Source organism: Streptomyces sp. NRRL S-31 (assembly GCF_000718775.1).
Classification (GTDB): Bacteria; Actinomycetota; Actinomycetes; order Streptomycetales; family Streptomycetaceae; genus Streptomyces.
Window position 1 is genome coordinate 1 of sequence record NZ_JOCB01000079.1, and the last position, 41036, is coordinate 41036.

At 73.3% G+C, this 41036-nt stretch carries 42 protein-coding genes, 2 tRNA genes, 1 other RNA gene and 4 pseudogenes; 26 read left to right on the forward strand and 23 right to left on the reverse strand.

What is annotated here, in order from left to right; translation table 11 throughout:
* From IF37_RS45025 to IF37_RS0127460, 3 genes and pseudogenes are all read left to right on the forward strand, one after another.
* Positions 1–185 (forward strand): annotated as a pseudogene (locus IF37_RS45025) (transposase); the annotation flags it as partial.
* 4 nt (positions 186–189) lie between these two features.
* Positions 190–888 (forward strand): annotated as a pseudogene (locus IF37_RS0127455) (XRE family transcriptional regulator); the annotation flags it as partial.
* Positions 889–890: 2 nt separating this feature from the next.
* The gene (locus tag IF37_RS0127460; protein ID WP_030748038.1) at positions 891–1361 is read left to right on the forward strand and encodes an NUDIX domain-containing protein; all 471 of its coding nucleotides are present in this window, start codon (positions 891–893) and stop codon (positions 1359–1361) included.
* Between the two features lie 426 nt (positions 1362–1787).
* On the opposite strand, the gene IF37_RS0127465 is transcribed toward IF37_RS0127460, so the two are convergent.
* Together IF37_RS0127465 and IF37_RS0127470 are read right to left on the reverse strand one after the other, a co-directional pair.
* Positions 1788–2465 carry a GAP family protein gene (locus tag IF37_RS0127465; protein WP_030748041.1) on the reverse strand — a complete coding sequence of 226 codons (678 nt, stop codon included), beginning with the start codon at positions 2463–2465 and terminating at the stop codon, positions 1788–1790.
* A gap of 296 nt (positions 2466–2761) precedes the next feature.
* Complete coding sequence (locus tag IF37_RS0127470; RefSeq protein ID WP_030748044.1) at positions 2762–3253, reverse strand: MarR family winged helix-turn-helix transcriptional regulator; 492 nt, start codon at positions 3251–3253, stop codon at positions 2762–2764.
* A gap of 80 nt (positions 3254–3333) precedes the next feature.
* On the opposite strand from IF37_RS0127470, the gene IF37_RS0127475 reads away from it, so the two are divergent.
* The 8 genes from IF37_RS0127475 (at position 3334) to IF37_RS0127510 (ending at position 13415) form a co-directional block, all read left to right on the forward strand.
* A complete protein-coding gene (locus tag IF37_RS0127475; RefSeq protein WP_030748047.1) occupies positions 3334–3711 on the forward strand; it encodes an HGxxPAAW family protein in 378 nt (125 codons plus the stop codon).
* Positions 3712–3830: 119 nt separating this feature from the next.
* Entirely contained in the window at positions 3831–4706 is an 876-nt protein-coding gene (locus tag IF37_RS0127480; protein ID WP_030748049.1) for a DUF2797 domain-containing protein, read from the forward strand.
* Positions 4707–4905: 199 nt separating this feature from the next.
* Complete coding sequence (locus IF37_RS0127485) at positions 4906–5646, forward strand: response regulator transcription factor (RefSeq protein ID WP_037857144.1); 741 nt, start codon at positions 4906–4908, stop codon at positions 5644–5646.
* Entirely contained in the window at positions 5643–7319 is a 1677-nt protein-coding gene (locus tag IF37_RS0127490) for a HAMP domain-containing sensor histidine kinase (protein ID WP_030748055.1), read from the forward strand. Before IF37_RS0127485 ends, IF37_RS0127490 begins: the two co-directional genes overlap by 4 nt.
* 13 nt (positions 7320–7332) lie before the next feature.
* Entirely contained in the window at positions 7333–8874 is a 1542-nt protein-coding gene (locus tag IF37_RS0127495) for a bifunctional glycosyltransferase family 2/GtrA family protein (RefSeq protein ID WP_030748058.1), read from the forward strand.
* Positions 8871–11114 carry a glycosyltransferase family 39 protein gene (locus IF37_RS0127500; RefSeq protein WP_030748061.1) on the forward strand — a complete coding sequence of 748 codons (2244 nt, stop codon included), beginning with the start codon at positions 8871–8873 and terminating at the stop codon, positions 11112–11114. Before IF37_RS0127495 ends, IF37_RS0127500 begins: the two co-directional genes overlap by 4 nt.
* A gap of 111 nt (positions 11115–11225) precedes the next feature.
* Positions 11226–12611 (forward strand): MFS transporter, encoded by a 1386-nt coding sequence (locus IF37_RS0127505; protein ID WP_030748064.1) that lies wholly within the window; start codon positions 11226–11228, stop codon positions 12609–12611.
* Between the two features lie 45 nt (positions 12612–12656).
* Entirely contained in the window at positions 12657–13415 is a 759-nt protein-coding gene (locus IF37_RS0127510; RefSeq protein ID WP_030748066.1) for a TetR/AcrR family transcriptional regulator, read from the forward strand.
* Positions 13416–13436: 21 nt separating this feature from the next.
* On the opposite strand, the gene IF37_RS0127515 is transcribed toward IF37_RS0127510, so the two are convergent.
* The 4 genes from IF37_RS0127515 to IF37_RS0127530 form a co-directional block, all read right to left on the reverse strand.
* Positions 13437–13907: a PPOX class F420-dependent oxidoreductase gene (locus tag IF37_RS0127515; protein WP_030748068.1), complete on the reverse strand. Its 471-nt coding sequence runs from the start codon at positions 13905–13907 to the stop codon at positions 13437–13439.
* A 49-nt stretch (positions 13908–13956) separates the two neighbouring features.
* Positions 13957–14778: a YceI family protein gene (locus IF37_RS0127520; RefSeq protein ID WP_030748070.1), complete on the reverse strand. Its 822-nt coding sequence runs from the start codon at positions 14776–14778 to the stop codon at positions 13957–13959.
* A 105-nt stretch (positions 14779–14883) separates the two neighbouring features.
* Positions 14884–17400 carry an MFS transporter gene (locus IF37_RS0127525; protein WP_030748073.1) on the reverse strand — a complete coding sequence of 839 codons (2517 nt, stop codon included), beginning with the start codon at positions 17398–17400 and terminating at the stop codon, positions 14884–14886.
* A gap of 13 nt (positions 17401–17413) precedes the next feature.
* Positions 17414–17917 carry a MarR family winged helix-turn-helix transcriptional regulator gene (locus IF37_RS0127530; RefSeq protein WP_030748076.1) on the reverse strand — a complete coding sequence of 168 codons (504 nt, stop codon included), beginning with the start codon at positions 17915–17917 and terminating at the stop codon, positions 17414–17416.
* 216 nt (positions 17918–18133) lie between these two features.
* Between IF37_RS0127530 and IF37_RS0127535 the strand changes: the two genes are divergently transcribed.
* Complete coding sequence (locus tag IF37_RS0127535) at positions 18134–18334, forward strand: hypothetical protein (RefSeq protein WP_030748079.1); 201 nt, start codon at positions 18134–18136, stop codon at positions 18332–18334.
* A gap of 22 nt (positions 18335–18356) precedes the next feature.
* On the opposite strand, the gene IF37_RS0127540 is transcribed toward IF37_RS0127535, so the two are convergent.
* From IF37_RS0127540 to IF37_RS0127580, 9 genes are all read right to left on the reverse strand, one after another.
* Positions 18357–19148 (reverse strand): hypothetical protein, encoded by a 792-nt coding sequence (locus IF37_RS0127540; protein WP_052845392.1) that lies wholly within the window; start codon positions 19146–19148, stop codon positions 18357–18359.
* 38 nt (positions 19149–19186) lie between these two features.
* The gene (locus tag IF37_RS0127545; protein ID WP_030748086.1) at positions 19187–20128 is read right to left on the reverse strand and encodes an RNA polymerase sigma factor SigF; all 942 of its coding nucleotides are present in this window, start codon (positions 20126–20128) and stop codon (positions 19187–19189) included.
* 484 nt (positions 20129–20612) lie between these two features.
* Positions 20613–21449, reverse strand: coding sequence for an RNA polymerase sigma factor SigF (locus IF37_RS0127550; RefSeq protein WP_030748091.1), 837 nt, complete (start codon positions 21447–21449; stop codon positions 20613–20615).
* A 175-nt stretch (positions 21450–21624) separates the two neighbouring features.
* A complete protein-coding gene (locus IF37_RS0127555; RefSeq protein ID WP_030748094.1) occupies positions 21625–21918 on the reverse strand; it encodes a Dabb family protein in 294 nt (97 codons plus the stop codon).
* Between the two features lie 10 nt (positions 21919–21928).
* Positions 21929–22108: a hypothetical protein gene (locus IF37_RS0127560; protein ID WP_030748097.1), complete on the reverse strand. Its 180-nt coding sequence runs from the start codon at positions 22106–22108 to the stop codon at positions 21929–21931.
* 154 nt (positions 22109–22262) lie between these two features.
* Positions 22263–22347 (reverse strand) — tRNA-Ser (locus tag IF37_RS0127565).
* 162 nt (positions 22348–22509) lie between these two features.
* Complete coding sequence (tadA, locus tag IF37_RS0127570) at positions 22510–22941, reverse strand: tRNA adenosine(34) deaminase TadA (RefSeq protein WP_030748100.1); 432 nt, start codon at positions 22939–22941, stop codon at positions 22510–22512.
* Positions 22942–23000: 59 nt separating this feature from the next.
* Complete coding sequence (locus IF37_RS0127575; protein ID WP_030748102.1) at positions 23001–23531, reverse strand: hypothetical protein; 531 nt, start codon at positions 23529–23531, stop codon at positions 23001–23003.
* A gap of 265 nt (positions 23532–23796) precedes the next feature.
* Complete coding sequence (locus IF37_RS0127580) at positions 23797–24042, reverse strand: hypothetical protein (protein WP_030748104.1); 246 nt, start codon at positions 24040–24042, stop codon at positions 23797–23799.
* Between the two features lie 95 nt (positions 24043–24137).
* On the opposite strand from IF37_RS0127580, the gene upp reads away from it, so the two are divergent.
* Positions 24138–24773, forward strand: coding sequence for a uracil phosphoribosyltransferase (gene upp, locus IF37_RS0127585; RefSeq protein ID WP_030748106.1), 636 nt, complete (start codon positions 24138–24140; stop codon positions 24771–24773).
* 8 nt (positions 24774–24781) lie between these two features.
* Here upp and IF37_RS0127590 read toward each other — a convergent pair whose 3' ends face one another.
* On the reverse strand, positions 24782–25417 hold the full coding sequence (locus IF37_RS0127590) for a LytR C-terminal domain-containing protein (protein ID WP_253915865.1): 636 nt from the start codon (positions 25415–25417) through the stop codon (positions 24782–24784).
* 98 nt (positions 25418–25515) lie between these two features.
* Positions 25516–25812, reverse strand: a complete 297-nt coding sequence (locus IF37_RS0127595) for a type II toxin-antitoxin system VapB family antitoxin (RefSeq protein WP_004943146.1) — start codon at positions 25810–25812, stop codon at positions 25516–25518.
* A gap of 113 nt (positions 25813–25925) precedes the next feature.
* On the opposite strand from IF37_RS0127595, the gene IF37_RS0127600 reads away from it, so the two are divergent.
* Positions 25926–27488 carry a helicase HerA-like domain-containing protein gene (locus tag IF37_RS0127600; protein ID WP_030748111.1) on the forward strand — a complete coding sequence of 521 codons (1563 nt, stop codon included), beginning with the start codon at positions 25926–25928 and terminating at the stop codon, positions 27486–27488.
* Positions 27489–27536: 48 nt separating this feature from the next.
* On the opposite strand, the gene IF37_RS46430 is transcribed toward IF37_RS0127600, so the two are convergent.
* From IF37_RS46430 to IF37_RS0127625, 5 genes are all read right to left on the reverse strand, one after another.
* Entirely contained in the window at positions 27537–27662 is a 126-nt protein-coding gene (locus IF37_RS46430; RefSeq protein WP_301540353.1) for a hypothetical protein, read from the reverse strand.
* A 55-nt stretch (positions 27663–27717) separates the two neighbouring features.
* On the reverse strand, positions 27718–28035 hold the full coding sequence (locus IF37_RS45275; protein ID WP_030748113.1) for a hypothetical protein: 318 nt from the start codon (positions 28033–28035) through the stop codon (positions 27718–27720).
* 95 nt (positions 28036–28130) lie between these two features.
* A complete protein-coding gene (locus IF37_RS0127615) occupies positions 28131–28826 on the reverse strand; it encodes an HdeD family acid-resistance protein (RefSeq protein ID WP_030748115.1) in 696 nt (231 codons plus the stop codon).
* A gap of 59 nt (positions 28827–28885) precedes the next feature.
* Positions 28886–29473, reverse strand: coding sequence for an HhH-GPD-type base excision DNA repair protein (locus IF37_RS0127620; protein ID WP_030748117.1), 588 nt, complete (start codon positions 29471–29473; stop codon positions 28886–28888).
* A gap of 96 nt (positions 29474–29569) precedes the next feature.
* Positions 29570–30292 (reverse strand): siderophore-interacting protein, encoded by a 723-nt coding sequence (locus tag IF37_RS0127625; protein WP_030748119.1) that lies wholly within the window; start codon positions 30290–30292, stop codon positions 29570–29572.
* A 77-nt stretch (positions 30293–30369) separates the two neighbouring features.
* On the opposite strand from IF37_RS0127625, the gene IF37_RS0127630 reads away from it, so the two are divergent.
* The 10 genes and pseudogenes from IF37_RS0127630 to IF37_RS45980 form a co-directional block, all read left to right on the forward strand.
* Complete coding sequence (locus tag IF37_RS0127630) at positions 30370–32571, forward strand: penicillin acylase family protein (protein WP_079165902.1); 2202 nt, start codon at positions 30370–30372, stop codon at positions 32569–32571.
* Complete coding sequence (locus IF37_RS0127635; protein WP_030748122.1) at positions 32568–33155, forward strand: GNAT family N-acetyltransferase; 588 nt, start codon at positions 32568–32570, stop codon at positions 33153–33155. The genes IF37_RS0127630 and IF37_RS0127635 overlap by 4 nt, the downstream gene beginning before the upstream one ends.
* Positions 33152–33628 carry a cupin domain-containing protein gene (locus IF37_RS0127640; protein WP_030748124.1) on the forward strand — a complete coding sequence of 159 codons (477 nt, stop codon included), beginning with the start codon at positions 33152–33154 and terminating at the stop codon, positions 33626–33628. The genes IF37_RS0127635 and IF37_RS0127640 overlap by 4 nt, the downstream gene beginning before the upstream one ends.
* On the forward strand, positions 33625–34404 hold the full coding sequence (locus tag IF37_RS0127645; RefSeq protein ID WP_030748127.1) for an SDR family NAD(P)-dependent oxidoreductase: 780 nt from the start codon (positions 33625–33627) through the stop codon (positions 34402–34404). Before IF37_RS0127640 ends, IF37_RS0127645 begins: the two co-directional genes overlap by 4 nt.
* A 148-nt stretch (positions 34405–34552) precedes the next feature.
* A complete protein-coding gene (locus IF37_RS0127650) occupies positions 34553–36331 on the forward strand; it encodes a copper resistance CopC/CopD family protein (RefSeq protein WP_173457003.1) in 1779 nt (592 codons plus the stop codon).
* Positions 36332–36395: 64 nt separating this feature from the next.
* Positions 36396–36854, forward strand: coding sequence for a hypothetical protein (locus IF37_RS0127655; protein WP_030748133.1), 459 nt, complete (start codon positions 36396–36398; stop codon positions 36852–36854).
* A gap of 16 nt (positions 36855–36870) precedes the next feature.
* Positions 36871–38385, forward strand: coding sequence for a hypothetical protein (locus IF37_RS0127660; RefSeq protein WP_030748135.1), 1515 nt, complete (start codon positions 36871–36873; stop codon positions 38383–38385).
* Positions 38382–39035 carry a hypothetical protein gene (locus IF37_RS0127665; protein ID WP_030748138.1) on the forward strand — a complete coding sequence of 218 codons (654 nt, stop codon included), beginning with the start codon at positions 38382–38384 and terminating at the stop codon, positions 39033–39035. Before IF37_RS0127660 ends, IF37_RS0127665 begins: the two co-directional genes overlap by 4 nt.
* A gap of 51 nt (positions 39036–39086) precedes the next feature.
* Positions 39087–39176: pseudogene (locus IF37_RS45975) on the forward strand (helix-turn-helix domain-containing protein); the annotation flags it as partial.
* Positions 39169–39302, forward strand: a pseudogene (locus tag IF37_RS45980) (site-specific integrase); the annotation flags it as partial. The pseudogenes IF37_RS45975 and IF37_RS45980, both read left to right, overlap by 8 nt.
* Positions 39303–39364: 62 nt before the next feature.
* On the opposite strand, the gene IF37_RS0127675 reads toward IF37_RS45980, so the two are convergent.
* Positions 39365–39452: transfer RNA gene (locus IF37_RS0127675), tRNA-Ser, on the reverse strand.
* A 119-nt stretch (positions 39453–39571) separates the two neighbouring features.
* Between IF37_RS0127675 and ffs the strand changes: the two genes are divergently transcribed.
* Together ffs and IF37_RS0127680 are read left to right on the forward strand one after the other, a co-directional pair.
* Positions 39572–39670, forward strand: an RNA gene (gene ffs / locus IF37_RS41260) — signal recognition particle sRNA small type.
* Positions 39671–39729: 59 nt separating this feature from the next.
* Positions 39730–41036 (forward strand): DNA polymerase III subunit gamma and tau (locus tag IF37_RS0127680; RefSeq protein ID WP_030748144.1); only part of this gene is annotated, 1307 nt, incomplete at its 3' end.

Sequence of the window (41036 nt, forward strand, 5' to 3'; positions counted from 1 at the left end):
GCCGCGGCACCGGACACGGCTCCGGCCTGGGCACCCAACGCTGGGTCGTGGAACGCGCCTTCGCCCACCTGCACTGGTTCCGCCGCCTGCGGATCCGCTAGGAGATCCGCGACGACATCCACGAAGGCTTCCTCACCCTGGCATGCGCACTCATCTGCTGGAGACGCCTGAAGTCATTGCGATAGGAGTTCTTACGCCGCCCTTGCGGACAAGGTCGAAGTCGACCCCAAGTCCGTTGAACGATGGGTCAATCTGGGGCGTACGCCGCGCCGTGCCACGGCCATGCTGGCAGCGGAAATGCTAGGGGAAGACGTGCACGCTCTATGGCCCGCGCTCCGGCAGGCACGCCCTGCCCGCGCTGTCAGTCCGGAACTTGTGGCTCTCTACGACCAGCGGGCGGACATCCCCGTGTCCACCTTCGTGGAGATGCTGACGCAGGCGTGCGAGCACATCGACGTGCTGGTGTACGCCGCCGTCTTCCTGCACGAGGCGTACCCGCGGCTCAACGACTTGTTGCGAGAGCGAGCGGACGACGGGTGTGCGGTCCGTATCGCGATCGGCGACCCGGACAGTACGAATGTCCAACAGCGCGGCGCTGAGGAGAGGTTCGGCCACGGGATCGAGTCCCGTTGCCGACTTGCCCTCATGCACTACCGCCCGCTTGCCGGGGTACCTGGCATCGAGGTTCGAACCCATGCCACCACGCTCTACAACTCGATCTATCGTGCGGATGACCAGGCACTGGTCAATGCCCATGTCTGGGGCGTGAACGCCTACGGTGCTCCCGTGTGGCATCTCCGGCGCAGCGGGAAGGGCGGCATGTTCGACACCTACGCCAGCAGCTTCGACGCGGTGTGGGAAACCGCGACGCCGGTTCGAGAAGGGTGACCATGGCACGGACCGAGTACTACGACGACCCAGCGGCACCGGAGCCGAACAGCCTGGTGGTCGCAGCGTCCGCCGTGGTCACCGACGACGAAGGGCGCGTTCTCCTTCAGCGTCGACGAGACAACGATCTCTGGGCGCTGCCAGGTGGCGGCATGGAGATGACCGACTCACTCCCGGGAACGGCCGTCCGCGAGGTGAAGGAAGAAACCGGACTGGACGTAGAGATCACCGGGCTCGTGGGCACGTACACCGACCCTCGCCACGTCATCGCCTACTCGGACGGTGAGGTGCGCAGGCAGTTCAACGTCTGCTTCACCGCCCGCGTGGTCGGGGGCCGGCTCGCGATCTCGGACGAGTCCACGGAGCTGGCGTTCGTCCATCCGGATGAGATTGATCAACTGCCGATGCACCACACGCAGCGGCTCCGGATCCGTCACTTCTTGGAGCACCGTGAGCGGCCATATCTCGGCTGATCGAACCTGGGACACCCGCTTTAAGGAATCATGCGTGGCATGGGCGGCGGCTGGGCTGGAGCCGGGTGGAGACATGAGCGCAGGGCCGACCGAGGTGCCGCGCGTGGTGAGCGAAGCGAGCCGCCTTGACCCTGTAGAGCAAGTTGGTAACTCTCACCTGGCTGGACGTGAGCCGTGCGTACGGTACGAGCCGGTGCCACCGGTAGTCCTGACGGCAACCCTGACGGCAACCACGGCACACAGAGGCCGTTGATCACGGCCATCAGCGATCAGCCGGGAGGAAGGCGGAGCCTCCTCCGGCCAGCCTGCCCGATCCTACGGATCAGAAGGTTGCAGGTTCGAATCCTGCCGAGTGCACATGAAACAGGGGCCCCGGAGAGATCCGGGGCCTCTGGCGTTTCCCGGTGGAGTGGGCGCGGCCCGGCTTCAGGAGGCGAGGACGGAGATTCCGTCGCCGAGCAGTTTCAGGCCGAGGACGAAGAACAGGACCGCCATCACGGCGACATTGTGCTCGGCCGCCCAGTCCTTCCAGTCGCCGAGCGTGGACCTCGCCCGCTCCCCGCCCAGCAGGAGGACGCCCAGCGGGGCGAGCAGGCCCAGTGAGGCGATCACGACGAAGATCGCCAGGGAGCCGATCTGCCGGCCGACCGGCAGTCCGGCCGAGCCGATCGCTGCGCCCGCGGCGATGGTGAGCGGGGCGTTCTTGGCGTTGAGGGCGGCCAGCGCCGTGCCCAGCCCGAAGACCTTGAGGGGGCTGAGGCGGTCGATCGCGTCCATCCACTTCGGCAGCCGCGCCTGCGCGGGGTCCCTGGGCCGCCGGTGCCACTGGCGGGCGCCGAACAGGACGAGGAACAGGCCGAGGGCGAGCTTGAGGGCGCCCACCCAGGTGGCGGGGTGCTTGTGGGCGGAGGCGCCGGCGGGGGAGGCGATCGCCAGCATCGCCGCCCCCGGCACCGCGAGTCCCACGATCCAACCGACGCTGAAGAGCACTCCGTTGAGCCGTCCCCGGGGTGTGGCCAGGATGAGGATGACCGCGATGATCGGCAGCGGGCTGACCGCGACACCGGCCGCGAACCCCAGTACGTCACCGAGAACTTTCTCCATGGTCGACTCCAGGTGGTGGGCAGCCGGCGGGAGGGGGCGGGGTCAGTGCGGGGCGAGGCGCATTCCCGGGGTTTCCCGGGGTCCGCGGGAAGTCCCGGTCCGGACGCGGGGCGGCCGGGGGGTGGCGCTCGGACGGCGCTCCGACGGCTCCCGGCGGGTCCTGACGGCGCTCCGACGGCTCCCGGCGGGTCCTCGCACGGACCCGGGCGGGAGGCGATGCCGCACCCCGCGGATTCCATGCTGCTACGTCCGTGCCGATCTGTCCTCGGGAACCCTCCGGGGCGCCCGGGGTCCGCTCAGCAGTCCTCGTCCGGGTCGTTCCGGTTCAGCTTCTCCAGGTATTCGTGGGCCAGCGCCGTGGCGCGGGTGAACCAGTCGGTGACGACCGCCAGTTCGTCCGGCGCGTAGTCGGAGAAGAGGGCCGTCAGCCGCTTGTAGTGGCCCGCGTACACCGCCTCGACGCGGGTGACGGCTTCCGGTACGGCGGCCACGCGCACCCGGCGGCGGTCCGCCGGGTCCGGGCGGCGGGTGACGTAGCCGGCGCGTTCCAGGCGGTTGAGGATGCCGGTCACGGCGCCCGTGGTGACGTGGACGCGGGCGGCGAGGTCCCCCGCCGTCAGCAGGTCGTCACCGGCCTCCAGGACGAAGCCGAAGCAGGTCAGGTCGGTGTCGGTGAGTCCGAGCCGGCGGGCCAGCTCCTGCTGTCCGATGAGGTGGGCGGCGATGAGGTGGTCCATCGCCGACAGGGCCTGGGCCGGGGTGGCGGGACGGCGCGGCGTGCCGTGCATCTTCCGGGATTCCTTAGTGTGTGAGATATTCGGCGTCTGAATTGCTTGGCTCGTGAGGGAATGGCTTCGGGGGAGGCTCCATGAGTCTGTACGACGAGGGTCACACGGTCGCCGGCTGGACCGGCGCGGGCATCGCCACCGCGGGGAGCGCGGTGCTGGGTCTGGGGGTGTGCCGGGCCTCCCTGCCGGTGGTCGTCGCCGGGCTGGCCGTCGTGGCGGCGAGCGTCCTGGTGACCTGGCTGCTGCACCTGGCCGGCTGGGGCAAGCCGCCCGGGGTGCGGCCGCGGGGGCAGTGGGGGATGCGGTCCCGCGACCCGCAGGCCGGGCAGGGGCACCCCGGGTGCGTGAGCTGCCGGCTGGCCGGGCGGGGGCGGCGGGCCGGAGTGCCGGCGCCGGCGGACACGGTCCCGCTCTCCCCCGTCCCCGTGGAGTCGGTCCCGTCCTCCCCCGCCGAGTGACCGTGCGCCCGTGACGGTCACGGGTTGGCGCACCGCGCCCGCCCTGTCTCCTGCCGCCGTTGCCGCCGTTGCCGCCGTTCCCGGTCCGCTGTCGGACCCACCGCCTACGCTCGCGGGTGATGGCACAGGTGTGGAAGTGCGCGGGGCTGCGCTGGACGGCCGGCGGTCCGGAGCTGGTCTGGGACGGCGGGCGGCGCAGTGCGCTGCCCTGGGGCAAGCGCGTCGCCTTCGCGGTGCCGGCGGGGGCCGTGCGGCGGTGCGTGGGGGCGCGGGGGCACGCCTGTCCGCTGCGGGCCGCGGTGCCGGGGCGGAGCACGGGGGCCCGGTGCGAGGAGTGCGCCCGGCTGGACCGGGCGCACTCCGTCGCCGCCGACACGATCGCGGACGACCCGCGGCCGTACCGGGTGTACCTGGCGTGGTTCGGGCCGGGGCTGGTGAAGGTCGGCATCACCGCCGTGGCACGGGGGCCGGCCCGGCTGCTCGAGCAGGGCGCCGTCTGCTTCAGCTGGCTCGGCACCGGACCGCTGATGGCCGCGCGGCGCACCGAGGAACTGCTGCGGGCCGCGCTGCGGGTCCCGGACCGCGTTCCGTACGCCGAGAAGCGGACGGTGCGGGCCGGGCTGCCGGGGTCGGAGGACGAGCGGGCGGCCGAGGTGCGCGAGGTGCACGCGCGGGCCGTGCTGCTCGAGGGGTGGCCCGAGTCGTTGACCCGCGAGCCGTGCCGGCCGGTCGATCACGCCGGGCGGTTCGGGCTCTCTGGGGCACCGGCCGCCGTCGGTGACGTCGTCGCCCTCGTCCCGGGCGGCGCCGTGCGCGGTGAGCTGGTCGCCGCCGCCGGACCCGATCTGCACCTGGCGGCCGGCGGGCGCGGGGTCGTCGTCCTGGACACGCGGCTGATGACCGGGTGGCCGCTGACGCCGCCGCCCTCGTCGGCGGCCGACAGCCTGACCTTTCCCGTACGGGAGTTCAGGGGGGAGCAGGACGGGCTCTTCTGAGGGGGCGGGCGGACGGCGTCCCGGCCGCGACACCTCACCGTTCCGGTCCCGTTCTTCAACACCGCGCCGGACCGGGCCCGTTCACCCCTCGGCCTTCCACCGATGTCCGGGGACCGCCCGGGAGACGCCCGTGGGTTTCTCAGAGAAATCACAGACTTCGGAAAGCGTCTTCTCAGAGGGCCCCGCCAGGGTGTCCACCATGACCACGACCTCGCCCCAGGGGCGCACCGAACTGCTGAGGCCGGACGGGAGCCCCGTCCGCGTGCTGGTGGTGGACGACGAGCTGTCGATCACCGAACTGCTGAGCATGGCTCTGCGGTACGAGGGCTGGCAGATCAGGAGCGCGGGGGACGGGCAGGGGGCCGTACAGGCGGCCCGCGAGTTCCGGCCCGACGCCGTCGTGCTCGACATGATGCTGCCGGACATGGACGGCCTGGCCGTGCTCGGGCGGCTCCGGCGCGAACTGCCGGACGTGCCGGTCCTCTTCCTCACCGCCAAGGACGCGGTGGAGGACCGGATCGCCGGCCTCACCGCGGGCGGCGACGACTACGTCACCAAGCCGTTCAGCCTGGAGGAGGTCGTCGCCCGGCTGCGCGGACTCATCCGCAGGTCCGGGGCGGCCGACCGGCGGTCGGAGTCGGTGCTCGTCGTGGGGGACCTGACCCTGGACGAGGACAGCCACGAGGTGACGCGGGGCGGGGATTCCATCCACCTCACCGCCACCGAGTTCGAGCTGCTGCGCTTCCTCATGCGCAACCCGCGGCGGGTGCTGAGCAAGGCCCAGATCCTGGACCGCGTGTGGTCCTACGACTTCGGCGGCCAGGCCAACGTCGTGGAGCTGTACATCTCTTACCTGCGGCGGAAGATCGACGCCGGCCGCGAGCCCATGATCCACACCCGGCGCGGCGCCGGTTACCTGATCAAGCCCGCCGTGTCATGAGCGGACGACGACGGCCGCGTCCGCCGCGGCGCCGGGCCGGCACCCCCGGCCGGGCGAAGCGGAGAGCGGTGCGGGGCCGGCCCCGCACCCTGCGGACCCGGCTCGTCGTCGCGTCCGTGACGCTGATCGCGGTGGTGTGCGCGGTGATCGGCACCGTGACCACGCTCGCGCTGCGGATCCATCTGTACGACCAGCTCGACGACAAGGTCGGCGAGATCGCCATGCGGGCGGCGAGCGGCGGGCGGCTCCCGAGCCCCGGCGGTTCGGTGCCCGGCGACCCGGCCGTGCCCGACGCCACCGGTACGGCGAGCGAGCGGCTCGACCTGCTGCTCACCACCGGCCCGACGCAGCGCGCCACGGTCGCGGCGTACACGCGGAACGGGTCGATCGCCGGCGCGGCCCGGGCCGTACAGCTCAACGACAGCTACAACCGGTTCCGCAGGATGGACACCGTCGCCCTCACCGCGGCGCAGCGGCGGGCCCTCGCCCGGGTACCGAAGGACGGCCGGGCGCACACCGCCGGGCTGCCCGGCCTCGGGGACTACCGCGTCCGGTACCGGCAGAGTCCGGACCGCGCCGACGCCTACTACGTGGCCCTGCCCACCAAGGACGTCGACGGCACCGTGGAGACCCTCGTCCTCGTCGAGGTCTGTGTCACCGTCGCCGGGCTGCTCGCCGCCCTGCTCGCCGGCACCGTCATCGTCGGCGTCGCCACCCGCCCGCTGCGCAGGGTCGCCACCACCGCCACCCGCGTCTCCGAACTCCCCCTGCACACCGGCGAGGTGAACCTCAGCGAACGGGTCCCGGAGTCGGAGTGCGACCCGCACACCGAGGTCGGCCAGGTAGGAGCCGCGCTCAACCGCATGCTCGACCACGTCCACGGCGCCCTGCACGCCCGGCAGCGCAGCGAGACGCGGGTACGGCAGTTCGTGGCCGACGCCAGCCATGAGCTGCGGACGCCGCTCGCCTCCATCCGCGGGTACGCGGAGCTGACCCGGCGCGGGCGGGAACAGGTCGGGCCCGACACCCGGCACGCCCTCGGACGGATCGAGTCCGAGGCCGGGCGGATGACGCTCCTGGTCGAGGACCTGTTGCTGCTCGCCCGGCTCGACGCCGGGCGCCCGCTCCAGATCGGGCACACCGACCTGGTCCCGCTGGTCGTCGACACGGTCAGCGACTCCCGCGCGGCGGGCATGGACCACAACTGGCGGCTCGACCTGCCCGACGAACCGGCCCCGGTCCCGGCGGACGCGGCCCGGATCCAGCAGGTGCTGGTCAATCTGCTGGGCAACGCCCGCAAGCACACCCCGCCCGGTACGACCGTCACCGCGCGCGTGCGGCGGCACGGGCCATGGATGTGCGTCGACGTCGAGGACGACGGACCGGGCATCCCGGCAGAGCTGCTGCCGCACGTCTTCGAGCGGTTCGCCCGCGGGGACTCCGCACGGTCCCGCGCCACCGGGTCCACGGGGCTCGGGCTCGCCATCGTGCAGGCCGTGGCCGCCGCGCACGGCGGCGCCGTGACCGTGGACAGCGCACCCGGCCGCACCGTGTTCACCGTGCACCTGCCCGCGCTCACCCCGGCCGTCCCGCGGCCGGCGCCCGGTCCGGACCGGCCGTCGCACTCACAGCCGCGGCACAGCACCACCACATGGGCACGACAGGGCGGTTGAGCAGAGTCGGTGCATGCGAACCGACTCTTCTCCCGGCACCCTGCCGGCGCGGGAGCACCTCCCGGCCGCGGACGCCGGTACGCCTGTGCTGGACGTAGTGATCCCCGTCTACAACGAGGAGAAGGACCTCCAGCCGTGCGTCCGCAGACTGCACGAGCACCTCACGCGCACCTTCCCGTACGCGTTCCGCATCACCGTCGCGGACAACGCCTCCACGGACACCACTCCGCTGGTGGCGGCGCGGCTGGAGGCGGAGATCCCCGAGGTGGCCTGCTTCCGCCTGGAGCAGAAGGGGCGGGGCCGGGCCCTGCGCACCGTGTGGTCGGCGTCGGACGCACCGGTCCTCGCCTACATGGACGTCGACCTGTCCACCGACCTCAACGCCCTGCTGCCGCTGGTGGCACCGCTGATCTCAGGCCACTCCGACCTGGCGATCGGCTCCCGGCTGGCCCGCGCCTCCCGGGTCGTCCGCGGCCCCAAGCGGGAGTTCATCAGCCGGGCGTACAACCTGATCCTGCGCGGTTCGCTCCAGGCCCGCTTCTCGGACGCGCAGTGCGGGTTCAAGGCGATCCGGCGGGACGTGGCACAGGTGCTGCTGCCGCTGGTGGAGGACACCGGCTGGTTCTTCGACACCGAGATGCTGGTGCTCGCCGAGCGGGCGGGTCTCAGGATCCACGAGGTGCCGGTCGACTGGGTCGACGACCCCGACTCCACCGTGCACATCGTGCGGACGGCCACCGACGACCTCAAGGGCGTGTGGCGCGTCGGCAGGGCCCTGACCACCGGTTCGCTGCCGCTGGACCGGTTGGCCCGGCCCTTCGGCGACGACCCGCGCGACCGCGAACTGACCGGCGTGCCGGGGGGCCTGGCCCGCCAGCTGGTCGGCTTCCTCGTGGTCGGCGGCCTGTCCACCCTCTTCTATCTGCTGCTGTACAGCGCCTTCCGGCAGTTCACCGGCTCCCAGGAGGCCAACGCGCCGGCGCTGCTGGTCTCCGCCGTGGCCAACACGGCCGCGAACCGCCGGCTCACCTTCGGGGTGCGCGGCCGGGGCGGCGCGATCCGGCACCAGGCGCAGGGGCTGGTCGTCTTCGGCATCGGCCTCGTCCTGACCAGCGGCTCGCTCGCCGCCCTGGACGCGGCCTCCGACAGCCCGGCGCACTCCACCGAACTGGCGGTGCTCGTCGCCGCCAACCTCGCGGCCACCGTGCTGCGCTTCCTGCTCTTCCGCGCCTGGGTCTTCCCGGACCGCGCGGAGTCCGCCCCGCTCACGGGGGTCGCCGCGCCCACGGCCCCCGGGGCGCCCACGGCCCCCGGGGCGCCCACGGCGGTCGCCGCGCCCGCGCCGCCGGGGCCGGGCCACGGCACGCCGGTCCCGTACGCACCGCTGCCGCGGCGCCGGCAGCCGGACCAGCGGACATACCGGCGGCCGTACGAGCAGCCGTATCCGACCACCCAGGTCCGCGCCGACGAGGCCGCGGACGACAGCCGGAGGGAGACGACCGTGCGCTCGCAGCCGGCGTGCCCTCACGACATCGAGCCGGGGGACCCCCGATGACCACGCAGTACGACCCGTCGGCCGCCCGGCAGGGCGGTGCCGCCGACTGGGGACCGCCGTCCACCACGCCGCCGCCCACCGCACCGCCCACCGCACCGCCGCGGGCGTCCGGGGCGGACGAACCGGAGCGGTCCTTCGCGCACAGGCTGTGGCGCGGCCGGCCCGGGGACCCCCACTGGGCGCGCCCCGCCCTCCTCGGCCTGCTGGCCGCCACCCTCCTGCTCTACCTCTACGGCCTCAGCGCCTCCGGCTACGCCAACTCCTTCTACTCGGCGGCCGTCCAGGCGGGCAGCACGTCCTGGAAGGCGTTCTTCTTCGGCTCGCTGGACGCGGGCAACGCCATCACCGTCGACAAGCCCCCGGCCTCGCTATGGCCGATGGCGCTGTCGGTACGGGTGTTCGGCCTGAACTCGTGGGCGATCCTGGCGCCCGAGGTGCTGATGGGCGTGGCGACCGTCGCCGTCGTCCACGCGGCCGTGCGCCGCCGGTTCGGCCCCGCGGCCGGTCTGATCGCGGGCGCGGTGCTCGCGCTGACCCCGGTCGCGGCGCTGATGTTCCGGTTCAACAACCCGGACGCCCTGCTGGCCCTGCTGATGTCGGTGGCCTGCTACCTCGTCGTCCGGGCGGTGGAGGACGGCCGTACCAAGTGGCTGGTGTGGGCCGGGACGGCGATCGGCTTCGCGTTCCTCGCCAAGACGCTCCAGGCGTTCCTGATCCTGCCGGCGCTGGCGGCCGTGTACGCGGTGTGCGCGCCGGTGCCGGTGCGCCGGCGCTGCGCCCAGCTGGCCGCGGCCACGCTCGCGCTCGTCGTCTCGGGCGGCTGGTGGGTGGCGGTGGTCGAACTCTGGCCGGCCTCCTCCCGCCCGTACATCGGTGGTTCGCAGAACAACAGCTTCCTGGAGCTGACCTTCGGCTACAACGGCCTCGGCCGTCTCAACGGCGAGGAGACCGGCAGCGTCGGCGGCGGTGGCGGGGCGGGCGGCACGGGCATGTGGGGCGAGACCGGCTGGGACCGGATGTTCAACTCCGAGATCGGCGGCCAGATCTCCTGGCTGCTGCCCTCCGCGCTGCTCCTCCTCGTCGCCGGGCTGGTCGCCACCGGGAAGCGGCGGCGGACGTCCGTCACCCGCGCCTCGTTCCTGGTCTGGGGCGGCTCGCTGCTGATGACGATGGCCGTCTTCAGCTTCATGGCGGGGATCTTCCACCAGTACTACACCGTGGCCCTCGCCCCCTACCTCGCGGCCGTGACCGGCATGGGCGCCAGCCTGCTGTGGGAGAGGCGCCGGGAGACCTGGGCGTCGATCACGCTCGCCGCATCGGTGGTCGCGGCGGCGGCCTGGGGGTACGTCCTGCTCGACCGGACCCCCGACTACCTGCCCCCGCTGAGGTGGCTGGTGCTCATCGGCGGGCTGGTCGCCGCGTTCGGGCTGGTCTTCGCGGGCCGGATCCCGCGCCGGCTCGCCCTCGGGGCGGCGGCGGTGGGCCTGGTGGCCGCGCTGGCCGGACCGACGGCGTACACCTTGAGCACGGTGCGGGAGGGGCACACCGGCTCCATCGTCACGGCGGGTCCGGCGGGCGCGAGCGTGATGGGCGGCCGGGGCGGTCCTCCCGGCGGCGGTGACGGCGGCCCGCAAGGCGGCTTCGGCGGCGGCCTGCCCGGCGGACAGGGCCGGCGCAACCAGCAGGGTCAGCAGGGTCTGCCGGGCAACGGCTTCCCGGGCGCGGGCGGCTTCGGCGGCGGGCAGCCCGGCGGGCAGAGTCGGCAGGGACAACAGGGCCAGCCGGGACAACAGGGACAACCCCAGGGTCTCCCCGGTGGCGGACCGACGGGCGAGGGCGGCATGGGCGGTGCCCCTGGTGCCGGCGGTGGCGGCGGCCTGCTGAACGGCGCGACCGTGTCGGCCGAGGCCGAGGAGCTGCTGGAGAAGAACGCCTCGCGGTACACCTGGGTGGCCGCCTCCGTCGGCTCCCAGAACGCGGCTGGCTACCAGCTCGCCACGGGCGACCCGGTGATGGCGATCGGCGGCTTCAACGGCACCGACCCGTCCCCGACCCTGGCCCGGTTCAAGAAGTACGTCGAGGAGGGCCGGATCCACTACTTCATCGCCGGAGGCGGCATGGGCGGTGGCATGGGCGGCGGCAGCGGCACCGCCTCGCAGATCAGCTCGTGGGTGCAGAGCACCTTCACGAAGGTGACGGCCGGCTCGGCGACCTTCTACGACCTCACGCGGAAGAAGTAGCGGAAGAAGCAGGAGCAGGAAGGCAGGGGAAGCCGGGGGAAGGAGCAGCGCCGGCCGGCTGACCGGAAACTCCGTTGTACACCGTAAGGCGACCGCCTTACGGTGTACAACATGTCCGCTTCCCAAGGTCATCCCCAGCGCTGGCTGATCCTCGGCGTCATCTGTCTCGCGCAGCTCACCGTGCTGCTGGACAACACCGTCCTGAACGTGGCCATCCCCTCGCTCACCCGCGAGCTGCACGCCACCACCTCCGACATCCAGTGGATGATCAACGCCTACTCACTGGTGCAGTCCGGCCTGCTGCTCACCGCGGGCAGCGCCGCCGACCGCTACGGCCGCAAGAAGCTGCTGATGGCCGGACTCGCCCTGTTCGGCGCCGGCTCCCTGGTGGCCGGACTCGCCGACTCCACCGGCCGGCTGATCGCCGCGCGGGCCGGGATGGGCATCGGCGGCGCCCTGCTGATGACCACCACGCTGGCCGTGGCGATGCAGATCTTCGCGCCGAAGGAGCAGCCGAAGGCGATCGGCATCTGGAGCGCGGTCAACGCGCTGGGCTTCGCCGGCGGTCCGCTGATCGGCGGCTTCGTGCTCGACCACTTCTGGTGGGGCGCCATCTTCCTGATCAACATCCCGGTCGCGGCGCTCGCCCTGGCCGCGGTGGTGGTCCTCGTACCCGAGTCCAGGAACCCGCGCGGCGACCGCCCGGACCTGCTCGGCGCGCTGCTGTCCACCATCGGCATGGCCACGCTCGTCTACGCGATCATCTCCGGCCCCGGCCAGGGCTGGACATCGCCGTCCGTGCTCGCGACGACGGCCGTCGCGGTGCTGGCGCTGGGCGCCTTCGCCTGGTGGGAGAGCAGGGTGGACGAGCCGATGCTCGACCTCCACTTCTTCCGGGACCGGCGGTTCACCGGAGCGGTCGCCGGGGCCGTGCTCATCGTGTTCGGCATGGGCGGCGCGCTCTTCCTGCTGACGCAGCACCTCCAGTTCGTGCTCGGGTACGGACCGCTGGAGGCGGGGCTGCGGACCGCTCCGCTGGCGCTGACGGTGGTGGTGCTCAACTTCAGCGGGCTGTCGGCGAAGTGGGCGGTGCGGCTGGGCACCCCGGCGTCGATCGCGCTGGGCATGGTGTGCATGGCGGCGGGCCTGGTGTCCATCGCGGAGGTGGACGGCGGGGGCTATCCGGGGACGCTGCTCGGACTGCTGCTGATCGGCGTGGGGTGCGCGGTGGCGAACCCGGCGATGGCGCACGCCATCATGAGTGCCATCCCGCCGGAGAAGGCCGGGGTCGGGGCCGGGATCAACGGAACGTTGGCCGAGTTCGGGAACGGTCTTGGTGTCGCCGTCCTCGGTGCCGTGCTCAGCTCTTCGGTGGCGTCCGGGGAGTCGTTGGCCGACGGTCTGGGCACCGGTCAGTTGGTGGGTGCCGTCGCCGTGCTGCTCGGGGGGTTCGTCGCGGCGGGACTCCTGCGGCGGGCGGAGCGGGTGCCCGCGTAGGGACCCTGGCATCGTTGGTGATCCGAGGACGAGGAAGGTGCGCCGGTGACGAAGGCGGCAGGTCGGTCGGCGCGGGACAGCGTGTGGGCGGAGGGCAGGGCCCGCCGCGGCGGACGCGGCGGCCAGCCCTCCGGGCTGGACCGGGAGCGGATCACCGAGGCGTCGGTGCGGCTGCTGGACGCGGAGGGACTCGCCAAGTTCTCCATGCGCCGACTGGCCGCCGAGCTGAACGTCACCGCGATGTCCCTGTACTGGTACGTCGAGACCAAGGACGACCTGCTGGAGCTGGCCCTCGACCGGACCTACGCCGAGCTGCGGCTGCCCGACCCGGAGAACACCGGCGAGGACTGGCGGGAGCAGCTGCGGGAGCTGGCCACCGCGTACCGGGGGCTGCTGGTCCGCCACCCGTGGCTGTCGCCGCTGGCCGGGCGCTACCTCAACATCGGCCCGAACGCGCTGGGCTTCTCCCGCGCGGTGCAGCGGGTCATCGGCCGGGCGGGGCTGCCCGTGCGCGGGGTGACCGGGGCGATCGCGGCCGTCTTCCAGTTCGTCTACGGCTTCGGCACGATCGAGGGCCACTTCCTCGCCCGCACCGCGGACACCGGGCTCAGCCCCGACGAGTACGTCGAGCAGGCGATGAGCATGGCGGACGAGGTGCCGGGGACCGCCGAGATCATGCGGGACTCCAAGGACCTGATGGCGGCCCGCGGCGGCGACACGGTGGCCGAGATGCTGGACCGGGACTTCGCTTTCGCCCTGGACCTCCTGATCGCAGGCATCGAGGCGATGGTCGCCCGCGGCTGACCGCCCGCGCCCGACCGCCGGCTACCGGCCGTCCGCCAGCCGTGCCGGGAAGCCGCCGGTGGCGACCGGACCCCAGCGTTCCGGTGTCACCCGGATGATCGACTTGCCCTGCTTGAGCATGGCGGCCCGGTACTCGTCCCAGTCGGGGTGCTCGCCGGCGATGTTGCGGTAGTACTCGACGAGCGGCTCCACGGAGTCGGGCGCGTCGATGATGTCGGCGGTGCCGTCGATCTGGACCCAGGGGCCGTTCCAGTCGTCGCTGAGGACGACCAGGCCGACCCGCGGGTCGCGCCGGGCGTTGCGGGTCTTCGCCCGCTCGGGATAGGTGGAGACGACGATCCGGCCCGCGTCGTCCACGCCGCAGGTCAGCGGCGACGCCTGCGGGGACCCGTCGCCCCGCCGGGTGATCAGCAGGGCGCGGTGCCGGGGCCGTACGAAGTCCAGCAGCTCGTCCAGCGATACGCGGGTGTTGGTAGCGATGTTCGGTGCCATGGGGGCAGCCTAGGGGGTTTCGGGTACCCCCGGGCCGACCCCGCCGTGCCTACGCCTGGGGGAGGGAGTCGCCCTGGACCGCCTGGATGTCCAGCTCCACCTTCAGCGTGGTGCCGATCGCGGCGATGCCCGCCTGGAGGACCTGGTTGTAGTTCATCGCGAAGTCCTCGCGGTGCAGCTCGGCCGTGGCCCGGAACGCGGCGCGGGTGCCGCCCCAGGGGTCCGCGCCGGTGCCGAGGTAGGACAGCGTCAGGTCCACCGGCCGTACGACCCCGTGCAGGGACAGCTCGCCGTGCACGGTCCAGCGGTCCGACCCCACGGCGGTCAGCCCCGTGGAGCGGAACGTGATCTCCGGGTGCCGCTCGACGTCGAGGAAGTCCGCGGAGCGCAGGTGCGTGTCGCGCATGCCGTTGCCGGTGTCGATGGAGGCCGCCCGGATCACCGCCTCCACCCGGGACTTGGTGACGTCGTCGGGCGCGATCTCGACCGTGCCCCCGAACTCCGTGAACCGGCCGTGCACGCTGGAGATCCCCAGGTGCTGGGCGACCGCGGCGACGGAGGAGTGCGCCGGGTCGATGGTCCAGGGACCGGGCGGCGGCAGCTCGGTGCCGCCCTGCCGGGCCAGCGTGATCGTGCCGACCTCGGCCCGGCCGCTGGCGGTGACGATCGCGCTGGACGCGGCGGGCGCGTAACCGACGGCGGTCACGATCACGGTGTACGCCCCCGGGGCCAGCTCGGTGGTGTCCCGTACGGCTCCCTCGGCGTCCGCCTCGGCGCGCAGCACCTGCGTGCCGGTCATGTCGGTCACCGTGACGACCGCGTGCGACACGGCCCACCCGTCCCGCGTGCGGATCTTCGCGGTCAGTCCCATCCCGTTTTCTCCCTGCAAAGGCTCAAAAATTGGTCGTATGAGACCGGCCCGCGGCGGGCGTGCCCTCCGTGGGAGGACGCGCGCCGCCACGGGCCGGGTCGTGGACTACTCGCCGGGGTGGGCGAGCTCGATGTCGTGGCCGTCGACCCCGGGGCCGGACACGGTCAGCGCGGTGGCCACCGGCGGGTAGCCGGTCGCGATGACGGTGTACTCGCCGCCGTCCAGGTCGGTGAAGGCGTACGCGCCGTCCGAACCGGTGGTGGCGGTGCCGACCACGTTGCCGGCCTGGTCGACCAGGGTGACCCGGGCGTCGGCCAGCGGGCCGTGCGGGGCCCGGACCACGCCCTGGAGCCGGGCGCCGGCGTCCAGGTCCACCTCGACGCGGGTGACGCCGGTGGCGCCGACCTCGACCGGCAGGGCGCGCGGCCGGAACCCGCTCGCGTTGACCGCGACGGTCACCGTGCCCGGCACCAGCTCGGTGAGGGCGAAGTCGCCCTGCTCGCCGGTGGTGGCGGTGGCCAGCAGGTCGCCGCGCACATCGGTGACGATGACCATCGCGTCCTTGACCGGCAGCGCGCTCCCGGCCGCCCGGACCACGCCGGTCAGCCCGCTGGTGCCGCTGAGCAGGATGTCGTACGCCAGCGGCTCCTCGCCCACCACGATGGTGGAGGCCTGCGGCTGGTAGCCGTCGGCGGAGGCGATCAGGACGTAGGACCCGGTGCCGGGGGCGCCGAGCGTGTAGGCACCGTCGGCCTGGGCGACCGAGCGGCCCAGCTGGCGGCCGGACAGCGAGATCAGGGTGACCGCGGCCTGCGGGACCGGGGCGCTCTCGGCGCCGCGGACGAAGCCGTGCACCGGGGTGCCGCCGGGGGTGCCGGACTCGGCGACCGTGGCGACGGCCGTCATCGGCAGGGTCTCGGTGGCGGTGCCGTCGGCCGCGGCGAGCGGGGCGGCGGCGACCGCGGCCGGAACCGGGGCCGGCGTGGTCTCGGCGGCGGCCGGGGCCTCGGCGGCGGCCGGGGACTCGGCCTCGGCGGACTGCGCGAGTCCGCCCTTGGTCCGCAGCGGGACCTCCTTGATGAACAGCGTGATCAGGAAGGCGACGGCGGCGAGGGCGCCGGCGATGTAGAAGACGTCGGCGATGCCGTGGCCGTAGGCGCTCTCCATCAGCGTCCGGATGGGCGCCGGGAGCTTGTCCATGTCCGGGATGCTGTCGGTCGAGCCCGAGCCGCCGGCCAGGGCGGCCTGGTACTTGGGGCTCAGCGCGGCGATGCCGTCCTGGACGTAGTGGGTGATCCGGCGGGACATCACGGCACCGAGCGCGGAGACGCCCATCGCACCACCGAGGGAGCGGAAGAAGGTGACCGTGGAGCTGGCCGAACCGAGGTCGGAGGGCGCCACCTGGTTCTGCGTGGCGAGCACCAGGTTCTGCATCATCATGCCGATGCCGAGACCCAGCAGGGCCATCCAGATGGCCATCTTCCAGTAGTCGGTGTCGTAGCGCAGGCTGCCGAGCATCATCAGCCCGGCCGTCACCAGCACGCCACCGCTGACCAGCCACGCCTTCCAGCGGCCGGTGCGGGTGATGAACTGACCCGACACGGTCGAGGAGACGAACAGACCGGCGATCATCGGGATGGTCAGCACGCCCGACATGGTCGGGGACTTGTCCCGGGCCAGCTGGAAGTACTGGCTGAAGAACACGGTGCCGGAGAACATCGCGACACCGACGAACAGCGAGGCCAGCGAGGCCAGCGTGATCGTGCGGTTCTTGAACAGGCGCAGCGGGATGATCGGCTCGCTCGCCTTGGCCTCGACGAGCACGAACAGCGCGCCGAGGACGACCGAACCGCCGACCATCGCGAAGGTCTGCCAGGACAGCCAGTCGTACTTGTCACCGGCGAAGGTGACCCAGATCAGCAGCAGGGAGACGGCGGCGGAGATGAGGCTCGCGCCGCCCCAGTCGACCTTGACCTCGCGCTTGACCACGGGCAGGTGCAGGGTCTTCTGGAGGACGATCAGCGCGATGACCGCGAAGGGCACGCCGACGTAGAAGCACCAGCGCCAGCCCAGCCAGGAGGTGTCGGTGATGACGCCGCCGAGCAGCGGGCCGCCGACGGTGGCGACGGCGAAGGTGGCGCCGAGGTAGCCGGAGTAACGGCCGCGCTCACGCGGGGAGATCATCGCCGCCATGACGATCTGCGCCAGGGCGGACAGACCGCCGACGCCGATGCCCTGCACCACTCGGCACGCGATCAGCATGGCCGGGTTCTGCGACAGGCCGGCCGCCATCGAGGCGACCACGTAGATGATCAGGGCTATCTGGACGAGAGCCTTCTTGCTGTACAGGTCGGCGAGCTTGCCCCACAGGGGAGTGGCCGCGGTCATCGACAGCAGGGCGGCGGTGACCACCCAGGTGTAGGCGGACTGGCCGCCGCCCAGGTCTCCGATGATCTTCGGCAGTGCGTTGGAGACGATCGTGGACGACAGGATCGCCACGAACATGCCGAGCAGCAGCCCGGACAGGGCCTCCATGATCTGCCGGTGCGTCATCGGGGTCTGGTCGGTGCCTCCCCCGTGCTTGGCGTGAGCCCGCACACCGGCTGGTGTGGTCGTTGCCATGGGCTTCCTTTACTTACGTGCTTGCGGGTGTACGGGTGGTCTCATCGAATACGGGAGCGGTGGCGGAGGTGTGCCGGGGCGGCACGGACCGGCAGTCGCCGAACGACTCCCGCAGGCGGCTCATCAGCCGGATCAGCTGGCCGACCTCCTCGTCGGTCCAGTCCGCCAGCCGCTCGGCGAACAGGTGCGTGATCCGCCGGCCCAGCTCGTCGAGTTCCGACAGGCCCTCGGGCGTCAGGCTCAGGATGCGCGAGCGCTTGTCCGCCGGGTCCGGCAGCCGCTCGATCCAGCCGCGCGCGGCGACGTGCGCGACGTGCCGGCTGGTCACCGACATGTCGACGGCGAGCAGCTCGGCGAGCTTGCTCATGCGCATGTCGCCGTGGCGGCCGAGCAGGGTCAGCACAGCAGCCGAGCCGGCCGGACACTCCGGCGGCATGATCCGCGACATGTCCCGTTTCACGGCTCCGACGGCACTGAGCTGACGCGCCAGCTCTTCGAACTGCGCCCGCTCGGCCATCACACCTCCCGTATTCGTTGCTTGGGGCAACCATAGGACTGCTTGGTTGCTGAAGGCAAACAAACAGGAGGTCGACGGCGCAAAAACTTGGCAAAGGCAAGTATTGCTGACGTAAACGTGCTGGTCGGAGCGGGCGCTCCGGCCCGTCAGCACCGGGCGGAGTCCGCGAGGCCCCCGCTTGGGCCGACCGGCGCCTCTTCGCTAAGGTCTCGGGGCATGGCTAACACCCAGGGCCCCCAGGGCAATTACGACCCCGCCGGCAGTACCCAGATGTTCCGCGCGTTCGTCGACGAGGCCCCCCAGGGCCGGCAGCAGCAGGCGGCCCCCTCCTCCTCCGGCCCCCGGGTCGGTCTGATCGTCGGCGTCATCGTGGTGCTCGCCGTGGTGGCCGGCGTCGCCTGGCTGGCGCTGAAGTAGGGACCGCCTGCCCCTGAGGGGGTCACTTCCAGGCGACGGAGACGTCCCGCGTCTCGATGTGCATGCCGAGCGGCACCCGCCAGGCCTCGACGCACACCGTCCACGTGGGGCTGCTGCGCGCGCCCGGCGCCGGCGGCACCGGCAGCCGAGCGGTCGACTCGACCGTCGCCCAGTCGACGCCGAGCGCGCCGATCACATGCGTCCCGAACGTCACCTCGCCCGAACGCACCGCCGTGCCGCCGGAGTTGCGGAAGGCGACGGTCACCTCCTGGCACCGGCGCCGGTCGGTGTCCGCGGTCCTCGGGTCACCCCAGGAGAGGTCCGCGGGTGCGGCGGGCGCCGTACGGCCGGGTTCCGGGGCGGACGGGGTGGCCGACGGTGTCGTACGGCCGCCCCGGCCGCCGTCCGGCTCCGGCGGGCCGGATCGCCGGCCGGGCCCGGCCGGGGTGCCCTGGGCCGTCGGCGACGGCGTCGGACCCGGGGTGGCGGAGGTGTCTTCACCGGCCGGCCTCGCGGGAGCGGTGCTGCGGGAGCCGTCGGGACCGTCCTGACGCGCCGTGGGGCCGGTCCGCCGCGGGCCGGTGCCGCGCCGCGCGGCTCCGTCCAGCGGTACCAGCGTCACCGGCTCCGACGGGGCCACGGCCGTCGGGCCGGCCCGGCCCGCGCCGACCGCGGTGTGGCCGCCGTCCGGACCGTCGGCCGCGCACGCGGCCGGCACTCCGCCCAGACAGGCGACGGCCGCCGACGCGACCATCACGGCGCCTCGGCGGCCACGCGTTCCCGTCGTCGTGACGACCATCCCGGTACGCAGCATCCGGTCATGGTGACTGAGGGGTCGTCAGAAGAGAAGACTCAGTCGGAGATGAGCCCGTCGCGCAGCTGGGCCAGGGTGCGGGTCAGCAGCCGGGAGACGTGCATCTGGGAGATGCCGACCTCCTCGCCGATCTGCGACTGGGTCATGTTGGCGAAGAAGCGCAGCATGATGATCCGGCGTTCCCGCGGCGGGAGCTTGGCCAGCAGGGGCTTGAGGGACTCGCGGTACTCCACGCCCTCCAGGGCCGTGTCCTCGTAGCCGAGCCGGTCGGCCAGGGAGCCCTCGCCGCCGTCGTCCTCGGGGGCCGGCGAGTCGAGCGAGGAGGCGGTGTAGGCGTTGCCGACCGCGAGGCCGTCGACCACGTCCTCCTCGGAGACGCCGAGCACCGCGGCCAGCTCCGTTACGGTCGGGGAGCGGTCCAGCTTCTGGGACAGCTCGTCGCTGGCCTTGGTGAGGGCCAGGCGCAGCTCCTGGAGCCGCCGCGGCACCCGCACCGACCAGGAGGTGTCGCGGAAGAACCGCTTGATCTCGCCCACGACCGTCGGCATCGCGAACGTCGGGAACTCCACGCCCCGTTCGCAGTCGAACCGGTCGATCGCCTTGATCAGGCCGATGGTGCCGACCTGGACGATGTCCTCCATCGGCTCGTTGCGGGAGCGGAAGCGCGCCGCCGCGTACCGGACCAGCGGGAGGTTCAGCTCGATCAGGGTGTCCCGGACGTAGGCCCGCTCGGGGCTGTCCGCGTCCAGCGCGGCCAGGCGCAGGAACAGCGACCGGGACAGGGTACGGGTGTCGAGGTTCGCCGTGACCTGCGGGGCAGGAAGGGCTTCGGCGGACGGTTCGACGGCCTGGGACGGCACGGCGTCGAGAGCCGGGACGGCCTCGAAGCCGTCGAGGACGTCGAGAGCGTCGAACTCCTTGGGCGCTGCCTCGCTCAGCGTGGGCGTCAGCACCTTCGAGCTGCCCTGGTCTGCGGACATGCCACCCCCTTTGGGTCGCGGGACGGTCGCGGCGGCGCCGTCGTCGAGCAACGCAGCCTTCACCTGAATACCGGAGCCGGAGCCCCGGCAAACGCGCTTCCCGCAGAATGTCACATGTCGGCAACGCGCTGTACCGACATGTCGACACGCAAGAGGCGAATCGGCCCTGCAAGGGCGGGGCCTGACGGTCCCTCGGGCCCTGAACACCGGCATCGGCCCTGGTGAGCGATTCGCTCGCGACGGTGATCGCTCGCTCGGGTTTGCGAAGCAGCGCCGTTCGGGGTGTGCTTCCGTGCGCCCGCTGTGCATCGGGTGAACGCCCGCCGTGCTCCGGCCCGTATCCGCCGGTGCCGCCGGTGTCCCCGGGCCGTCCCCGGGCCGTCCCCGGGCCGTCCCCGGGTCGTCCCCGGGCCGCCCGCAGGCCGTCCCCGGATCGCTCCCGGGCCGCCCCCGGACCGTCCTCGGGCCGTCCGGCGGTCGTGGCTCAGGCGTCGATCCGGTTCGCCGAGCGCAGTCGCTGGAAGCTGCGCGCGAGCAGCCGTGAGACGTGCATCTGGGAGACGCCCAGTTCCGCGCTGATCTGGGACTGGGTGAGGTTGCTGTAGTAGCGGAGCAGGAGGATGCGCTGCTCCCGCTCGGGGAGCTGGACGAGGAGGTGGCGGACCAGGTCGCGGTGTTCCACGCCGTCCAGCGCCGGGTCCTCGTAGCCGATCCGGTCCAGCAGCCCGGGCAGCCCGTCGCCTTCCTGGGCGGCCTCCAGCGAGGTGGCGTGGTAGGAGCGCCCCGCCTCGATGCAGCTGAGCACCTCCTCCTCGCTGATCCGCAGCCGCTCGGCGATCTCGGCGGTGGTCGGCGAGCGGCCGTAGAGCGTGGTCAGGTCCTCGGTGGCGCTGTTGACCTGCACCCACAGCTCGTGGAGCCGGCGCGGGACGTGGACGGTGCGGACGTTGTCCCGGAAGTAGCGCTTGATCTCGCCGACCACGGTGGGCATCGCGAAGGTCGGGAACTGCACCCCCCGGTCCGGGTCGAACCGGTCGATGGCGTTGATCAGGCCGATGGTGCCGACCTGGATGACGTCCTCCATCGGCTCGTTGCGGGAGCGGAAGCGGGCGGCGGCGTAGCGCACGAGCGGGAGGTTCGCCTCGATCAGCGCGCCCCGCACCCGGTTGTGCTCCGGAGTGCCCGGGGTGAGCTGCTTCAGCTCGGAGAAGAGCACCTGGGTCAGGGCGCGGGTGTCCGCGCCGCGCCGCTTCTCGGGGGCCGACGGGGTCGGGGCTGCCGCCTCGTCCTGAGGCGGCGCAGTACTGGCCGACACGGTCAACGCCACCTCTTCGTCCGTCAATCATCCGTCAAAAGCGGTCATAGCATCACAAGACATGTGCACTGTGTGCAAGCACCCGATAACTACGTGTTGCCGTCAAACACTGCCAAGTTGGGGCGTGTCACGCACGAAAGCCCCCCGCCGGAAGGGCGGGGGGCTGCGGGGAGCGCGGGGCTCAGAACTCGTAGTCGGCGATCACCCAGGTGGCGAACTCACGCCACTGCGCGACGCACGCCTGGTGGGCCGGGTGCTCCGCGTAGCGCTTGAGGGCGGCGGCGTCCTCGACGGCCGAGTTGATCGCGAAGTCGTAGGCGATCGGCCGGTCGCTGATGTTCCAGGCGCACTCCCAGAAGCGCAGCTCCTCGACCTGTCCGCCCAGGGCCCGGAAGGCGTCCGCGCCCGCGACGACCCGCGGGTCGTCGCGCTCGACGCCCTCGTCGAGCTTGAAGAGGACCAGATGGCGGATCATGGCGAGTACCTCAGCTCTTTCCTCCGTGGGCGGCCCAGGTCATGAAGTCGCCGATGGCCCCGGCCGCGTCCGATATGCCCTCGAAGCCAATCTGCACGTAGTCGGCCGCCTTGGCCGGATCCGTGATGATCAGGTACAGCGCGAAGACCACGAGTACGTACAGGGCGATCTTCTTGATGTTCACCGCCACCACGGCCTCCCCTGTCCCGGTGCCCCCCGGGGCCCCTGCTGCCGGCGGTGAGTCTAGCCCTCGGGCCCTCTTTTACGGCCAACAGCCCGCCGGCGCACGGCCGTTGTGTCCGGGTACCCGAAAGGCCCCGCCGATCGGCGGGGCCTTTCCCAAGCGGTAGCGGAGGGATTTGAACCCTCGGTGACTTGCGCCACACTCGCTTTCGAGGCGAGCTCCTTCGGCCGCTCGGACACGCTACCGAGGGAGACCTTACAGCACGGCGGGGCGTGGTTCGAAATCGATGGGGCGGTGCGCCCGGGCGGCCCCGGCAGCGGGCCTGCCGGCGCCTTGGCCGACGGTCCCGTCAGCGGTCGGCCTTGGTCGGCGGTCCCGTCAGCGGTCGGCCTTGGCCGGCGGTCCCGTCAGCGGTCGCGGAAGAAATCCGTGAGCAGCCGGGCGCACTCCGCCGCGAGCACGCCCTCGATGACCTCCGGGCGGTGGTTGAGCCGCCGGTCGCGCACCACGTCCCACAGAGAGCCGGCGGCGCCCGCCTTGTCGTCCCGGGCGCCGTAGACCACCCGGTCCACCCGGGACTGGACGAGCGCGCCCGCGCACATCGTGCACGGCTCCAGGGTGACGACGAGCGTGCAGCCGGTCAGCCGCCACTCGCCGAGCCGGGCCGCCGCCCGCCGGACGGCCAGCACCTCCGCGTGGGCCGTGGGATCGCCGGTGGCCTCGCGTTCGTTGTGCCCGGCACCGAGCACCGTCGTGCCGTCCGGGGACAGCACGACGGCGCCGACGGGGACATCACCGCCCCGGACGGCCAGCCCGGCCTGGTCCAGGGCGAGCCGCATCGCCGCCCGCCAGCGGTCCCGTACCGGATCAGGTGTGCCCCGCGGGTCCCGTGCCGTGGTCAGCGGACGGTCTCCAGCACCTCCGAGGCGCCCAGCGCCTCGGCGATCGTGCCCAGCGCGTCGTCGGCGTCCAGGGCGCGCAGCTCCTTCTCGCTGATGCCCAGGTCGTCCAGGATGCCGCTGTCGCCCACGGGGCTGTGCGGCACCGCGTCGGCGGCGGCACCGTCCTCCTCGTCCTCCACGGCGTCGGGGTCCTCCGTGCCGTCGAGGTTCAGCGACTCCAGGTCCGGCCCGTCGTCCGAACCGGGTTCCCGGCCGAGCAGCTCGTCGGTGAGCAGCAGCTCCCCGTACGCGCTGCGCCGGGCGGCGGCGGCGTCCGAGACGTAGATGCGAGGGTCGTCCTCGCCGTCCACGCGGACGACGCCGAACCAGGCGTCCTCCTGTTCGATCAGGACGAGCACCGTGTCCTCGTCGGGAGAGGCTTCCCGGGCCAGGTCGGCCAGATCCGACAGGGTCTCCACATCGTCGAGCTCCGTGTCGCTCGCTTCCCACCCGTCTTCGGTGCGCGCGAGCAGTGCGGCGAAGTACACCGTGACTCTCCCACTGGTCTTAGGCGTGCCGGTTGGGGGTCCCCCCGGCGGAGGTACATGGGCGGAGAGAGCCTGGGCTCCGAGCCCCACCCACTCGGAATCGTGGCAGAAACAAGGCTTCCAGGGGACGTCTTCGGCTCCCTGTGTCTTGCGCGTTCGCTGCCGCCACCTGCGGATCGTACGCGGCTTTTCCCCGCGCTCACGCACCCCCGCCCCCGGGCGGCGGGGCGGGCGTGGATCTTCCGGCCGGGAAGGCCCCGCGGGACTACCAGCGGAACGTCCGCATCCGCATGGCGTGGCGCAGCCGGGCGGCCTTGGCGCGTCGCGGCTGGACCCGGGCGCGCAGCTCGCGGGCCTCGGCGAGATCGCGCAGGAACTGGGCCCGCCGGCGTCGGCGGGCGGCCTCGCTCTCGGGTTTGTCGGCATCGTTCCCCGCGGACCTCGTCCCGGGTACGGCCGCTCCGGCCGTGCGCCCGGTGGTGCCCACGGGCTGGTCAGGCAGGTCAGACACGTCACACCACCCCAGTCCGTCCTTCCCACTTTCCCTCGGACGGCCGGTTTCACGCCAGCGTGAGGGCGACTCGCGGCGCAGGTACCGTTAGGGGCATGCGTCTCCATGTCGTCGACCACCCCCTGGTCGCTCACAAGCTCACCACGCTGCGCGACCGCCGTACCGACTCCGCGACCTTCCGGCGGCTCGCCGACGAGCTGGTCACCCTGCTCGCCTATGAGGCCACGCGGGACGTGCGCACCGAGGCCGTCGACATCCAGACACCGGTCGAGCCGACCACGGGCGTCAAGCTCGCCCGCCCCCGCCCGCTGGTGGTGCCGATCCTGCGGGCCGGCCTCGGCATGCTGGACGGCATGGTCCGGCTGCTGCCGACCGCCGAGGTGGGCTTCCTGGGCATGATCCGCAACGAGGAGACGCTCCAGGCGTCCACGTACGCCTCGCGCATGCCGGAGGACCTCTCGGGCCGCCAGGTGTACGTCCTGGACCCGATGCTGGCCACGGGCGGCACGCTGGTCGCGGCGATCCAGGAGCTGATCAAGCGCGGCGCGGACGACGTGACGGCCGTGGTGCTGCTCGCCGCGCCGGAGGGCGTCGAGGTGATGGAGCGGGAGCTGGCGGGGACGCCGGTCACCGTCGTCACGGCGGCCGTGGACGACCGCCTCAACGAGCTGGGGTACATCGTGCCGGGGCTGGGCGACGCGGGGGACCGCCTGTACGGGGCGGCCGAGTAGCCCTTCGCTCAGCAGCTCTTCCTCGGGGTGGCCGCGGGCTTCGGCGCGGCCAGTGCGGTCATCGACCGGGCGGCGTCCGCCTGTCGGGCGAGGCCCTTGAAGCCGTCCCCGATGACCAGGTCGACGGCGGTGTCCTTGCGGCCGTCGGCGCGGGTCTGCGCGCCGACGAGCTGGGTGCCGAGCACCCGCAGCGAGGTGTCCTGGGCGGCGGGCGGGCCGAGGAGCAGCCCCGGGCCCCGGACCTTCCGGTCGTACTCCTTGGTGGCGTTGCCCACGGCGCCGATCCGGAACCCGCGCTTCTTCAGCTCGTCCGCGGTCTGCTTGGCCAGCCCGGTGCGCTTGGTGGCGTTGTAGACGTTCACGGTGATCCGGCCCGGGGCCGGCAGGTCCGGCACCCGGGCCGCGGGGGCCGCGTCGGCCTTGGCCCGGCAGACCGCCGGGCGGCCGGCCACGGTGGTGTTGTCGCCGCCGCTGAAGACGTCGATGAGCTGCACGGTGCCCCAGCCGATCAGGCCCAGCACGGTGACGGACGCGGCCACGGCGGCCACACGTCTGCCGTGTCGGCGGGGCGGACGCATCCGGGGGTATCTGCCCCCCGTGATCCGGTACTCGCCGCCCATGCCCGGGGGAGTCAGCATGCTCATGAGCGCAGCGTAGTGTGCCCGGGCGGCGATGCCTATCAGATGATCAGCCGATGGTGCTCAGCGGAACCCGAAAGGGTCAACGGCCGTGTCGCGCCGGGTCAGTCGAGTTCGAGCACGCGTGCGTGCAGCACCTGGCGCTGCTGGAGCGCGGCGCGGACCGCGCGGTGCAGGCCGTCCTCCAGGTAAAGGTCGCCCTGCCACTTCACGACGTGGGCGAAGAGGTCGCCGTAGAACGTCGAGTCCTCCGCGAGCAGGGTCTCCAGGTCGAGCTGCTGCTTGGTGGTCACCAGCTGATCGAGGCGGACCGGGCGCGGCGCGACGTCCGCCCACTGCCGGGTGCTTTCCCGGCCGTGGTCGGGGTACGGCCGGCCGTTTCCGATGCGCTTGAAGATCACACGGAAAGCCTACCGGCCAAGACGTTCCGGGCGCAGCCATGGCGACGGAGTGCGACGCTTGAAAAGATGGGGCAAAACGGTCATACGGGCCAGTACGGGAACAGGGGCCGGAGATGAGTGACAGCGAGTCCGTGCCGCCCGCCGGCTCCGGGAAGTCCGCCGTACCGACCGCCGGGGCGCGGGAGATCGCCTCCGGTTACGCCTTCACCGGCCCCGCGCTCGACCTCGGCGCCCTCCTGTGGGACGGGCGGTGCCGCCCGGACGCGCCGGTCCGCGTCCCGCTGTCCGTGCTCAACCGGCACGGCCTGGTCGCGGGCGCCACCGGCACCGGCAAGACCAAGACCCTCCAACTGCTCGCCGAGCAGCTCTCGGAGCGGGGCGTACCGGTGTTCCTCGCGGACATGAAGGGCGACCTGTCCGGCATCGCCCGGCCCGGGCGGGACGACGACCGGGTGCGGGGGCGGGCCGGCGAGGTCGGCCAGGAGTGGTCCCCGGCCGGCTTCCCGGCGGAGTTCCTCGCGCTCGGCGGCATCGGCCACGGCATCCCGGTACGCGCCACCATCACCAGCTTCGGCCCGGTGCTGCTGGCCAAGGTGCTCCGGCTGAACCAGACCCAGGAGCAGTCCCTCGGCCTGATCTTCCACTACGCCGACACCAAGGGCCTGGAGCTGATCGACCTCAAGGACCTGCGCGCGGTCGTCGCCTTCCTCACCTCCGACGAGGGCAGGGCCGAACTGAAGGACATCGGCGGGCTGTCCGGCGCGACGGCCGGGGTGATCCTGCGCTCGCTGACGGCCTTCGAGGCGCAGGGCGCGGCCGAGTTCTTCGGCGAGCCGGAGTTCGACACGGCGGACCTGCTGCGCACGGCGCCGGACGGCCGGGGCACCGTCTCCGTCCTGGAACTGCCGGCGGTGCAGGACAAGCCCCTGCTCTTCTCGACGTTCCTGATGTGGCTGCTCGCCGACCTCTTCCACGACCTGCCCGAGATCGGCGACACCGGAAGACCGAAGCTGGTCTTCTTCTTCGACGAGGCGCACCTGCTGTTCCAGGACGCCTCCCGGGCCTTCCTGGAGGCGATCACCCGCACCGTCCGCCTGATCCGCTCCAAGGGCGTCGGCGTCTTCTTCGTCACCCAGACCCCGAAGGACGTGCCCGGCGACGTCCTCGGCCAGCTCGGCAACCGCGTCCAGCACGCCCTGCGCGCCTACACCCCGGACGACCACAAGGCCCTGCGGGCGACCGTGCAGACCTTCCCGAGGTCGGCGTACGACCTGGAGGAACTGCTCACCGGCCTGGGCACCGGCGAGGCCGTGGTGACCGTGCTGGGCGAGACCGGTGCCCCGACCCCGGTCGCCGCCACCCGGCTGCGCGCCCCGCGGTCCCTGATGGGTCCGGTGGACACGGCGGAACTGGACGGCGCGGTCCGCGGCTCCCCGCTGTACGGGCGGTACGCACAGGCGGTGGACCGGGAGTCGGCGTACGAGAGGCTGGGCGCGGACCGGCCGCGGGAGCCGGCGGCGGCGCCGGGGCGCGGGGCGGCGCGCGAGGACGAGCCGTCCCTGGTGGAACAGGTCGTGAACAGCGGCGTGTTCAAGTCCCTGGCCCGGTCGGTCGGCACCCAGCTCGGCCGGGAGATCACCCGCTCCCTGTTCGGCACCGCCCGGCGGAGACGGTAGAGGGTTCCGTTCGGACCCCCCCTCCAAGCCGCCCCCGCCGGGTTCCGCTCAGCGGTCCCGGTCCTCCGGTGCCCGCTGCGCTTGCGGTGTCCGCTGGTCCGGCCTGGGCGCCGCGGCGCGCCGGGCCTCCGCGCGCAGCAGGGCGCGCAGGACGGCGTAGAGATCGTTGGGCATGACGGTGCCGCTCCTTGCGTCGAGCCGACTGAACACGCGAGTGAACGCGGGTCCGTCAGCAGCGCAGCACCACCGTGCGCAGCAGGGGCGGGGCGGACGGCACCCGGGGCGGCCCGGGGCGCGGGGCCGCCGGGCGGACGGGGGCCGGGCCGGTCAGGGGCGCCGGGCGCTCGGGCGCGTCGGCCCGGTGGACGGCGCGGGCCGGGAGCCGGAGCGCCGTGTCGAGGACGTCGTGCTCGGCGGACCCGGCGACCGCCGCGAGGTACGGCGCCGTCCGGACCGGCGCGTGCGCGGCGGGCACCCACAGGGCGAGGAGCAGCACGAGGACCCGTGACCAGTGACGGCTCCGGGGTCCACCGCTGCTCCTGCGCATGTCACCTGTCTGCCCGGGGCGGGCGGGGAGGGCAGCACGCCGGGCCCGTGATCCGCCCGCACGGCGTACCCGCGGCACGCGCGGTTGACGGCGGGTCAGAGTGCCTTCGGCACCTTGCGCGCCCGGCCGCGGATGCGGAAGGCGGTGGCGATCTCCACGATCCCGACGACGAGCAGCCACCACCCGCCGACGAGGGTCAGCACGGCGACCGACTGGTACGGCGAGTCGATGAGCACGATCCCGGCGATGAAGGTGAGGACGCCGAGGAAGATCTGCCAGCCCCGGGCGGGCATGCGGGGGTCGTGCACGGCGGCCAGGGTCTGCGTGATCCCGCGGAACAGCCAGCCGATGCCGATCCACAGGCCGAGCAGCAGGATCGACCGCGTGGGCCCGCGGAAGCAGAGCAGGCCGAGCAGGATCGACAGCGCGCCGCTGACGAAGGCCAGCACCCGCAGCGAGGTGGCCTTGTGCGTGCCGAAGGCGGACGCCAGCTGGAGGATTCCGCTGTAGAGCAGGTAGAGGCCGAACAGCACGCCGATGACGAGGAGGGAGGGGCCCGGCCAGACCAGCACCAGGACGCCCAGCACCAGCGAGCCGAACCCGGTGATCAGGACGGTCTGCCAGGCGGCCCGGGACAGGGCGTGCAGCGGGCCCTCGAACGGTGGTTCCGGTCCGGGGTGCCCGCGGGCCGGCTCCGCCGCGGGGTGGCCTCCGGGCGGCGCGGCCTCGTGCACGCGCCGGTCGTCGTACGCGCGGTCCCGGTCCGGACCGCTGCTCGGTATATCGGTCATGCCCCATGCTCGGCGCGGCCCGGCGCGGACGGCCACCGGGACTGGACCGACCGGGTGGCCTACTTCGCCTTCGCGGCCTTCGCCGCCGCCTTCGCCTCCTGCTTGTGGGCGCGCACCCTGGCCAGCGACTCGGGGCCGGTGATGTCGGCGACGGACCGGAAGGAGCCCGGCTCGCCGTAGGACCCGGCGGCCTCCCGCCACCCCGTGGGCGCGACCCCGAGCCGCTTGCCGAGCAGGGCCAGGAAGATCTGCGCCTTCTGCTTGCCGAACCCCGGCAGCTCTTGGAGCCGCCGCAGCAGCTCGGAGCCGCTGCCGGCGTCCCGCCAGACCGCCTCGGCGTCCCCGTCGTAGTGCTCGACGAGGTACCGGCACAACTGCTGGATCCGCTTCGCCATCGAGCCCGGGTACCGGTGCACCGCCGGCTTCGCGGAGAGCAGCGCGGCGAACGCCTCGGGGTCCATCGCGGCGATGTCGTGCGCGTCCAGGTCCTCGGCGCCGAGCCGGTCGGCGATGGTGCGGGGGCCCTTGAACGCCCACTCCATCGGGATCTGCTGGTCCAGCAGCATCCCGGTCAGCGCGGCGAGCGGGGAGCGACCGAGCAGCGCGTCGGCCGCGGGGTCCTGGGCGAGGTGCAGGGTGACGTCCATGGGCCGATGATCCCGCGCCCTCGCGGGTCCCGCCCGACCGGCCCCGGTCCGGGGCCGGGGGGACGAGACCGGCGGGAGGACCGGGTGGTCGGGCCGTCAGTTCGCGCGCCAGTACCCCAGCGCGTGCACCCGGTGCTTCGGCACACCCAAATCCCTGCGGACGTAGGCGGCGAGCGTCCGGGTGGTTGCCGTGTCGCAGGCGATCCAGACGTACGGGTGCGGGGTGCCCGCGAGGACGGCGGGCAGTTCGGCGCGGACCCGGTCCAGCAGCCGGGCGCCCCCGTCCCGGCGGGGCACCGGCCGCAGCTCGTGCCGGCCGGGCTCGGTCCGGTGCGGCAGTCCGGCCGGGTCGCCCTCGAACCAGACGGTCGCCGGGGCGGAACCCAGCGCACCGAGAATTGAGTTGACGGCGGGCAGCGAGGCGGGGTCGCCGATCAGGGCGAGGTGGGAGGGCGCGGGGTCGGGGTCGCGGAAGCCGGTGCCCTGGACGGTGGCCTCGACGGTGTCGCCCGGCCGCGCGGTCCGGGCCCAGTCGGAGGCCACGCCCTCGTGCAGGGCGAACTCCAGGCCGAAAGTGCCGGCGGCCGGGTCGGGGTCGACCAGGGTGTAGGCCCGCTGGTGGGGCCGGCCCCGGTCGGAGAACCACAGCCGCACCCACATGGTCGGGTGGACGCCGGTGGCGGCGAGCAGCCCGCCGTCGCTCAGCCGCAGCCGCCGGTAGCGCGGGGTCACGTCCTCGGCCTCGAGGACGGTCAGCACGAAGTCCCTCGCCCGCAGCAGTCTGAGGACCGCGCCCTCCCAGCCCCGCCCTTGCCCCATGAGTCCTCCACCGTTCACGTACCATTCCGGCACAGAAAACTTAGGCAAGGCTAACCTAAAGCAAAAGGGGGTATCCGGTGGCTGTCGAGATCTACCGCGACGCCTGGGGCATCCCACACCTGCGCGCGTCCGACGCCGTGGAACTCGCCCGTGCGCAGGGGCGGGTCACCGCCCACGACCGCGCCTGGCAACTGGAGGTCGAGCGGCACCGCGCCCAGGGCACCTCCGCCGCCTTCCTCGGGGCGGACGCCCTCTCCTGGGACGTCTTCGCCCGCCGGGCCCGGCTCGACGGCACCGCCCGCCGCTGCTTCGCCGCGCTGGAACGCCGGGACCCGGAGACCGCCGACTGGGTACGGGCGTACGTCGACGGCGTCAACGAGGGGCTGGCCGCCGGCGCCCGCCGCGCCCCCGAGTTCGCCCGTACGGGACTCGCCCCGGGCGACTGGCGGCCCTGGACCCCCCTCGGGGTCTGGCTCGGCACGCACATCCTCTTCGCCGGCTTCCCCGCCAAACTCTGGCGCGAGCGGGCGGTGCGGCACCTCGGACCCGACGCGGTCGCCCTGTTCGCCACGGACGGCCCGAACACGGCCGGCAGCAACGGCTGGCTCGTCTCCGGCGACCGCACCGCCACCGGCCACGCCCTCCTCGCCGGCGACCCGCACCGCTTCATCGAAGCCCCCGGTGTCTACCAGCAGATCCGCCTGGCCTGCCCCGAGTTCGACGTCGTCGGACTGGCCGTGCCCGGCGTCCCCGGCATCGGCCACTTCGGCCACACCGGCACGGTCGCCTGGGCCGTCACCAACGCCATGGCCGACTACCAGGACCTCTACCGGGAACGGCTGCGCCGCACCGGCGCCGGCGTCGAGGCCCTCGGCCCCGACGGCACCTGGCGGCGGGCCACCCGGCACACGGAGACCGTCCGCGTCGCGGCCGGGGACCCCCTCGAGGTGGAGGTGATCGAGACCCCGCGGGGCCCGGTGATCGCCGGCGGACCGGAGGGGCTGGACGCGGTCACCGAGCCGGCGCCGGAGGGACCGGGGGAGGGCTCCGGGCCGGGCGCCGAGGCGCTCGCGCTGCGCTACCCGCCGAGGGTGACCGAGGACCTCGGCTTCGGCGCCCTCCTGCCCCTCCTGCGCGCCCGCACCGTCGCCGACGTCGACCGCGCCCTGGACGCCTGGACCGAGCCGGTCAACGTCGTCCAGGCCGCCGACACCGCCGGCGGCACCCTGCACCGCGTCGCCGGCAAGGTCCCGCTCCGCGCCGAGGCCAACCGCCGCGGCCCGGTCCCCGCCTGGGAACCCGGCCACGACTGGCGGGGCACGCACGTGACGCCGTACGGCGGACTCACCGACGGCATCGCGGTGATGGCCAACGCCCGCGGCCTCGCCGCCCCGCTCGGCGTGGAGTTCGCCCCGCCGCACCGCGCCGCCCGCATCCGCGCCCTGCTCGACGAGCGCCGCACCTGGACCGCCGACGGCATGCCCGCGATCCACACCGACACCCGCCTCGGCTCCGCCGCACCCCTGTTGGATCACCTCGCCGCCCTCACCGGCCTCACCCCCGCCGAGGCGGCCCTGCGGGACCGCCTGCTCGCCTGGGACCGCCGGATGGACGCCGGCAGCACGGACGCGGCGGTGTACGCGGCGGTGCGCGGCGCGGTCGTACGACGGCTCGCCGCGCACCCGGTCTTCGCGCCGCTCGCCCGGTCCCCGGCCTACCCGGACGTCCTGCTGCCCTGGCTGGCCCTCGTCCCCCGCGTCGGCCACGCCCTGGAACACCTGCTGGGCACCGGGGACCTGTACGGCGTCGACCGGGCGGCGGTCGTCCGCGCCGCCCTCGCGGAGGTGGCCGCCGCCCCGCCCGACCGCCCCTGGTCCGCCACCCACCGCCTGGCCCCCTGGAAGGCGCTCCCCGACGAGCCGGACACCGCGCCGGAGGAACCCGGCCTCGGCGGCGACCACGACTGCGTGCTGTGCACCTCGGCCGTCCCCGGCCTCACCGACCGCGCCGCGCGGGGTCCGGCCGCCCGCTACGTCTGGGACCTGGCCGACCGCGACCACAGCGGCTGGGTGGTGCCCTTCGGCGCCGACGGCGTACCCGGCACCGCCCACCACCGCGACCAGCTCCCCCTGTGGCGCACGGGGGAACTGGCCCCGGTGGTCACCGACTGGACCCTGCTCACCCCCGAGCGCACCGCACCGGCAGCGCCGTTCGCACCGACCGCACCGGCGGCCCCGGCCACCACCGCACCCACCGCACCCACCGAGGAACCCCGATGACCGACCTGCACGTCCAGCACATCGACGGCTACGGCACCGTCCGCGTACGCCCCCTCGACCCGGAGGGCGACGCGGACCTGGTGCACGGCTGGGTGAGCGACGAACGCGCCGCCTTCTGGGGGATGAACGGCCTGACCCGGACGCAGGTCGCCGAGGTCTACGCCCACATGGCAACGCTCGACACCCACCACGCCCACCTGGTGACCCGGGACGGCGTCCCGGCCGCCCTCTTCCAGACGTACGAGCCGTCCGCCGACCGGGTCGGCGAGTGCTACGACGTCCGCCCCGGCGACCTCGGCGTCCACCTCCTGCTCGCCCCCGCGGGACCCGGCGGCCCACACCCCGGCTGGACGGCCGCCCTGCTCAAGGCGTTGACGACATACGTCCTGCTGGTCCTGGACCGCGACCGGATCGTGATCGACCCGGACGTGCGCAACGCCGCGGCGATCGCCCGCTTCGAGCGCCAGGGCTTCAGCCGCGGCCCCGCCGTCGTCCTCCCCGAGGTCGACCTGCCGGACGTGTACCTGCCCGAGAAGCACGCGCAACTCGCCTTCCTCGACCGGGCGGTAGCCTTCCCCGGGTGACGACGCCCGAAGAGCTGATCGCGCACTACGGACTCGAACCCCTCCCACGCGAGGGCGGCCTGTTCCGGCGGACCTGGGCCGGGCCCGAACGCCCGGACGGCCGTCCCGAGGGCTCGGCCATCGTCGTACTGCTCACCGCGGACGACTTCTCCGCCCTGCACCGCCTGCCCTACGCCGAGGTCTGGCACTTCCACCTCGGCGACCCGCTCCACCTGCTGCTCCTCGCCCCCGACGGCACCGCCCGGCACCCCGTCCTCGGCCCGGACCCACGCGCCGGCCAGCACCTCCAGCTGACCGTGCCGGCCCACACCTGGATGGGGGCGCGGGTGGCGCCGGGGGGCGCGTGGACCTTCTTCGGCTGCACGACGGCCCCCGGATTCACCTACGCGGACTACGAACACGGCGACGCGGCCGGCCTCACGGCGCGGTACCCGGCCGAGGCCGCCCTCATCACGCGACTCTGCCGACCATGAACAGCACACCGCCCACGCCCCTGCTCGCCGGAGAGACCGCGCTGGTGACCGGCGCGGGCGGCGGCATCGGCCGCGCCATCGCCCTGCGCTTCGCGGCCCAGGGCGCGGCGGTGGCCGTGCACTGCCGCACGGCGGTCGCCGCCGCCACCGACGTCGCCGACCGCATCCGGGCGGCGGGCGGCCGGGCGGTCGTGCTCCGGGCGGACCTCACGGACGAGGCCGCCTGCCGGCGCCTGGTCGAGGAGACGACCGCCTGGTCGGCCGGCCACCTCACCGCCCTCGTCAACAACGCGGCCGTGCAACCGGTCCAGCCGCTTTCCGGCATGACCGCGTACGACTGGCGCACGGTCGTCGACACCGACCTCACCAGCGTCTTCGCCTGCACCCAGGCCGCCGCCGCCCATATGCGCGACCACGGCGGCGGCACCGTCACCCACATCGCCTCCGTCGAGGCCGGCCACCCCGCCCCCGGCCATGCCCACTACGCCGCGGCGAAGGCGGCGGTGGTCATGCACGCCCGCGCGGCGGCCCTGGAGTACGGGCCGGACGGCATCCGCGTCAACACGGTCTCGCCCGGTCTGATCGACCGGCCCGGACTGGCGGAGGACTGGCCGGACGGGGTGCGCCGCTGGCTCGCCGCCGCCCCCGCCGGCCGGCTGGGCCGCCCCGAGGACGTCGCCGACGCCTGCGTGTTCCTCGCCTCCCCGCTCGCCTCCTGGATCACCGGACACGACCTGGTGGTGGACGGCGGGGTGACGGCCCGGCCGACCTGGTGAGCACCCGGCCCGTTTCCCCCGTACCTGTACCGGGGCCCCGTGCCGGAGCGGGGGCCCGGGACGCGGACGGAGGCCGAGGGTGCTGCGCGACGGACACCGGGGACCGCGACGACCACACCGGACGGCCCGGCCGCCGCGGGCCGTACTCCTGCTGTCCGCCCTGCTGTTCGGCCTCCTCCCCGGCCTCCTGCTCGGTACCGCGGCCCCCGCCTCGGCCCACGCCGTGCCGCGCGCGACGGACCCCGCCGACGGAGCCGTACTGCGCACCGCCCCCCGCCGGGTGACCCTCACCTTCACCGAGTCCGTCGGCCTGCTGACCGGCTCCTTCCGGATCTACGACCCCCACAACCACCGGGTCCGCACCGGCCCCGCCGGACACGCCGCCGGCCGCTCCGACACCGCCCGGGTCACCCTCCCCGCCCGGCTGGCCACCGGCACCTACACGGTGGCGTGGCGGGTGGTGTCGGCCGACAGCCACCCGGTGTCCGGCGCCCTCACCTTCTCGGTGGGCGAGCGCACCGCCTCCCCGGCCGCCCCGCCCCCGCCCGCCCCGGAGAACCCGGCGACCACGGCCCTGCACACCCTCGCGCGCCACCTCGCCCACCTCTGTCTGGCCCTGCTCCTGGGCACGGCCGCCTTCGTGGCCTGCTGCCGCCCGCCCACCACCGCCCATCTGCGCACCCCCGCCCTGGCCGCCGGGGGCACGCTGCTCGCCGCCACGGCCGCGCTGTACCTGCTGCGGGCGCCGTACGAGCAGGGCACCTCCCCGGCGACGGCCCTCGCCCCCGCCGCCCTCGCCCACACCGCGACGACCCGTCCCGGGATGCTGCTCCTGGCCCGCCTGGCGCTGCTGCTCCTGGTGCCGCCGTTCCTGGCGGCGGCCCGCGCGGCCCCGCCGGGCAGCCGCCGCGCCCGGCTCCCGCGCCGCGCCACCCACGCGGCGGGCGCGGTCCTCGCCGTCGCCCTGTGCCTGACCTGGTCCGGCGCCGACCACGCCGCCGCCGGCGTCCAGGTCCCCGCGGCGATCGTCTCGGCCACCCTGCACCTGCTGGCCATGGCGGCCTGGCTGGGCGGTCTGGCCGCCCTGCTGTGGACCCTGCGGCACGCCACCGCGCCGGACGGCGTGCCCCCCTCGGTCCCGGCCCGCTTCTCCCGGCTGGCGACGGCCTCGGTGACGGTCCTGGCGGTGACCGGCGTGTACCAGTCCTGGCGGGGCCTCGGCTCCTGGGCGGCGCTGACGGACACCGCGTACGGGCGCACCCTGCTGGCCAAGCTGGCGGCGATCGCCGTGCTGCTCCTCGCCGCGGCCCGCTCCCGCACCTGGACCGGCCGCCTGGTCCGGGCGGCCACCGCCACCCCCGCCGGGGCCCCGGCACCGGTGACCGGCCCCCCGCCGGTCACCGTCCGGCTGCGCCCGCTGCGCCGCTCGGTCCTGGCGGAGGCGGCGGTGGCCGCGGTGGTGCTGGCCCTGAGCACCCTGCTGTCCGGCACCGCGCCCGGCCGCGCGGCGACGGAGCCCGCCGCGGGAACGCCCGCCCCGGCGCCGGGCGTCGCCCCGGCCTCGGTCACCACGGTCCCGTTCGACCTCGGCACCCCCGGCGGCCACGGCAAGGCGCAGATCACCCTGGACCCCGGCCGGGTCGGCGCGAACTCCGTCCAGGTGGTGGTCTACGGCCCCGACGGCGGCCTCTCCACGGTCCCCGGACTCCGCGTCACCCTCACGCTCGCGGACCGGGGCGTGGGCCCGCTGGACACCAAGGTGACGGACCGCGGCGGCTACTGGGCCGCCGACGCCTTCACCCTCCCGCTCCCCGGCACCTGGACGCTGAAGGCCACCATCCGGATCTCGGAACTGGACCAGGTGACGGTGTCCGCGCCGGTGCGGGTGACGCGGCAGGAAGGTCAAGCTAGCATCCCGTTCAGGTAAAGGGAGTTGCTGCATTCGCAAGTGCGTGGGCCGAGCGGCCGGTCGACCGGAGGGCGGGGGTCCCATGGTGTGGGAAGAGTGGGAGAGGGCCAAGGCGGCGGCGGGCGGGGACACACGGATGCGGCTCAACCAGGCCGGATCCAGCGGTTCCTCAGCCGCGGATCTCGTCGTCCACCAGGATGACCTGGGCGCCGTCGGCCATGAGGCGTTCATTCTCCACGGCGAGCTGAGCAAGAAGGCCGACATCGCGGCCGCGGGTGCGGGACACGAGGCTTCGGGGTCCACCATGCAGGCCGCCGCCGCGCTCAAGAGCCACCACCTCGGGCTCGGCTCCGAACTCGAGACGACCGTCGAGATGTGGACCTCGCAGGTCAAGTCCGTCCTCCAGGCGTGCACGCACATCTCCAACCACCTCGACTACAGCAAGAAGCTGCACGCACACGACGACACCCGGATCGCCGCGGACCTCAGCGGCCGTACCGGACCGGTGCCCGTCTCCGTGCTGAACGAGTACTTCGAGTAGGACGGTAGGAGAGGGCATGGGGGACTTCACCTACTCGGATCTCATGGCTCTGGACCTCGGCAAGCTGGGCACGGCGGTGTCCGACTGGAAGTCGATGGCCGGGGGCCTGGCCGAACTGGCCACCGACGCGCGGGACGGCATGCTCAAGAAGTCCGAAGGGGCTCGCTGGAAGGGTGTCAACGCGGACGTCACCAGGGAGTTCGTACGCAAGACGGCCAAGGAGATCGCCGATCTCCAGGCGGAGGCGGAGAGCATCGCCGCCGTGCTCGCGGACGCCCACGCGGAGCTGACGACGTACCAGAAGCAGGCGAAGAGCCTCACCGACGCGGCGCGTAAGGGCAACCCCGCCCACGACCCCCCGGACCCCCCTCTCTTCGTCACGGACGGGCCGGGCGGCACGGTCCGCGTGATGGAGGCGATGTGCACACCCGAGGGCCCGAACCAGCGCACCAAGGACTACGTCCAGTGGTATGCCGACACGCTCACCGGAATCGTCCAGCACGCCGCCGAGGTCGACGCCGCGGCGGTACGGGCGCTGCGCAAGAGCCACGGCAGCGACCCGTACAACGCCGGGCACGCCAAGTACACCTCCCTCGACGAGGAGCAACTCCCCCGCGCCGAGGAACTCGCCGCGCTGCGCGGTGACGCCGACGCGAAACAACGCGCCGAGCTGAAACGCCTGTGGGGGTCGCTGAGCCCCGAGGCGCGGGCCCGCCTCTGGCTCGCGAAGAAGGACGACCTCATGGCGGCCGGCATCCTGAGCCCGACCATGCCGCAGGTCGCGGCCGACGCCGGGGCGGGGGCGCACGGATCGGAGTCGCCCGGATTCGACGAGTGGGCCACCAAGAGAAAGATGGAACTGCTCGCCGAGGGCGCCGACTGGAAGGGCATGACGGACGCCTCCCGCAACATGGCCCACTACCTCGGCAACAGCGGCTCCCCGATGCTCCTGCCCGTGGACAAGATGATGGCGGACGTCCCGGAGTTCAAGACCTACGTCGACGACATCGTCCGGCACCACCAGAACGGCTGGCGCCAGCAGGCCCTGCAGCAGTTCCGGGAGAACGGCGGCAAACCGGTCGCCATCCCGGTGGAGGCGAAGCTGCCCGACGGCTTCTACTTCAGCAAGGACATCGACGAGAACTGGTTCTACGCGGTGGGCGGCGCCAACACCAACGTCACCGGCGTCGTGATGGCCGTACCGGATGCGCACGGCAACCCGAAGATCTCCGTCGACTACCAGGCGAACGTCTGGGACCGTTACAACTGGGACGAGGGCAAGGGCGTCAACGTGGGCCCGATGAAGATCCCTGACGGCCAGATGGCCAAGCTCCACCGGGTGGGACTCGCCCAGGAGTACGACATGGCGGGGAGCAGCAGCACGCACCACTACGATCTCGGCTCATCGCAGCCCAGCCAGTCCCCGCTGCCGGGCCCCGACGAAAGCAGGGACGGACGCACGGACCCGGGCCGGGAGCAACAGCAGGGCCGTACGACGCACAGGTCACCCGGGAGGGCAGCCGTCCGATGAACGACGCCCACGACAAGACAGGCGGCCACCGCCGGACGCGCGCCGCCGGGGTAGCCCTCGGCACGCTGGCCCTCCTGGGCGCCCTGACGGCGACAGGCTGCTCCGCACCCGACTCCGGCACCGGCCCGGCCGGTGACCGCGTTCCCGGGCAGACCGTGGACGACAGGTGGGTCGAGGGCGTCACGCCGGGGTGGATGAGCGGGCACATGGGCGTCGACATCCCGGCGGTGGCCCAGGGCGCGCGGGCTGGCTATCAGGTGACCTCCCGCTTCGACACCGGTGTGCTCACCTTCACACTGACCAGGTCCCAGGCACGGGCCTTCCTGGCCGCCTATCCGCCGGCCGGCGAACTGCTGGAGCCCACGGCCGCCGTGACCGACGTGCGGACCCACGACTTCAGACACCTGGGCGTGCCGGAACCGGAGTCGTTCAAGAAGGGCATGCGCTACGGCTCCGTCTGCCCCGGCGCCGACCCCACCGCGAGCCCGGACCCGCTCGCCGACCCGTACGGCACCTCGGACACCGGCTGTGTCAGCCTCTACGCCCACGACTACGCCCCGGACCGCACCCGCATCTACCTCCGCGACCACTACGAGCCGGGCATCAGCCCCCTCCCGGAGACCCCACCCACTTCCTCCCCGACCCGCTGACCCCTTCCCACGGGCCCTCTCGGACCCGCTGACCGCTCTTCACCGGTCGCGCTGAGTGAGGCCGACCTGATCTACATCGCCGACCGGCTGCGGGAGAAGGCGACGGTCCGGGCGATCGCCGCTGAGCTGGGCCGCAGCCCGCATGCGGGCGAGGTACCTGCATGTGCCGGACGCCATGCTCAAGGACGTGGCCCGGAAGATCGCCGAAGCCAGCTGGGACTCCCGGAAACAACCGCTGTCGACAAAAACCAGGACAACGAGGTCTGAGGGCAACGTCGAAGGGCCCCCTGTTTCCAGGGGGCCCTTCGACATCGTGCCCGGTGAGGCACTGGCGGAGGATACGAGATTCGAACTCGTGAGGGGTTGCCCCCAACACGCTTTCCAAGCGTGCGCCCTAGGCCTCTAGGCGAATCCTCCGCCGCAAACATTACATGACCGCGAGGAGTGCTCGCGAACCCGTTCCCGCAGGCCCTCCCGGGGCGGGGTCGTCGGGCCGACCGGGTTCGGAGCCCGGCCCCGCATCGGGTACTGTGGGGCACAGCCCCTCACGCGGCGCTATCTGACTGAACTCCCCCAGGGCCGGAAGGCAGCAAGGGTAGGTCGGCTCTGGCGGGTGCGTGGGGGGCGCTTGCGTTCCCGGGTCCCAGTCCGTGGGCGGAGCCCTTTGTCGGTGGGCGCCATTAACCTCGTATGCGTGTCGTCTCTCGCGCTGTACCGCCGCTACCGTCCGGAGACCTTTTCCGAGGTCATCGGGCAGGAGCATGTCACCGACCCGTTGCAGCAGGCGCTGCGCAACAACCGGGTCAATCACGCGTACCTGTTCAGCGGCCCGCGCGGATGTGGCAAGACGACCAGCGCCCGCATCCTGGCCCGCTGCCTGAACTGTGAGCAGGGTCCCACGCCCACCCCCTGCGGGGAGTGCCAGTCGTGCCGCGACCTCGCCCGGAACGGACCGGGTTCGATCGACGTCATCGAGATCGACGCGGCCTCCCACGGCGGTGTGGACGACGCCCGTGAGCTGCGCGAGAAGGCGTTCTTCGGACCCGCGAGCAGCCGGTACAAGATCTACATCATCGACGAGGCCCACATGGTCACGTCGGCCGGCTTCAACGCCCTGCTGAAGGTCGTCGAGGAGCCGCCCGAGCACCTGAAGTTCATCTTCGCGACCACCGAGCCCGAGAAGGTCATCGGGACCATCCGGTCGCGGACCCACCACTACCCGTTCCGGCTGGTGCCCCCGGGGACCCTGCGGGACTACCTCGCCGAGGTGTGCCGCAAGGAGGACATCCCGGTCGACGACGGCGTGCTGCCGCTCGTCGTGCGGGCCGGCGCGGGTTCCGTGCGTGACTCCATGTCCGTCATGGACCAGCTCCTCGCCGGTGCCGGGGAGGAGGGTGTGACATACGCCATGGCGACCTCCCTCCTCGGCTACACCGACGGCTCCCTGCTGGACTCCGTCGTGGAGGCGTTCGCCACCGGTGACGGCGCGGCCGCCTTCGAGGTCGTCGACCGGATCATCGAGGGTGGCAACGACCCGCGCCGCTTCGTCGCCGACCTGCTGGAGCGGCTGCGGGACCTGGTGATCCTCGCCGCCGTGCCGGACGCCGCGGAGAAGGGGCTGTTCGACGCCCCGGCCGACGTCCTGGACCGGATGCGGGCCCAGGCCGAGACGTTCGGCGCGGCCGAGCTGAGCCGCGCCGCCGACCTGGTCAACGAGGGGCTGACCGAGATGCGCGGCGCCACCTCGCCGCGCCTCCAGCTGGAGCTGATCTGCGCCCGCGTGCTGCTTCCCGCCGCCTACGGCGACGAGCGGTCCTTGATGGCCCGCCTCGACCGCCTGGAGCGCGGCATCGGCTTCGCCGGCGGTGCCGGCGCGCCGGCGGTGGGGTACGTCCCCGGTCCCGAGGCGCACGGCGGAGCGCTCGCTGCGGCCGTGGGCGCGGGACCCGGCGCGGGCGCCCCGTCCGTGCCGCCCGGCGGCGGTCCCGCGGCGGCCAGGGC

Coding starts and splice junctions, on each gene's coding strand:
- IF37_RS0127460 (WP_030748038.1), top strand. CDS start 891: ATGGCACGGACCGAGTACTACGACGACCCAGCGGCACCGGAGCCGAAC.
- IF37_RS0127465 (WP_030748041.1), bottom strand. CDS start 2,465: ATGGAGAAAGTTCTCGGTGACGTACTGGGGTTCGCGGCCGGTGTCGCG.
- IF37_RS0127470 (WP_030748044.1), bottom strand. CDS start 3,253: ATGCACGGCACGCCGCGCCGTCCCGCCACCCCGGCCCAGGCCCTGTCG.
- IF37_RS0127475 (WP_030748047.1), top strand. CDS start 3,334: ATGAGTCTGTACGACGAGGGTCACACGGTCGCCGGCTGGACCGGCGCG.
- IF37_RS0127480 (WP_030748049.1), top strand. CDS start 3,831: ATGGCACAGGTGTGGAAGTGCGCGGGGCTGCGCTGGACGGCCGGCGGT.
- IF37_RS0127485 (WP_037857144.1), top strand. CDS start 4,906: ATGACCACGACCTCGCCCCAGGGGCGCACCGAACTGCTGAGGCCGGAC.
- IF37_RS0127490 (WP_030748055.1), top strand. CDS start 5,643: ATGAGCGGACGACGACGGCCGCGTCCGCCGCGGCGCCGGGCCGGCACC.
- IF37_RS0127495 (WP_030748058.1), top strand. CDS start 7,333: ATGCGAACCGACTCTTCTCCCGGCACCCTGCCGGCGCGGGAGCACCTC.
- IF37_RS0127500 (WP_030748061.1), top strand. CDS start 8,871: ATGACCACGCAGTACGACCCGTCGGCCGCCCGGCAGGGCGGTGCCGCC.
- IF37_RS0127505 (WP_030748064.1), top strand. CDS start 11,226: ATGTCCGCTTCCCAAGGTCATCCCCAGCGCTGGCTGATCCTCGGCGTC.
- IF37_RS0127515 (WP_030748068.1), bottom strand. CDS start 13,907: ATGGCACCGAACATCGCTACCAACACCCGCGTATCGCTGGACGAGCTG.
- IF37_RS0127520 (WP_030748070.1), bottom strand. CDS start 14,778: ATGGGACTGACCGCGAAGATCCGCACGCGGGACGGGTGGGCCGTGTCG.
- IF37_RS0127525 (WP_030748073.1), bottom strand. CDS start 17,400: ATGGCAACGACCACACCAGCCGGTGTGCGGGCTCACGCCAAGCACGGG.
- IF37_RS0127530 (WP_030748076.1), bottom strand. CDS start 17,917: ATGGCCGAGCGGGCGCAGTTCGAAGAGCTGGCGCGTCAGCTCAGTGCC.
- IF37_RS0127535 (WP_030748079.1), top strand. CDS start 18,134: ATGGCTAACACCCAGGGCCCCCAGGGCAATTACGACCCCGCCGGCAGT.
- IF37_RS0127540 (WP_052845392.1), bottom strand. CDS start 19,148: ATGCTGCGTACCGGGATGGTCGTCACGACGACGGGAACGCGTGGCCGC.
- IF37_RS0127545 (WP_030748086.1), bottom strand. CDS start 20,128: ATGTCCGCAGACCAGGGCAGCTCGAAGGTGCTGACGCCCACGCTGAGC.
- IF37_RS0127555 (WP_030748094.1), bottom strand. CDS start 21,918: ATGATCCGCCATCTGGTCCTCTTCAAGCTCGACGAGGGCGTCGAGCGC.
- tadA (WP_030748100.1), bottom strand. CDS start 22,941: ATGCGGCTCGCCCTGGACCAGGCCGGGCTGGCCGTCCGGGGCGGTGAT.
- upp (WP_030748106.1), top strand. CDS start 24,138: ATGCGTCTCCATGTCGTCGACCACCCCCTGGTCGCTCACAAGCTCACC.
- IF37_RS0127590 (WP_253915865.1), bottom strand. CDS start 25,417: ATGAGCATGCTGACTCCCCCGGGCATGGGCGGCGAGTACCGGATCACG.
- IF37_RS0127600 (WP_030748111.1), top strand. CDS start 25,926: ATGAGTGACAGCGAGTCCGTGCCGCCCGCCGGCTCCGGGAAGTCCGCC.
- IF37_RS46430 (WP_301540353.1), bottom strand. CDS start 27,662: ATGCCCAACGATCTCTACGCCGTCCTGCGCGCCCTGCTGCGCGCGGAG.
- IF37_RS45275 (WP_030748113.1), bottom strand. CDS start 28,035: ATGCGCAGGAGCAGCGGTGGACCCCGGAGCCGTCACTGGTCACGGGTC.
- IF37_RS0127615 (WP_030748115.1), bottom strand. CDS start 28,826: ATGACCGATATACCGAGCAGCGGTCCGGACCGGGACCGCGCGTACGAC.
- IF37_RS0127620 (WP_030748117.1), bottom strand. CDS start 29,473: ATGGACGTCACCCTGCACCTCGCCCAGGACCCCGCGGCCGACGCGCTG.
- IF37_RS0127625 (WP_030748119.1), bottom strand. CDS start 30,292: ATGGGGCAAGGGCGGGGCTGGGAGGGCGCGGTCCTCAGACTGCTGCGG.
- IF37_RS0127635 (WP_030748122.1), top strand. CDS start 32,568: ATGACCGACCTGCACGTCCAGCACATCGACGGCTACGGCACCGTCCGC.
- IF37_RS0127645 (WP_030748127.1), top strand. CDS start 33,625: ATGAACAGCACACCGCCCACGCCCCTGCTCGCCGGAGAGACCGCGCTG.
- IF37_RS0127655 (WP_030748133.1), top strand. CDS start 36,396: ATGGTGTGGGAAGAGTGGGAGAGGGCCAAGGCGGCGGCGGGCGGGGAC.
- IF37_RS0127660 (WP_030748135.1), top strand. CDS start 36,871: ATGGGGGACTTCACCTACTCGGATCTCATGGCTCTGGACCTCGGCAAG.
- IF37_RS0127665 (WP_030748138.1), top strand. CDS start 38,382: ATGAACGACGCCCACGACAAGACAGGCGGCCACCGCCGGACGCGCGCC.